The sequence below is a fragment of the Phenylobacterium haematophilum genome (assembly GCF_014196295.1).
In the GTDB taxonomy this organism is placed as follows: domain Bacteria; phylum Pseudomonadota; class Alphaproteobacteria; order Caulobacterales; family Caulobacteraceae; genus Phenylobacterium; species Phenylobacterium haematophilum.
This window is the reverse complement of the sequence record NZ_JACIDK010000005.1, coordinates 109,200-165,888: the sequence shown is the minus strand read 5'-3', so window position 1 is coordinate 165,888 and position 56,689 is coordinate 109,200. Positions and strand designations below refer to the sequence as shown.

The following is a 56,689-nucleotide window of genomic DNA, read 5'->3' as shown; positions in this document are numbered from 1 at the left end:
CGACATCGGCGACGACGGCACGATCAAGATCGCGGCCGCCGAGCAGTCCAAGATCGATGCAGCCCGCGAGTGGATCAAGTCGATCGCCTCGGAGCCGGAAATCGGCGCCATCTACACCGGCAAGGTCGTGAAGATCGTCGACTTCGGCGCCTTCGTGAACTTCTTCGGCGCCAAGGACGGCCTGGTGCACGTGTCGCAGATCTCCAGCGACCGCGTCGCCAAGGTCTCGGACGTGCTGCAGGAAGGCCAGGCCGTGAAGGTCAAGCTCCTGGGCTTCGACGATCGCGGCAAGACCCGCCTGTCCATGAAGGTCGTCGATCAGGAAACCGGCGAAGACCTGTCCAAGAAGGACGAGCCGGCCGCCGCTGAAGAAGCCTAGGGCTTCCAGTCGGACAAAACGTCAAGGGCGGCCGCGGCGACGCGGCCGCCCTTTTCGTTTGCGGTCAGCGCGCTAGGCTGGCGCCATGTGCAACGAGTTCCAGCGCCATAAGCTGCTCAAGGACGCGATCGAGGAATTCGACCGGCGCGGCCTGCCGCTGTTCAGGTGGAAGGACGGGCTGATCCCCAACATGCTGGACGCCCAGCCGGCGATCCGCATCCGCGACAGCGCCTTCGTCGTGCGTGGAGACCGTGAAGGTCTGGAAGGGACGATGATGACCTGGGCCTGGCCCGGCCCGCGCGGCGCGCCGGTGTTCAACTTTCGCTCCGAGGGCCGAGACTTTTCGCGAAGCGACCGGGTGCTGGTGCTGGCCGACGGCTTCATCGAGCACACGTCGCCGGCCGCAGCGGTGAAGCTCAAGGATCGCCACCTATTCACCATGGCCGCCGAGCCCTGGTTCTGGATCGCGGGGATTGTCCGCGACGGTTGCTTCAGTCTGCTGACGACCGCGCCGGGGCCTGACGTCGCGCCCTATCACGACCGCCAGATCGTCACCCTCGCCCCGTCCGAGGGCATGGCCTGGCTCAATCTTTCGCAGCCTGAACGGGCCATTCTGCGGCCTTCGCCGGCGGGCTCCCTTCAGGTCCGCACCCTGCGCAAGGACGGCGTCGAGCAGCCCGTCTGATACTTCAGGCGTCGACCGGTCCGCGTTCCAGCGCTTCTCGCACCGCCGTGCCCAGCTGCTCGGCGCGGAAGGGCTTGCGCAGCAGGGGCCAGGAGAGGGCTTCGGCGCCTTCGCCCAGCCGTTCGCCGGCGTAGCCGCTGGTCAACACGATGGGCAAATGCGCGTCGCGGGCGCGCGCGGCCCGCGCCAGTTCGACGCCGCTCATCCCGCCCGGCATGACGATGTCCGAAATCAGCAGGTCGAACCGCTCCCCCGACTGCAGCCGGCTAAGGGCGGTCGGCCCGTCCGGCGCCCCCTCGACCCGACAGCCGAAGTCAACGAGCAGGCTCTCGGTCACCGCCCGCACGGCAGCATCGTCCTCGACAAGCAGCACCCGAGCTCCGCGGGCCCACTCGCCCACGTTGGGGGCCGGGTTCGCCGTCGGGCCCACCGCTTCGGCGGGCGCGGCGGGCAGGTAGAGGGTGACGGTGGTCCCAAAGCCGATGGAGGACGAGATCGCCGCCGCCCCGCCTACCTGCTTGATGAAGCCATAAACCTGGGCGAGGCCGAGCCCGGTGCCCTTGCCGACGTCCTTGGTCGTGAAGAACGGCTCGAAGGCGCGCGCCAGGATGTCTGGCGCCATCCCCGCGCCGTTGTCCGAGACCGAAACGGTCACATAGTCGCCCGCTGCCGCCCCGGCGACCTCGCCGTCGGCCAGCCGCCGGCGTTGCAGGGCGATCTCGATGTCGCCGCCCTTCGGCGGAGCTGCGTCGGCGGCGTTGACCACCAGGTTGAGCAACGCCGCCTCGAACTGGGCCGGATCGAGCCGGCTCCAACCAGCCGAGCCGTCGTGGCGTAGGGTCAGGTTGACGTCCTCGCCGATCGCGCGGCGCACCAGCGGCTCGATCTGCTCGATGAGGCCGGTCAGGTCGACCAGCTCGAGCTTGAGCTCCTGGCGGCGCGAGAAGGCCATCAGCTGACGCACCAGTTGTTCGCCGCGGCGACCCGCGGCCAGCGCCGCTTCCGCCAGTCTTGCGACCCGCGAGCGGTCGTCGGGGTGCTGCAGGATCATGTCGAGGCCGCCGATGACAACGGTCAGCAGGTTGTTGAAGTCGTGCGCCACGCCGCCGGTCAGCCTTCCGACGGTTTCCAGCCGCTGGGCCTGGGCCAGGGCCGCCTCGGCTTCGGCCCGCTCGGCCAGGCTGCGTTCCAGCTCGCGCGAACGGACTGCGACCCGCTCTTCAAGCTCGGTGCGCGCCTGAACGACCTCGGTGATGTCGCTGCTGGTGCCGAACCAGCGGGTGACGCGTCCGTCTTCGCCGCGGACGGCCGAGGCCCGCGCCGTCATCCAGCGCCAGACCCCGTCGTGCCGCCGCAGGCGGTATTCGACGTCGTAGGGCAGCCCGCCGCCCACGGCCTGGATCCAGGCCTGCGCGACTGCGTCGCGATCCTCGGGGTGGATCGAGTTCTGCCAGCCGTCGCCGAAGTGGCTTTCGGCCGGGACGCCGGTGAACTCGATCCATTGCGGACTGAGATAATCGCAATAGCCGTCGCCCCGGGTCGACCAGATCAGCTGCGGCAGGCTGTCGAGCAAGGCGCGGACCCGCGCTTCCCCGGTGCGCAGGGCCTGCTCCGACTGGCGCTGTGCCGTGACGTCGCGGAACGAAACCGCCAGGCCATCCGGCAGCCGCACGCCGCTGGAGCGGATGAACAGCGGTTTGCCGTCGATCACTCGCCGCACCTCGACGTCGTCCGACCCGCCCGCCTGGTACAGAGCCCGCAGTCGCTCGAACATGACCCGGCCGTTTTCGTCGGGCAGCACCTCCGTCACGCGGCGTCCCTTCAAGCCGCCGGCGCCGGTGCGCGCCATCTTCTCCGCGGCCGGATTGGCGTAGGAACAGTAGAAGTCGACGACCTGCCCCTGTTCACGCACGGCCTCGAGGATGACGAAGCCCTCGCGCGCCTGCTCCTGAAAGATGCGGAAGCGTTCCTCCGCCTCGACGCCGCGGAGGACCGCAGCGCGGATCGCCCGGCCGATCAGCACCGTCGCAGCGGCGGTCGCGATAAAGATGGCGGTGGACAGGCCTTCTTGGGCGTCGAGCCATAGACCCGCGACAATCAGGGCGCTCACCAGGGTCGCAGCCAGACCGCCGCGGGCGCCGGCCACAAGGGTGGCGAACAGCACGGCCGGATAGAAGGTCATGTAGTTGGGTGGATCGGCCATCACCGCGCCGACGGCGGCGCGCAGCAGGGTGGCGGCGACGACGGCGCCGAGCATCGCTGCATAGGCGAGGACAGGGCGCTCCATCGCGGTGGCGAACCGCTGCGCCCATCGACCCATCATGGCGCTTTCTAAGCCCCCGACGAAGTTCCGGCGATACGGAACGCCTAAAAGGCCGCGAGGTAAAGCGTCACTGAAAAGTCACGAGGGCCGCCAGGTCGGGCGGCCCTCGCCAGGTCTCTTAGCGGGGCGCCATACGGATGGCGCCGTCGAGACGGACGTCCTCGCCGTTGAAATAGCCGTTGGTGATCATTTCCAGCGCCAGCGACGCGTAGTCCTCGGCGTTGCCCAGACGCTTGGGGAACGGCACCGACTGGGCCAGGGCTTCCTTCACCTGCGGCGGGGCGGCGTTCATCAGCGGGGTGTTGAAGATCCCCGGCAGGATGGTGTTCACGCGGATGCCGTCGCCCGACAGGTCGCGGGCGATCGGCAGGGTCATGCCGACGACGCCGCCCTTCGAGGCCGAATAGGCCGCCTGGCCCATCTGGCCGTCTTCGGCCGCGACCGAAGCTGTGTTGACGATGGCGCCGCGCTCGCCGTCGATTGGCTCAAGATCCAGCATGCCCTTCGCCGACTTGGCGATGCAGCGGAAGGTGCCAACGAGGTTGATCTGGATGATCAGGTTGAAGGCGTCGAGCGGGAAGTGCTTGGTCTCGCCGGTCTGCTTGTCGCGGCTGGCGGTCTTGATCGCGTTTCCGGTGCCGGCGCAGTTGACCAGGATGCGCTCCTGGCCGTGGGCGGCGCGGGCCTTGGCGAAGGCGGCGTCGACTTCTTCCTCGGAGGTCACGTTGACCTTGCAGAAGACGCCGCCCACTTCCTTGGCGACGGCCTCGCCCTTGGCCTCGTTCATGTCGAAGATGGCGCACTTTACGCCCTGCGCGGCCAGGGCGCGGACGGTAGCCTCGCCGAGGCCGGACGCGCCGCCAGTCACGACCGCAGCGATGGAGGAATCGAGTTTCATGGACGCTTGGCTCCCGTTCACGTCTAATAGGATCTCATTATCCGAGGCTTTAGCCCGATGAGCGCGGACTCAAAAGCGTCACCCCACGTCAACGGCGAGGCTTTCGACGCCACGCAGGCCCTGGACCCGTCGCGGGCGCTGACGCCCGCCGTCGCGCGCGTCAACGAACGCCGCGTCGCCCGCGGCTTCTGGCCGAAGATCCGCCGCGTCGCGGCCAAGGTGCCGTTCGCAGGCGACGCCTTGTCGGTATGGTTTTGCGCCCGGGATCCAACCACCCCGACCACCGCAAAGGCGGTCATGATGGCGGGGCTCGCCTATTTCGTGCTGCCGACCGACGCAATTCCAGATGTACTTGCGGTGGTGGGGTTCACCGACGACGCGGCGGTGTTCGCCGCCCTGCTGGCCGTCGTCGGCCGCCACCTGAAGCCCAGGCACAAGGCCGAGGCGATGGAAATCCTCGAGCGAATGAAGCGCGAGGACGACTAGCCGGCCGCCTCCTCTCCGGCGCTGACCTTGCGGGCCGCCCGGTTCAACGCGGCCTCCCGCCAGGTGATCAGCAGCGTCGAGGCGACCACGACCCCAGCGCCGGCGATGGTCCAGATGGTCGGGATTTCGTGAAACAGGGTCACCCCGACGAGCACCGTGAACACCAGGCGGATGTAGTCGATCGGGGCCATGGCCGCGGCGTCGCCGATGGCCATGCCCTTGATGTAGCAGCCCTGGGTGATGGTCCCGAGCACGCCCATCGCCGCCAGCAGCGCCAGGTCCACAGGCTCAGGCCAGCGCCATGTGAAGATCGCCCCGGGAATGCCCATGACGAGGCCGAGCGTCGCGGACCAGACCAACAGCACGGTCGGCGAGTGGTCGCGGGTCATCACCTTCATCCCGGTGATGGTCAGGGCGAACAGGAAGGACGAGGCCAGCATCGCCGCTGCGGGCCAGCCGATCGCGAACTCGCCGCCTGAGCCGGGTCGCAGCATGATCAGCACGCCGATGAAGCCCACCACGGCCGCGCCGATGCGCAGAGGTCCGACCGTTTCTCGGACGACCAGCGCCGCCAGCGGCACCAGCCAGAGCGTGCGGGTGAAGGACAGCGCGTTGGCGTCGGCCAGCGGCATCTTCTGGAAGGCGTAGAACGACAGGATCATCCCCAGCGTGCCGGCGGCGGAGCGGAAGATAAGGATGCCCGGCCGCGTGGTGGCGAAGGCCGCGCCGCGGCGCTTGAGGATGATCGGCAGCAGGACGATGAAGCCGGCCAGCTGCCGATAGAACGTCTGCAGCGCGGCCGGATAGTCGTCGCCCAGATACTTGATCAGGGTGGTCATGGCCGTGAACCCGACCGCAGAGGCGACCATCCAGAGGGCCCCCTCGACGTTGTGGTCCAGGCGCGGCTTGCCGGCGCTCTCGCTCAAGACTGGGCCGGCGGCGTCAGGTCGCCCAGGATGGTGGCGAAGGGCGAGACCATGTTCGGGTCCCAGGAATGGCGCCCTCCGACGGTGATGCCGCCGTCGACCACAAGGTGCGTGCCCGAGACGAACGCTGCGGCGTCGGAGGCGAGGTAGAGCGCCGCCTGGGCGATGTCGTCGGGCAGGCCCGCCTTCGGCACCGGCTGAGCCGCGGCGGCGTTCTCGGCGACGCGGGCGGCCATCTGGTCGGCGACCTCGCGCGGCAGGCCGAAGGAGGCGCCGAAGATCGAGGTGGCGATGAGGCCCGGGCAGATGGCGTTGACGCGGATCTTCTGCGGCGACAGCTGGGCCGCCGCCACGCGGCTCATGTGGATGACGCCGGCCTTGGCGGTCGAATAGGCGATCGGGCCGAAGCCGGCCTGCAGCCCGGCGATCGAAGCGGTGTTGATGATCGAGCCGCCGCCGCGCTCCAGCATCAGCGGCACGGCGTGCTTCATGCCCAGAGCCGGGCCGCGCACGAGGATGTCGAAGATCCAGCTCCAGCCGTCGGCGGTGATCTCGCCGATCGAGGTCATGCGGTCGGAGATGCCGGCGTTGTTGAACAGGATGTCGAGGCCGCCGAACTCGGTCTTGGCCTTCTGCAGCGCGGCTTCGATCTCGGCTTCGCTGGTGACGTCGCAGTGGGCGTAGACGACCTGGCCGGGGAAGCGCTTCTCCAGCATCGCGCCTTTTTCGTCCTGGATGTCGGCCGCCACCACCTGGGCGCCCTCGGCGACGAACAGCTCGACCGTGCCGAGCCCGATCCCCGATGCGCCGCCAGTGATCAGCGCCACCTTGCCGTCCAGACGTCCCGCCATATTCCGCTCCCGATCTTTTTTATATGATCGGCGATAACTAGGGCGGGGCGGGAGAAAGTGGAAGCCGTTTCGGCGGCTTCCACTTCGCGGTCGTCAGTCGACGGTGACGACGACCTTGCCCATGGCCTTACGGCTGCCCAGGTGGGCGATGGCGTCGGCGCCGCGCTCGAGCGGGAAGCGCTCGGATACGTGCGGCTTGACCTTGCCCTGGGCGTAGAGCTCGAGCAGTTCGTCGATGCTCTTGGCGAACAGTTCGGGATTGCGCGCCGCCCAGGTGCCCCAGAACACGCCGACGATCTGGCAGCCCTTCAGCAGCGCCAGGTTCAGCGGGATCTTCGGAATGTCTCCGGCCGCGAAACCGACCACCAGATAGCGGCCTTCCCAGGCGATCGAACGCAGGGCAGGCTCGGCGTAGTCGCCGCCGATGGCGTCATAGATCACGTCGAAGCCATGTTCGCCGCCGGCCTCCTTGAACAGCTGGCCCAGCGCCTTCTGGCCGTCGCGGTCGAACGGGCCGCGGCCATAGACCACCCCGGCGTCGGCGCCGTGCTTGATCGCCAGATCGACCTTTTCCTGGCTGGAGCAGGCCGCGATCACCCGCGCGCCCATCGCCTTGCCCAGTTCGACGGCCGCCAGGCCGACGCCGCCAGCCGCGCCCAGGACCAGCAGGGTCTCGCCGGCCTTCAGGTCGGCGCGGTCCTTCAGCGAGTGCCACGAGGTGCCGTAGGTGAGGATGAACGCCGCGGCGATGTCGTGCGGCATCGAGTCGGGGATGTGCCACAGGCGGTTGGCCGGCAGCAGGACTTCCTCGGCCATGCCGCCGGAGCCGGTGTTGGCCAGGATGCGGTCGCCGACCTTGACGTTGGTGACGCCCTCGCCGACCGCTTTGACCACCCCCGACAGCTCGCCGCCCGGCGAGAACGGGCGAGGCGGCTTGGACTGGTACTTGTCCTCGATCATCAGCACGTCGGGGAAGTTCACGCCCACAGCCTTGACCGAGATCACCGCGTGGCCCGGCTTGGCCTCCGGCGCAGGCACGTCCTCGTACACCAGGGTTTCGGGGCCGCCCGTCACCTTGCTGAGCACCGCTTTCATGTCCGTCTCCCGCGTCTGCAATTGATTGGCGCGGACGCTAGCGCAGGGGCGGAAGCGACGAAAGGGGCGGTTCGAACATTTGTTTGAGTGATCAGCTCTCGCCGTTGTCGGCGCCGCTGCGCGAGGCCTGCCGCGCCTGGCGGGCCTTTTGTTCGTCCCAATAGGCGGCGCCCTCGTCGGGCTTGAACATGGTGCGCGGCGCGCCTTCCTTGGTGGCGACGGCGAAGACGTTGCCTTTGGGGTCGTAGAGCAGCACGTCGCCGTTCGCACGCGTCAGCCGCTGGGTCCCGGCCGGCGGCTTTTCGATGAAGGCATGGGCCTTGCGCACGAAGTCGTCGAGGTCGCGGGCGCCGAACGCCTCGCCATTGCGGTCAAAGGCCCGCTGAGCGTTCTCCTCGGCGGTGCCGCGGCGGCTCGCCGACCAGATCGGGCGGCCGTCGAGTTCGCGGACCGGCTGGTCCACGCGGGTCGAGCCCGCCGAGCGAGAGGGCGGCGCGGCCGCGAACTGGCGTGCCTCTGACGCCTGCGGCGACTCGTCCTTCTGGGCGACGGCGGAAGGCCGCTCGCAGGCGGCGGTCAGGATCAGGGCGAGGCCCAGGCTCAACGCAATCTTATACTTAGCCACTGTTCTCTCCCTCTCACGGCCAAGTTGCGGAACAAATTAAGAACGGAAACCGGCGTTTGTCCAGCTGCTTCGTATGGCCTATGACCGGACCACCATTGCGGAGGGGCACGAAGCCTTGTCGGACAAGCGGATTCTCCTGATAGTCGGTGGCGGCATCGCGGCCTACAAGGCGCTGGAACTGACCAGGCTGCTGCGCAAGGCGGGCATCGGCGTGCGGCCGATCCTGACCAGGGCCGGCGAGCAGTTCGTCACCCCGCTGTCGCTGGCCGCGATCAGCGAGGACAAGGTCTATTCCGAATTGTTCTCGCTGACCGACGAGGCCGAGATGGGCCACATCGAGCTTTCGCGCTCGGCCGACCTGGTCGTCGTGGCCCCGGCCACCGCGGACCTGATCGCCAAGGCCGTGCACGGCCACGCCAACGACCTGGCCTCGACCACGCTGCTGGCCACTGACAAGCCGGTGCTGATGGCCCCGGCGATGAACGTGCGCATGTGGGAGCATCCGGCCACCCGCCGCAACGTCGCCCAGCTGAAGGCCGACGGCGTGCTTTTCGTGGGGCCCGACGAAGGCGCCATGGCCTGCGGCGAATACGGCTTCGGGCGGTTGGCCGAGCCTCCGGTCATATTCGAGGCGATCCTGGCGGCGTTGGAGGGCCCGGCTGCGCGGCCGCTGGCCGGCAAGCGGGCGATCGTCACCGCCGGTCCCACTGCCGAACCGATCGATCCCGTCCGTGTGCTGACGAACAGGTCCAGCGGCAAGCAGGGCTTCGCGATCGCCCAGGCCCTGGCCGAGCTGGGGGCGGAGGTGACCCTCGTCGCCGGCCCTGTCGCGGTCCCGACCCCGGTCGGGGTCAAGCGCGTCGATATCGAGACCGCCCGCGAGATGCTGTCCGCCTGCGAGGCGGCGCTGCCGGCCGACATAGCGGTCTGCGTCGCGGCGGTGTCCGACTGGCGCCCGGAAAGCGCCGCCGGAACCAAGATGAAGAAGGGCGCCGCCGGGCCGCCTACGATCAGCCTGGTCGAGAACCCAGACATTCTGGCGACGCTGTCGAAGTCGCCGCGCCGCCCGGCCCTGGTGGTCGGTTTCGCGGCCGAGACCAACGACGTCGAGGCCTACGCCAAGGCCAAGCTCGCCAAGAAGGGGTGCGACTGGATCGTCGCCAACGACGTCAGCGTCGCCGGCACCATGGGGGGCGACGATAACGCCGTCTCCATCGTCACTACGGACGGCGTCGAACGCTGGGACCGGACCGCCAAATCCGAGGTGGCCCGCAAGCTCGCCGAGCGGATGGCGCAGGCGCTGGGTTGAGCCCTCAGCGCCCGGCTTTTTGCAGGGCGCACAGCAGCATCACCGTGCGGCGGACCAAGTCGCAGGTCCGCATGTGCAGGGCCTCGAGCGTCTTGTCGCCGTCATGCGGCAGGGCGCCGTCGATGTCGAACTGGCCCAGGCCCATGCGTTGGAGGCTGGCGCGGGCCAGGTCCTGCAGCGCATTTTGGCGGCGGTCGGCCAGCGCGCGCGTATCGGAGATTAGGGCGGCGGCCTCGACACCTTGAGAGCCGTGGTCGAGGCGCTCCAGCGCGTCGAGCCGGGCGGCCAGGCTCAGCGGTCGGTCGCTGGCGGTCTCGCCGCCGCCGGCCTGCAGGCAGCGGTCGATGAAGTACTCCAGGAAAGCCCACGTTTCCGAGAACGTCCCCAGCGCATGGTAGTCTGGCGCGCGGGGCGTCGGGCAGGCGTGCGGCGGCGCCCCGGTGGGGCGGGCCCCCGGCCCGACTTCAAGCGTGTTCATGAGTCACCTGGGAGTTGGCGGCTACTTCTGGGTTGCGAGATAGGCGATGACCGCCGCGCGCTGATCGGCGTTCGCCACCCCGACCAGCATCTTGCCGCCCGGAACGACGGCCGACGGCTTGGCCAGGTACTTGTCGAGGTTGGCGGTGGTCCAGGTCTGGCCCCAGCCGCTCAATGCCTTGGAATAGGCGTAGCCCGGCACCGTCGCGGCCTTGCGCCCGACCATGCCCTTGAGCGGCGGGCCGAGCTTGGCCGGGCCGCCGGGGGCGATGGCGTGGCAGGTCCCGCACTGCTGCTTGAACACCGTCTCGCCCTGCACCTGGGCGGCGGCCGAGGTGGCGAGGCCGGTGGCGAGGGCGAAGCCGGCGGCCAGGCCAAGAATGTTGCGTGGGGTCATCGGGACGATCCTGCTCATCGTGCTTCGGTCCGGCGTTTGGGCCGCGAGCGGTCAACGGCCGGCGCGTCGGTCCGTTGCGTCGCGGCGTAGCTGGAGAACTTCTCCGGCTCGTCATAGGAGACCCTCAGGTGTGCAATCACGGCGTCCTCTGGCGAGACGTTGGTGCGGCCCAAAACCACATCCAGAAGTCCGCGATGACGGTTCAGGCGCCACTTGATGGTCTCGCCGCGGTCCTGGGCGGCATGGGCGAAGAGCACGGTGCACAGGGAGTCGAGGGTGCGCGCCAGGTACGGATTGCCCGACAGCGCCCAGATCTCGCGGTGAAATTCGAAGTCGGTGGTGGCCCCGGCCGGCCGGTCGCCCACCTCCCAGGCCTCCATCTGCGCGACCATGGCGCTGAGCCGCGCGGCGGCGGCCTTGGTCATGTTGGCGCGGCACAGGCGCAGGGCCTCGGCCTCCAGAACCACGCGGATGCTGTTGATGCGCTGGACGTCCTCGTCGGTCAGGCGGGTGACGAACATGCCGCGGCGGGCATGGTTGGTGACCAGGCCGCTTTCCTGCAGCTGCATCAGCGCCTCGCGGATCGGGATGCGGCTGATGCTGAACTCGCGGGCCAACTGACTCTCGTTGAGGCGCGAGCCTGGCGGATAGCGCCCCGACAGGATCGCCTGGCGCAGCAGGCGCAGGATATGCGACTTCAGCGTAGTCGGCGTGGCGCCATGCGGGTCGCCCAGGGGAAAATCGCCGTCCATGAAATCCACGCCTAAGCCCAGCCACCGAGCCGGGTTTTCGTATTCAGTATACGAAATGGGCTCACCTAGGGGAAGCATGAGGCGCCGCGGCGGTGGTCATGGCCGACCGGCCGGGCTATGTCGAGCCGTCAGTTCGAGCGGGGAGGCCGGGCGGCCATGTTGAGATCGGCGCAGCCATGCTGATGCCCGCGCCCGATCAGGGCCTGCTAGCCCGTCGCGGCGAATTCGTCGCCGCCCTGCGCGCGATCGTCCCCGGCGAAGGCGTGATCGACGACGACGCCGGCCTGGCCGCCTACGAGTGCGACGGCCTGACCGCCTATCGCCAGCGGCCGATGATCGTGGTGCTGCCGGACACTGTCGACCAGGTCAGCCGGGTGCTGGCCTACTGCCACAGCGTCGGCCTCAAGGTGGTGCCGCGCGGGGCCGGGACCTCGCTGTCGGGCGGCTCGCTGCCGCTGGCCGACGGGGTGATCCTGGGGATGGGCAAGTTCAATCGCATCCTCGACATCGACTACGCCAACCGTTGCGCGGTGGTGCAGCCGGGGGTGACCAACCTGTCGGTGACCCATGCGGTGGCCGGCGAGGGGTTCTATTACGCGCCCGATCCCTCCAGCCAGATCGCCTGCTCGATCGGCGGCAACGTCGCCGAAAACGCCGGCGGCGTGCACTGCCTGAAATACGGCATGACCACCAACAACCTGCTCGGCGTCGAGCTGGTGCTGATCGACGGCACGGTGATGCGGCTGGGCGGCAAGCACCTGGACCCGCAGGGTTTGGACCTGCTGGGCGTGGTCTGCGGCTCGGAAGGTCTGCTGGGCGTGGTGACCGAGGTGACGGTCCGCATCCTCCAGGCGCCGGAGACCCAGCGCGCCCTGTTGATGGGCTTCCAGGAGGTCGAGGCGGCCGGCGCCTGCGTCGCCGCGGTGATCGCCGCCGGGATCATTCCGGCCGGCATGGAGATGATGGACCGCCTGGCCATCGCCGCGGCCGAGGCGTTCGTGAAGGTCGGCTATCCGCTCGACGTCGAGGCGCTGCTGATCATCGAACTGGACGGACCGCCGGCCGAGGTCGACCACCTGATCGAGGTGGTGCGCGAGATCGGCGAGGACTGCGGCGCCAGCTACCTCCGCATCTCGACGGGCGAGGACGAGCGCAAGGGCTTCTGGGCCGGGCGCAAGGCGGCGTTCCCGGCGGTGGGCCGGATCTCGCCCGACTACTACTGCATGGACGGGACTATCCCGCGCGGAACCCTGCCGCACGTGCTGCGGCGGATGACCGAGCTGTCGGAGCAGTACGGCCTGCGCATCGCCAATGTCTTCCACGCCGGCGACGGCAATCTGCATCCGCTGATCCTCTACGACGCGGACGTCCCCGGCGAGCTGCACCGGGCCGAAGAACTGGGCGCGGCGATCCTGACGCTCTGCGTCGAGGTCGGCGGGGTGCTGACCGGCGAGCACGGGGTTGGCGTTGAGAAGCGCGACCTGATGGAGGTCCAGTTCGGGCCGGCCGACCTCGACCAGCAGCAGCGCCTGAAGTGCGCGTTCGACGAGGACGGCCTGCTGAACCCCGGCAAGGTGTTCCCCAAGCTGTGCCGCTGCGCCGAGCTCGGCCGCGTGCACATCCACGGCGGCAAGGTCCGCTTCCCCGAACTGGATCGGTTCTGACCGTGGCCTGGACCCCCAAGACTGCGGACGAGGCGCGGGTCGCTGTCGCCGACGCCCTAGCCCAGGGGCGGACGCTGGAGCTGGTCGGAACCGGCACGCGGCGCGGCTTCGGGCGGCCGGTGGCGGCGGACGAGGTGCTGGACCTGTCGGCGCTGAACCGTGTCGTCACCTACCAGCCCGAGGAGCTGATCCTGGCGGTAGAGCCGGCGACGCCGATGGCGCAGATCGCGGCCATGTTGGCGGAGGCCGGACAATGCCTGGCCTTCGAGCCGCCGGACTTCGGGCCCCTGTGGGGGCTTGCAGCGGGGCAAGGCACGGTGGGCGGGGCGATGATGACCGGCCGCGGCGGGCCGCGCCGGCTGACCGCGGGCGGGCCGCGCGACCACTGCCTGGGGATCAAGGGCGTCAACGGCTTCGGCGAGGCGTTCGCGGCCGGCGGCCGCGTGGTCAAGAACGTCACCGGCTTCGACGTCGCCAAGCTGGCGACCGGCAGCTTCGGCACGCTCTGCGCGGTCACCGAGTTGACCTTGAAGGTGCTGCCGGCGCCGCCGCAGGCGCAGACCCTGGCGATCCGCGGCCTGTCGGACGAAGCGGCGATGGGCGTCATGTCCAAGGCGCTGGGCTGTCCGGCCCAGGTGTCGTCGGCCGCGCACCTGCCGGCCGACGTCGCCGCGCGCTCGCAGGTCGGGGAGCTTTCGGCCGCCCACGGCGCGGTGACGCTGCTGCGGGTCGAGGGCGTCGGCCCGTCGGTGACAGCGCGGATCGCGCACCTGACCGACGTGCTGTCGGCCGAGGCGCGGCAGGCGGTGCTGGACCGCGAGGCCTCGCACCTGGCCTGGAAGGAGATTGCCGACGCCTCGGCCTTCGTCGGCGGCGAGGGTCAGATCTGGAAGCTGTCGGTTCCTCCGATGATGGGCGCGGCTGTCGGCCGTCGGCTGGCGGACGAACTCTCTGGCCGCTGCTTCTACGACTGGGGCGGCGGCGCGGTGTGGCTGGAGCTACCGGCCGCGCCCGACGCTCACGCGGGCCGCGTGCGCGAGGTGCTGGCGCAGGTCGCGGGCGGCGAGGCCCATGCGACGCTGATGCGCGCTGACGCTGACGTGCGGGCGCAGGTTGCGCCGTTCCAACCGTTGGCGCCCGGCGTCGCGGCGCTGACCGAGCGGGTGCGGGCGCAGTTCGACCCGCAGCGCATCTTCAATCCCGGCCGGATGTACGCCTGATGCAGACCAGCTTCTCGCCCGCGCAACTGGCCGACCCGGATACGGCGGCGTCGGAAAAGATCATTCGCACCTGCGTGCATTGCGGGTTCTGCACCTCGACCTGCCCGACCTACCTGCTGCTGGGCGACGAGCTCGACAGCCCGCGGGGCCGAATCTACCTGATGAAGGAGATGCTCGAGAAGGGCGGGCCGCCGTCGCCGCGGGCCGTCAAGCACGTCGACCGCTGCCTCTCCTGCCTGTCCTGCATGACCACCTGCCCGTCGGGCGTGAACTACATGCACCTGGTCGATCACGCCCGGGCCTATATCGAGGAGCATCATGTTCGTCCGTGGCCGGAGCGTTTTCTGCGCGGAATGCTGGCGCGGGTGCTGCCGGACCGGGCGCTGTTCCGTGCGGCGCTGCGGCTGGCCCAGGTCGGGCGGCCGTTAGCCGGGCTGCTGCCCGGGCGGCTGAAGGGCATGGCGGCGATGGCCCCCGCGCGGTTGCCGGCGCCAGATCCCTCTGAAAAGGCGCAAGTTTTCAAGGCCGTGGGCGAGCGGCGGGCGCGGGTGGCGCTGCTGGCCGGCTGCGCCCAGCCGGTGCTGGCGCCCGAGATCAACACCGCCGCGATCCGGCTGCTGAACCGCCTTGGGGTCGAGGTGGTCACCGCGTCCGGGTCGGGCTGCTGCGGGGCGCTGCCGCACCACCTCGGCAAGGCCGATCGCTCGCACGTTCTGGCCCAGGCCAACATCGCCGCATGGACCCGTGAAATCGACGGCGAGGGGCTCGACGCGATCATCGTCACGGCCTCCGGATGCGGGACTACCGTGAAGGATTACGGCTTCGTCTTCCGGGAATCTGCCGAATGGGCTGAGCGGGCGGCCAGGGTCTCAGCGCTGGCCAAGGACATTACCGAGCTTCTTCAAGGACTTGGACCGCTGCCGCAGGTCGGGATCCCGCCGTTGCGCGTCGCCTACCACTCGGCCTGCTCGCTGCAGCACGGCCAGCAAATCGGCAATGTTCCCAAGGCCTTGCTGCAAGCGGCAGGTTTGACGATCGTCGAGCCGATCGAGCCGCATATCTGCTGCGGATCGGCGGGAACCTACAACCTCCTGCAGCCGGAGCTGGCCGGACGCCTGCGCGAGCGCAAGGTCGCCAATCTCGAGGCGACGAAGCCGGACGTGATCGCCGCGGGCAACATCGGCTGCCTGACCCAGATCGCCGGCGGCTCGGGCGTGCCGGTGGTGCACACGGTCGAGTTGCTCGACTGGGCGGCGGGCGGTCCTGCGCCGGCGGCGCTGGCGGGCCGCTTGTGAGGCGGCTGGCGCTGCTTGTCCTGATCGCCGCCACCGGCGCGTCCGCACAGAGGCCGGACGACCTGCCGGCGGGACCGGGGCGGGCCGAGACGGTGCGGGTCTGCACCGGCTGCCATGAGGCCGATGTGCTGGTGCATCGCAGCCAGAAGACCGCCGCCTGGATCGACGTCGTCCAGGCGATGGTCGAGAAGGGCGCCGAGGCTTCGAGCGCCGATCAGGCGGCGATCGTGGCCTACCTCCAGAAAGCGTTACCGGTTGAGGGCTCGGGAGGGCGATAAACCGCCGTTCGCGCCGTAGACATTCGCCGTACTCAGCCGTAGATCACGCGGCTAGTTCGGAAGGGGGACGCGCGTGGGAGTACTGTCGATCGCCTTGCTGGCTGCGGCCCTGACCCAGGACGCCGGCGCCGCGCCCGCCGACCAGGCGGTGACCAGCTATGACGCCGGCTTCTTCGCCGCCTCGCGGCCGGGCGACGCCAAGGCGATGATCGACCGCATTCCCGGCTTCGCCTTCGACGGCGGCGGCGCCGTGCGCGGCCTGTCGGGCGCGGCCGGCAACGTGCTGATCGATGGGCGCCGGCCCTCGTCCAAAAGCGACTCGCTGAGCGACGTGCTGGCCCGCATCCCGGCCGACCAGGTGATCCGCATCGACGTGATCCGCGGCGGCGCGCCCGGGATCGACATGCAGCGCAAGCCGGTGGTGGCCAATGTCATCCGCGATCCGCGCGGCGGGATCAGCGGGACGGTCACGGTCTCCGACACCCTGACGCTCGACGCCGAGGGCCGCAACGAGGGCGAGGTCGCGGCTGATCTGGCCGCGCGGCTGGGCGCCCACGTGTTCGAGGCGGCCGCCAGCTACGAGCGCGGCGACGCGCACGACCGCCGCGGCACGCACCGGGTGCGCACCGCCGGCGACGGGCGGCTGCTGATGGACTCGCGGATCGACAGCGACAAGCCGGGCGAGGAGGTGGTCGGTTCGGCCGCCTACGAAACCGCCCTACCGCTGGGCGACGTGCGGCTGAACATCCGCGGCTATCGCGAGATCACCGACGTGACCGAGCGCGACGCCTTCGACTATCCGGCCGGCTCTGGCCTGCTCAAGGAAGCCTATCGCGGGGCAGGCGGCGAGTTCGGCGGCCGCTATGTCGCGCCGCTGGGCGGCGGGGTCGAGCTGGAGACCGTGGCGCTGCGCTCGTGGCGCACCAACGAGACGCGGGCGACGTCGGTGACCGCCGCCAAGACCGTCGGCTATCGCCGGTTCGACGAGTCCGGGGAGACGGTCGGACGTGCGGTGCTGCGCTTCCATGGCTGGGACGCGCTGTCGCTGGAGACGGGCCTCGAGGCCGCGTTCAACTGGCTGGAGGGCGACAGCGCGCTGATGGTCGGCGGGGCCCTGGTCCCGGCGCCGGGGTCGCAGGCGCGAGTCGAGGAACGGCGCGGCGACGGCTTCGCGACGGGGGTGTGGCAACCCTCGCCGATGCTGGCGCTGGAGGCCGGCCTGCGCTTCGAGGCCTCGGTGCTGGATCCCGGCCGTGGCGAGGAGCAGGGCCTGGAGTTCGCCAAGCCGTCGGCGGCGCTGACCTGGACGCCCAACGCGCAACAGTTGGTCCGTATACGGATCGAGCGCGAAGTCGGGCAGCTGAACTTCAACGACTTCGTCGCCTCGGTGAACATGTACACCGGCGTGGTGACCGCCGGGGCGGGCATGCTGGCCCCGACCCAGACCCTGCGGACGGAGGTCGCCTTCGAGCAGCGGTTCGCCGGCCGCGGGGCGCTGGCGGCGATCCTGCGCCACGAACAGATCGAGGACGTCATCGGCCTGGCGCCGGTCGCCGGTCCCAACGGCCTTTTCGACGCGCGCAGCAATGTCGGCCCGGGCCTGCGCCAGATGCTCGAGGTGAACTCGACCGTGCCGCTGGACGCCGGCGGCATTTCAGGCGGGCTGCTGAAGGCCGGGCTCAAGGCGGTGCGGTCCGAAGTCACCGACGCGGCGACCGGCGAGCATCGCAGCTATTCGGGCCAGTCGGCGCTGGAGTGGAACGCGGCCTTCACCCAGGACCTGCCGGAGTGGAACGCCACCTGGGGCGTCAACCTGTCGGGCTTCACCGACAAGACCGCCTACCGCTTCGACGGGACCGAGGTCAGCGGCGCCGAACCGTGGGCCTCGGCCTTCGTCGACTATTCGCCGCGCGCCGACGTGACCCTGCGGCTGGAGGTCAACAACCTGACCGGCCGCAGCGCCTGGAGCGAGCGGGACGTGCACGCCGGGCTGCGGCACGTCGCCGACCTCGTCTACGCCGAGCGGCGCGACGAGGAGAGCTATCGCAACGTGCGGCTCAGCGTCCGCAAGGCGTTCAACTAGCTAGACGCCGGTGGAGCCGTGGCCGCCGGCGCCGCGGACGGTGTCGTCGAGCTCGTCGGCCTCGACCAGGGTCCATTGCGGGGCGGCGGCGATGATCCCCTGGGCGATGCGGTCGCCGCGGCGGACGTGGAAGGCCTCGGCGCCGAGATTGATCAGGCAGACGAGGATCTGGCCGCGATAGTCGCAGTCGACGGTGCCGGGCGTGTTGACGATGGAGACGCCGTTCTTCGCGGCCAGGCCCGAACGCGGCCGGATCTGCATCTCGTAGCCGATCGGCAGGGCGACCGCGAAGCCGGTCGGGATCAGCGCCCGGGCGTTCGGCTCGATGGTCACCGTTTCGCCCTCGGGCACGGCGGCGCGGAAGTCGAAGCCGGCGGCGCCGGCGGTGGCGTAGGCGGGCAGCGGCAGATCGTGGTTGCCTTCCCAGCGCTTGAAGGTCGCCGTCAGGCCGCGCGTTTCAGTCATCCGGGGTCGCCCTTGCTTTGAGTGTGAGGGCGGAATGCCAGAGCCCGGCCGCCGCCTCAAGGGCGACGGCCGGAGACGGGTCAGTTCGTCACTGGCAGCTGCTTGGCCAGAAAGGTCTCCAGCGCCTGCAGCATCTGGGTGCGGGTCGCCGAGCGGGTCATGTAGTGGTTCTCGCCGGCCAGGACGACGTACTCGACCGGCTTGCCGGCCGCCTTGAGCGCGTTGGCCATGACCTGCGACTGCTGCGGGGCGACGATGGTGTCCTGGTCGCCGTGGATCAGCAGGATCGGGGCGGTGGCCTTGCTGACCAGCAGGGCCGGCGAGGTGGCGTTCAGCTTGCCCTTGTCGGCGGCGCCAAGCATGGCGCGCAGCTCGCCGATGCCGGCGGAGTCGTCGCCCGAGGTCCGCCACAGCTGTTCGAGCAACAGGCCGAGGTCGGCGACGCCCGCGATCGAAGCGGCGCACTTGTAGGCCTCCGGGTGCATGGTGGCCCCGGCCAGGGCCGCATAGCCGCCGAAGCTGGCCCCGACGACGCAGACCTTGCCAGCGTCGGCCTTGTCGGCGACGGCGGCGATCCCGTCGAGCAGGTCGGTCTGCATCTTGCCGCCCCACTCGCCGGCCCCGGCGTTCTCGAAGGCGGCGCCGAAGCCCCAGGAGCCGCGGAACTGCGGCTGCAGCACCGCGTAGCCGCGGGTGGCGAGGAACTGGGCGATGTAGTCGAAGTCGAAGTGGTCGCGCGCGGTCGGGCCGCCGTGCGGCAGCACGATCAGCGGCGGCTTGGCGCCGGCCGCCAGGCCGGGCGGCAGGGTCAGATAGGCCGGAATCTCAAGGCCGTCGCGGGCCTTGTAGGTGATCCAGCTGGTCTGGCCGAGGGCGGTGTCCTTGAGCTCAGGGTACTCTTCGCCGAGCGGCGAGAGCTCCTTGCGAGTCTTGTCGAACAGATAGCGGACGCCCGGCGAGGCGGGCGAGCTCACCCGGACCAGGAAGCGGGTGCGGTCGGCCGACCAGTCGGTGAGCGAGACGTCCTTGCCCTTGAAGGCCTTGGCCAACGCCGCGTGGGTGGCGCCGAGGTCGGCGTCGAGCCACTCGTAGACCGGCTTCTCCGCGCCGCCGATGATGGCGACCGGCGCGACGCGGTGCGGATCCCAGAGCATCTTCGGCGAGACGCCGTTCAACGGCTGGCCGACTGGCTGTTCGGCGCCGCCGACCAGCGACTTGCGGACGATGCGGTCGCCCATGGCCAGGTAGATCGCGTCCTCAGGGGCCGAATAGCCGAGGTACTGTCGGCGGCTCTCATAGTCGCCGCCCTGCCAGATCTGGGTCCAGGCGCGGGCGCCTGAGCGGGCGTAGACCTCGAACTTGTGGGTCAGCTCGTCGATATCCAGGCGCACCTTGGCCTCGCCGGCCGGATTGAGCTCCCAGCGGATGGTGTCGGAGTCGCCCTTCTCGACGCGCACGCCCTTGCCGGTGGCGGGATCGACCTTCATCAGCGCATAGGCCCAGCCTTCGGTCCCCTTGCGCTTGATGCGGGTGTCCATGCCGCTGTTGGCCTCGATCGGCGTCAGGCCCAGCACGTAGACGCTGGCCGGCGGCCCGGCGACGACCCCGAGCACCGGCTGCGTCACGAGGTACTGCGAGAAGGCGTCGCTTTCGAGCAGGCGCGAGACGGCCTGGCCCTGGGTGTTGATCGAGACGTTGCGCTCGAAGCGATAGGCCAGGCGCGGGCCTTCCGAGCGCCAGTAGGCCATGCGGGCCAGGACGTGATCGTTGCCGGCCCAGCTCAGGCCGACGGCCTCGGCGTCGCCGAGCGCCAGCGCCGGCATGTTCGGATCGTCGATGGTGGCGATCGAGACGTAGCGCTGCTCGGACGTGCCGCCGAGCAGGGCGACGCGGCGGCCGTCGGGCGAAATGGCGGTGTCGACGACGGCCGGGACGCGACCAAAAGCCGTGGCCGGCGGCGGCGCAGCATGGGCTGCGCCCGCGAGAGTCGCGAGCGCGACGGCCGTGATGATACGCATGGCTGAGCTATTCCTTGGATGCGGCCGAGCCGAAGTCCCCCGGAACGGCTCTATAAGGATGCGGCGCAGTCGCGCAACCAGACGGGGCGCCGCACCCCCAAGTTCGCGTCAGCTCGGCGCGTAGCTCTTCGCCAGGAAGGTTTCCAAAGCCTCCAGCATCTGCACGCGATTGGTCCCGCGTGAGAAGTAGTGGGCCTCGTCCTTCATGACGATGTGCTCGACCGGCTTGCCGGCGGCCTTGAGCGCGTCGGCCATCACCTGCGACTGCTCGGGATCGATCTCGGTGTCCTGGTCGCCGTGGATCAGCAGCACCGGGCCGCCGACCTTGCCGGCGAAGCGAGCCGGGGAGGCCCCGCTGAGCTTGTTCTTCCCCGTCCCGCCCATGCGTTCGCGCAGCCGCTCCAGCGCCGGAGACTCGTAGTCGTAGAACCAGCGGCGCTTGGACATCATCAGCCCGAGGTCCGAGAGCCCGCCCATCGAGGCCGCGCACCGCCAGGACTCCGGCTGCAGCGCGATCGCCGTCAGGGCGGTGTAGCCGCCGAAGTCGTGGCCGACGATGCAGGGGCGACGCGCATCGACCTCGCCCGAGACGGCGGCGACGGCGTCGATCAGGTCGGTCTGCATCTTGCCGCCCCATTCGCCGAAGCCGGCCTCGTAGAACTCGTCGCCGAAGCCCCAGAGGCCGCGGTGATAGGGCTGCAGCACGGCGTAGCCGCGGCTGGCCAGGAACTGGACCATGTAGTCGAAGCTGGCGCGGCCGCCGACGCCCGGCGCCTCGCCGGCCATCACCACCAGCGGCGGCCTGGCGCCCGGCGCCGTGTTCGGGGGCAGGGTGAGATAGGCCTGGATGTCCTTGCCGTCGCGGGCTTTGAACGACAGCCAGCGGCCCTGAGCGACCGGCGCGTCCTTGAGCTCGGGATATTCCTCGCCCAGCAGGGAGACTTCCTTTCGGCCGCGGTCATAAAGATAGACCGCGTCCGGCGTGGTCCGCGAACTGACGTGGAACAGGACGCGGTTGCGGTCGGCCGACCAGTCGAGCAGCCAGACCTCCTTGCCCTTGAGGATCTTGCTCAGCGAGGTGTGGACGGCGCCGAGTTCGGGGTCGAGCCACTTGTAGCTCTCGGTCGCGCCGCCCCCGCTGACGATGGCCAGCGGCGCCGCCCGCATGTGATCCCACAGCATGTAGGGCGAGGTGTCCGACGCCGGGCGATCGACGACCTGCGCCGCCGCGCCGCTCGTGGGCTGGCGGACAATTTCCCCGCTTTCGAGGAACAGGTAGACCGCGTCCTCCGGCGCCGAGTAACCGAGGAAGCGTTCGCGGCCGCCCAGCTTGGTCGACCAGAACCGCGTCCAGAGCGCCGCGCCCTGGCCCGGTCGAGAGAGGTGGATGGCCTCGACGTCGGTGATGCGGTTGGAGTCGTAGTCGTGGCGCACGCGTGCTGCGCCAGTCGCATCGACGCTGAAGCTCCGGGTGGTCCTTGCGCCCTTGGCGATGGTTTCGCCAAGCCCGGTGGCCGGATCGACGCGCCAGAGCGCCATCACCGTGCCTTCGTTGCCGCCGTTCGCCCCGCCGCGCAGGACGATCCTGCCGGAGCCGTCCTGGGGCGCGACCATGATCGGTTGATTGTAGAAGTGCTGGGAGTAGGTCTCGTTCTCCAGCAGACGCGTGGCGAGCTTGGCCTCGGGCGTGATGGAGACGTGGCGCTCGAAGCGGTGCATCTCCTTGGGACGAGGCGAGAACCAGAATGCGGTCCGCAGCAGCAGGTGATCATCGCCGGACCAGATCAGGCTGAGCCCCTCGCCCGCGCCCAGCGGCAAGACCGGCACGTTCGGCTCGTCGATGGTGGCGATGGAGACGAAGCGCTTGCCGTCTTGGCCGCCGAGCATCCCGATGCGGCGGCCGTCGGGGGAGATCGCCGCGTCGGCGAGGGCCGGAAACCTGCCGTAGGCGGATGCGGGAGCCGGCGCGGCCTGCGCCGACGCGACAAAACCGAGGACGCCCGCCCATGCGGCGGCCGCCAGAACGCTACGCTGCAAAATACTTTCCCCCTGAATGCCCGCGGCAAGGGTACATGGCGCGGCGTTGCATGCAAGGGTTGCGGGTCGCTCACCCCGGCGGCGGGGCGACGTAGCCGCCGAGGGCTTCGTCGATCGCCTGGGCGATGGCGAGGGTGCGGGAGTCGGCGCCGTGCGGGCCGATGATCTGGGCGCCGACTGGCAGGCCGCTGGCGGCCAGGCCGGCCGGGATGGTTGTCACCGGCAGGTGGCAGGCGGTGGCCAGCGCGATCCAGTTCAGCATCGCCGGATAGGCGATGGCCGCGCCATCGCTGGTCTTCAGCCTGCGGCTGGCGAACGGCTTGTGGTCGTGCGGAAAGGCGACGGTCGGGGCGACCGGCGCCAGGATGGCGTCGAAGGCCTCGAAGGCTTCCGCCATGGTGCTGCGCAGGCGGGCGCGGACCTCGTCGGCGGCGATCCACTCGGCGTGGCTGGCGGTGTAGGCTCGGGTCAGGCCGGCCCAGGATTCACGCCGGGCGCCCAGCGCCAGGGCGATGGCGGCCGGGCCGCGTATCCGGCGCATGGCGGCCTGGGTGGTCGGCGGCATATCGGTGGCGACCAGCGAGCCGAGCAGCACGCGATAGGCGTCCATCAACTGGTCGAGCGGGGCCGGGGCCGAGATCGGGCGCACTTCGACCCCGGCGGCGCGCAGCCGGCCGGCGAGGTCTTCCAGCACGGCGCGGACCTCGGGATCGAGCGGAAAGCCGTCCAGCCAGAGGCCGAGCTTGAGGGTCCTGAGGTCGGCGAGCTCGGCCTTGGCCGGGACGCCCTCGGCCAGGATCGACAGCAGCAGCCGCAGGTCGCGGGCCGAGCGGGCCATCGGGCCGACGACGTTGAGGTCGCGTTCGGCGTGGGTTCCGGGCGCGGGCGGAATGTGGCCGACCTGCGAGACGAGGCCCCAGGTCGGCTTGTGCGAGAAGACGCCGCAGAAGCTGGCCGGGACGCGCAGCGAACCGCCGATGTCCGAGCCGATCTCCAGGGCGGTGACGCCGGCGGCAAGGGCGGCGGCCGCGCCGCCGGACGAGCCGCCGGGCACGCGGGTCCGGTCCCAGGGATTGTTGGTGACGCCGTAGAGCGGATTGAACGACTGCCAGTCGGCGGCCATCACCGGCACGTTGGTCTTGCCCCAAATCACCGCCCCGGCCCGGCGGGCGGCGGCGACCACGGCGGCGTCGTCCGGCTTGCGCCGGCGCAGGGCCTCGATCCCCGACGAGGCGGCCATGCCGATTACGTCGAAGGTGTCCTTGATGGTCATCGGCAGGCCGGTCAGCGGCCCCCCCGCGCCCTTGGCGCGCAGATCGTCGGCGGCCTTGGCCAGGTCCAGCGCCCGCTCCAGGTCGGCGGCGACCACGGCGTTGAGCCGGGCGTGGGTCTGCTCATGGCGGGCCAGCGACAGCTTGAGCAGTTCGACGGCGGAGACCTCCTTGGCCCTCAGCGCCGACAGTTGTCCGGTGGCGTCGCGGGCGAGGAGGTCGGCCATCATTTCAGCCCCAGGACGTCCTGCATGTCGTAGAGGCCGGGCGGCCGGCCGGCGACCCAGCGCGCCGCCTCGACCGCGCCGCGCGCGAACAGGCCGCGGTCGCGGGCCGAGTGGCTGAGGGTCAGGATCTCGTCCTCGGCCGCGAAGATCACCGAGTGCTCGCCGATGATGCCGCCGCCGCGGATCACCGAGAAGCCGATCTCGCCGGTCGGCCGCGCGCCGGTGATGCCGTCGCGCACCCGCTGGGCGACGTCGGCCAGGGCGACCTGGCGGCCGCGGGCGGCGGCCTCGCCCAGCATCAGGGCGGTGCCCGAGGGCGCGTCGACCTTGCGCTTGTGGTGGCTCTCGGTGACCTCGATGTCGTAGGCGTCGGCGTGCAGCGCCTTGGCGGCCTGGGCGACCAGGCCCATCAGCATGTTGACCCCCAGCGAGTAGTTGCCGGCGAACACGATCGGGATCGACTTGGCCGCCGCCTCGATGGCCTCGATCTGCTGCGGCGAGGCGCCGGTCGAGCCGATGACCAGGGCCGGGGCGCCGCGGGCGGCGGCGGCCTGGGCCAGCGCCACCGAGGCGGAGGGCGTGGTGAAGTCGATGACCACCTGCGCCTTCTCCAGCGCCTGATCGAGCGGCACGAGCCCTTCGCCTTCTGCGCCGGGACGGTCGAAGCGGGCGGCCAGACGCACGTCGGCGCGGTCGGAGACGACGGCGCTCACGGCCTGGCCCATGCGGCCGAGCGCGCCGGCCACGGCGATGTCGATGGGACTGGACAGGGGGAGGACTCCGACGCGGCGAAAAACTTGAGCGCGCTAGTCTCCCGTCCTGGCGGTCGCGGTCAAGGCGCCAGCCTGCACGGCTTCTGCACGGCAACGCCTTGGGCCGTGGACGGCGGCTCCCGCAGGGCTGGAAGCCGGCGGGCGATAGCTGGGCCACCTGCAACCGGAGCCGTTCGCATGACCGCCCGCTCGTTCCGCCTCAAGACCGTGTTGGCCGCCGGCTTGGTCGCGCTCGCCGACCTGCTGCTGTTCGACCACGAACTTGGGGCCAATCTCGGGCTGCTGATGCTGGCGGCCCTGGCCGTCGCGGCGTCGGCCCACCCTGAGACTTGGCGCGACCGGCGGGCGCTGGCGGCGTTCGCTCTCGCCGGCGGCTTCGCCCTGCTGCTGATCGACCGGCCGGGACTGATCGCCTGGGTCATGGCGGTGCTGGCGCTGGGCGTGGCGGTGTTGTCGCCGCGGGCCGATGCGCGCAGCGACGTGGCCGACTGGGCGCTGCGGCTGCTGCGGGCGGGGCTGATGTCGGTTCCGGCCCCGGTGCTGGACATCCGCCGCGCCGCCGCGAGAGGCGGGCGGCTCGGCGCGGTGCGGCGGGCGCTGGTCGCCTCTGCGCTGCCGGTGATCGGCGGGGCGGTGTTCCTGGGCCTGTTCGTGCTGGCCAATCCGGTGATGGAGGCGGCGCTGGCCGCTTGGCGGCTGCCGCCGCTCTCGCCGGCGCGGCTGCTGTTCTGGGCCTGGATGGCGATGGTCGCCTGGGCGCTGCTGCGGCCGCGCGGGGCGCGGCGGCGGTTCGCGCCGGCCTGGCGCAGCCGCGGGCCGGGGACCGCCTCGGCGTCGGTGACCGTTTCGCTGGTGGTGTTCAACGCGCTGTTCGCGCTGCAGAACGGCCTCGACCTCGCCTTTCTATGGAGCGGCGCGCCGCTGCCGGAGGGGGTGAGCTTTGCAGAGTATGCGCACCGCGGCGCTTACCTGCTGATCGTCACGGCGCTGCTGGCCGGCGGCTTCGTGCTGGTCTTCCTGCGACCCGGGGCGGCGCAGTCGCGGGCGGTGCGTCGGCTGGTGATCGCCTGGGTGGCGCAGAACCTGCTGCTGGTGGCCTCCAGCGCCCTGCGCACCCTCGACTATGTCGAGGCCTATGGCCTGACCCAGCTGCGGATTTCGGCGCTGATCTGGATGGGGCTGGTCGGGCTCGGGCTGGTGCTGATCTGCGTGCGCCTGGTGCGGGAGAAGAGCGCCAGCTGGCTGATCGGCACCAATGCGGCGGCGCTGGCGGTGGTGCTCACCGCGGTGGCGGTCGCGGATATCGGGTCGGTGGCGGCGGGCTGGAACGTGCGCCATGCGCGCGAGGCGACCGGCGATCCGCGCGACCCGAGCCTGGATCTCGTGCATCTGCGTGAGCTGGGTCCGGCCGGGCTGGTTCCGCTGAGCGAGCTGGCCCGCCGTCCGCTGCCGCCGGCCCTGGCCGCCGAGGTGCAGGCGGCGCAGCGCCGGACGCAGGCCGAGCTGGCGGCGCGGCAGGCGCACTGGCGGACCTGGACCTGGCGCGGTCAGCGGCGGCTGGATGCGGCGGCCGCATTGACGGGGCCCGTGCAAGCCGGAACATGACGCGCATGGCCAAGATCCTGATCGCCGACGACGACCCGCATATCCGCCAGCTGCTGGCCTTCGCGCTGGAGAAGGCCGGGTTCGAGGTGGCCGAGGCCGAGGACGGCGAGGCGGCGCTGGAGAAGGCCGAGAGCGCGGCTCCCGACCTGCTGGTGCTCGACATCAACATGCCGCGGATGAGCGGGCTGGACGTCTGCCGCCAGCTGCGGGCGAAGAGCGAGCTGCCGATCCTGATCCTGTCGTCGCGCGACGAGGAGATCGACCGGGTGCTGGGCATCGAGCTCGGCGCCGACGACTACGTGGTCAAGCCGTTCAGCCCGCGCGAGGTGGTGGCGCGGGTGACCGCGATCCTGCGCCGGGCGCGGCCTGCGCCGCCAGCCGCGGGCGGCGGGGAGGTGGCGCGCGGGCGGCTGAGTCTCGACCCCGACGCCTGGCTGGCGCACTGGGACGGCCAGCCGCTGGCGCTGACGGTGACCGAGTTCGGCATCCTGCGGACCCTGGCCGCGGCGCCGGCCAAGGTGTTCACCCGCGACGCGATCATCGACCGGCTGCGCGGGCCGGGCTTTGCGATCACCGACCGCACGGTCGACAGCCACGTGCGCAATCTGCGCGGCAAGTTCGCGGCCATGGGCGCGCACGACGTGATCGAGACACGGTCCGGGGTCGGCTACCGGCTGGGGGCCTGCCTGGGCCAGGGCGCGTGATCGGCACGGTCAAGACGTTCCTGAAGCGGCGCTGGCCGCGGCTGCGGCTGCGGGTGATCCTGTTCGCCGTGCTGTTCTTCGCCGCCGCCATGCCGGGGCTGAGCGCGATCTTCCTGCGGGTCTACGAAAACACCCTGGTGCGCCAGACCGAAGCCGAGCTGGTCGCGCAGGGCGCGGCGATCGCGGCGGCCGCCGCGGTCGGCTGGCCCGGGGCGCCGCCGCCGGTCGCCGCCAGCGCCCCGGCCCAGGGCCGCTATGCGCCCGAGCGAAGCACCATCGACCTGCAGGCCTCGCCGCTGCTGCCCGAGCGTCCGACACCGACGCCGAGCGGCCCGCCGGATCCGACGGCGGCGGAGGTCGCCCGGCGGCTGGAACCGATGATCGACCAGACCGTGCGCACGACCCTGGCCTCGGTGGTGCTGCTCGACGCGCGCGGAACGATCGCGCCGGACGGCGGCTCGCTCGCGGCGCTGCCCGAAGTGCGCTCGGCCCTGGCCGGGGATCCCGACACGGTGTTGCGGCGGGTCGGCGACTATCGCCCGCGCTATTCGCTGGAGTGGCTGAGCCGGGCGTCGGGCCTGCGGCTGCACCATGCGCGGCCGATCGAGGTCGACGACCGGGTGGTCGGGGTGGTGCTGCTGTCGCGCTCGCCGCGGGCGCTGTTCCGCGGCATCTACGAGGACCGCGGCAAGATCGCCATCGGCGTGGTCGGGATCGCCGCCCTGCTGGTGGTGCTGGCGGGCCTGGTCTCGCGCGGGGTGACGCGGCCGATCGAGGAGCTGAGCGCGGCCTCGCGGCAGGTGGCGGCGGGAGGGGTGCAAACCCTGGAGACGCCGACCACGGCGGCGGTCGAGATCCAATCGCTCTACGAGGACTTCCGGGCGATGTCGGCGGCGATCGAACGGCGCAGCGGCTACCTGCGCGATTTCGCCGCCTCGGTCAGCCACGAGTTCAAGACCCCGCTGGCGGGGATCAGCGGCGCGGTCGAGCTGTTGCAGGACCACGGGGAGGAGATGAGCCCGCAGGAGCGCTCGCGGTTCCTCGGCAACATCGCCGCCGACTCCGCGCGGCTGTCGCAGCTGGTCACCCGGCTTCTGGACCTGGTGCGGGCCGACATGGCGCGGCCTGAGGCGGGACTTTCGACCGACGCCGGCGTGGCGGTGCAGCGGGCCGCGGACGCCATGAATGTCGGCGGTTTTCACGTGGCGACGTCCGTTCAGCCCGGCCTGCCGTCGGTCGCCGTGCCGGCCGCCACCATCGAGGCCGTGGTCGGGGTGCTGCTGCAGAACAGCCGCCAGGCCGGCGCGCGCCAGGCCGGCATCTCTCTGCGGACGCTCGACGGCCAGGTGCTGATCGAGGCGGCCGACGACGGGCCGGGGGTCAGCGCCGCCGACGCCGCGCGGCTGTTCGAGCCGTTCTTCACAACACGCCGCGCGCAGGGCGGAACCGGTCTGGGCCTCTCCATCGCCCGCTCGCTGCTGGCGGCCAATGGCGGGACGATCGAGCTGGCGCATAGCGACCGCGGCGCCCGGTTCGTCGCGACCCTGCCGCCGGCCGCCTAAAGCGTCTGCACAAAATCTCCTTGGCTTGCGCAGGCGCGGCTGCACGTCGGCCCGCGATGCTCGTCTCGCATCACGGAGGAGGATCGAGATGGTCGAGCAAGGCTACGAGGTGGTGATCGAGCAGGGCGGCGAGCGCTGGAGCTGGAGCCTGCGCGCCGACGGGGTGGTGGCCGCCAGCGGCCCGGCCGAAAGCGAACAGACCGCCGAGCGGTCGGGCGCCTTCGCCGCCGCGGCGCTGTCGGCCTTGGCCCGCATCCGTCGCCGCGACCTGGCGCAGGTCGCCGCAAAATAGCCCAGCTTGGGCTGGACGAGGTTCGCCGAACCGGAGATTCCAGCCATGAAGCTGTTGACCGCCCTGAGCCTGAGCGCCGCCCTGATGGCCAGCGCGGCGCCGGCCCAAACCCCGATCAAGCCGCGCGCCAAGGTCGAGGCGCTGGCGGCGGCGATCGACGCGCAGTTCTACGATCCTGGCCGGGCGGCGAAGATCGCCGGCGAGCTGCGCGCGGAGGCGGGAAAGGGAACCTACGACAAGCTGACCGACCCGCGCGACTTCGCCGCCGCCCTGACCGAGCGGCTGCGGCCGCAGGACGGCCACTTCGCCGTCAGCTGGACGCCGCCGGCTCCGGCGGCTGCGACCGCCGCGCGCGGCCCCAGCGGGCCGCCGCCGTTCCTGTCGCGGCGCGGCGGCTACGGCTTCGTGGCGGTCAGGGTGCTGCCGGGCAATATCGGCTACATCGACATGCGCGGCTTCGCCGATTTCGCAGCCGACGGCGACCAAGCCGCGCGGCAGGCGGCCGACGCAGCCCTGGCGCTGGTCGCCGGGACCGACGCGCTGATCTTCGACCTGCGCGACAACGGCGGGGGCTCGCCGGCCATGGTCGGCTACCTGATCGGCCATTTCGTCCCGGAGGGGGCGAAGATTTACAACACCTTCAAGACCCGCGGAGAACCCGACAGCGACGAGGCGCCGCACGTGCCGATCGCCGGGCAGCGGCGGCTCGACGTGCCGCTCTATGTGCTGACCAGCGGGCGCACAGCCTCGGCCGCCGAGAGCTTCGCCTACACCCTGCAGGCGGCGGGGCGGGCGACTGTGGTCGGCGAGCCCTCGGCCGGCGGGGCCAACCCCGGCGGCGCCGCCGCTCTGGGCGACGGGCTCTCCGTGTTCATCTCGTCGGGCACGCCGATCAATCCGATCACTGGCAGGAACTGGGAGGGGACGGGCGTGACGCCCGACGCGGCGGTTCCGGCGGCGCAGGCGCTTGATCGAGCTCAACAATTGGCGCTCACCAAGCTGGCCGCCGCACCGCTCGGCGAGCCGGTGCGGACCGAGAACCGCTGGGCGCTGGAGGCGCTGTCGCCGCCGCCGACCATCGCCGCCCAGGCGCTGGCCCGTTACGAGGGCGTCTATGGTCCGTACCAGGCCAAGGTCGTGGGCGGCCGGCTGCAGCTGCAGGTCGGCCGGCGGCCGCCGAGCGTGCTGGTCCCGCTCGACGACGCGGGTCTGTTCCATGTCGAAGGGGCGCCCTCGCGGCGCGTCCGCTTCGATGAGACGGCGCTGGTTTTCCTGTCTCCGGACGGGTCGCAGACGCGGCAACAACGCAACGGCGCCGCGACGGGAGCAAGCTAGGACAGCGTTCGGCGGTTGTCAGGGCGCGCTGCGGCTCTATAGGTTGGCGCCCCTTCAGTCCAAGCGGGCCCTTAGGGGCCAAGAGGAAACGCCGCGCCTATGAGCGACGCCGAGAAACGCACCTTCACCGACGAGGAAGCGCTGAGCTTCCACAAGCACCCGACCCCCGGGAAGATCGCCATTGCGCCGACCAAGCCGATGGCCACCCAGCGGGACCTGTCGCTTGCCTATTCGCCGGGCGTGGCCATACCGGTGCTCAAGATCGCGGAAGATCCGGAGACCGCCTACGACTATACTTCCAAGGGCAACCTTGTGGCGGTGATCTCGAACGGCACCGCGATCCTCGGGCTGGGCAACCTCGGAGCCCTGGCCTCGAAGCCGGTGATGGAGGGCAAGAGCGTCCTCTTCAAGCGCTTCGCCGACGTCGACTCCATCGACATCGAAGTCAGCGCCACCGACCCCGACGAGATCATCACGGTGGTCAAAAACATCGGCGTGACCTTCGGCGGCATCAATCTCGAGGACATCAAGGCCCCCGAGTGCTTCCGCATCGAGACCGAGCTGCAGGAGCTGCTCGACATCCCGGTGTTCCACGACGACCAGCACGGCACGGCGATCATCTCGGCCGCCGGCCTGATCAACGCCTGCGCCATCACCGGCCGCGACATCTCGCAGATCAAGGTGGTGCTGAACGGCGCCGGGGCGGCGGGCATCGCCACCATCGAGCTGATCAAGGCCATGGGCGTGTCGCCCGGGAACGTCATCGCCTGCGACTCCAAGGGCGTGATCTATCGTGGCCGCGCCAACGACATGAACCAGTGGAAGAGCGCCCACGCGGTCGAGACCGACGCGCGCACGCTCACCGAGGCGCTGCAGGGCGCGGACGTGTTCATCGGTCTGTCGGTCAAGGGCGCCCTGACTCAGGACATGATCAAGGCGATGGCCCCCAAGCCGATCATCTTCGCCATGGCCAACCCCGATCCGGAGATCACCCCGGAAGAGGTCTACGCCGTCCGCTCCGACGCCATCGTCGCCACCGGCCGCTCGGACTATCCCAACCAGGTCAACAACGTCCTGGGCTTCCCCTACATCTTCCGCGGCGCCATGGACGTGCGCGCCCGCCGCGTGAACATGGAGATGAAGATCGCCTGCGCCCGCGCCCTGGCCGAACTGGCCCGCGAGGACGTGCCGGACGAGGTCGCCGCGGCCTATCACGGCACCCAGCTGAAGTTCGGGCCGCAGTACATCATTCCGACGCCGTTCGACCCCCGGCTGCTGACCTATATCCCGCCGTTCGTCGCCCAGGCGGCGATGGACACCGGCGTGGCGCGCAAGCCGATCGAGGACATGGACGCCTATCGGCACTCGCTGGCCCAGCGCCTCGACCCGACCGCGGCCTTCCTCCAGAAACTGCAGGGCGCGGTGCTGAAGGCGCCGAACAAGCGCATCGTCTTCGCCGAGGGCGAGGAGCCGACGGTGATCCGCGCGGCGCACGCCTTCGAGGCCGCGGGCCTGGGCCACGCGATCCTGGTCGGCCGCGACGAGCTGGTGAAGGAGAACATGATCGAGGTCGGGCTGGACCCGGCCGAGACCAAGCTCGAGATCATCAACGCCCGCGTCTCGCGCCATAACCCCGAGTTCGTGGACTTCCTCTACGAGCGGCTGTCGCGTCAGGGCTACCTGAAGCGCGATGTGCAGCGGCTGATCAACCAGGACCGCAACTCGTTCGCCGCCTCGATGGTGGCGCTGGGCTATGCCGACGGCATGGTGACCGGCGTGACCCGCTCCTACGACCAGGTGCTGGAAGAGGTGCTACGGGTGATCGACCCGGCGCCGGACGGCCGCATCATGGGCATGAGCGTCGTGCTGGCCAAGGGCCACACCCTGTTCATCGCCGACACCAACGTCACCGAGATGCCCGAGGCCGAGGAACTGGTGGAGATCGCCTGCGAGGCGGCCCGCACGGTCAAGTCGCTGGGCTATGTGCCGCGGGTGGCGTTCATGTCCTACTCGACCTTCGGCAACCCGATGGGCGTGCGTTCGGAAAAGGTGCGCGACGCAGTGGCCATGCTCGACATGATGGACGTCGACTTCGAGTACGAAGGCGAGATGCCGCCGGAGCTCGCGCTCGACCCCAGCAAGCGGGTCAACTATCCGTTCATGCGCCTGACCGGCCCGGCCAACGTGCTGATCATGCCGGCCATCCACTCGGCGGCGATCTCGACCCAGCTGGTGCAGTCGCTGGGCGGCGCCACGGTGATCGGGCCGCTGCTGCTGGGCCTGTCGAAGTCGGTGCAGATCGCGCCGCTCTCGGCCTCGGTCTCCCGCGTTCTGCAGATGGCGACCCTGGCCGCCTACGAGCAGGACGCCATCGAGGCGCAAGCGTGAGCCTCGCGCTCAACACGTTGAACTAACCAGCCGTCCGCTCCTCGGGGTGCGGGCGGCTTGGCCGTCCCACCCCGAAGCAAAAGGAGCGCGACCATGACCGGTCTCAGCATCGGCATCGACTTCGGCACGACCAACACGGTCGTCGCGCTCGCAGGGGCCGACGGGCCGGCGCACCTGGTGAAGTTCCCGGCCCCGGACTCTCTTGGTTTGTCCGGCGCGGGACGCGCCGGTGGGGAAGTGTTCGCCTTCCGCTCGGCGCTGTCGTTCTACGCCCCGCCGGACCTGCCCAACGAGCGCGAGGTCGAGGCCGGGCCGTGGGCGATCGAGGCCTATGTCGAAGACCCGCTTGAGACGCGGTTCATCCAGTCGTTCAAGAGCTTCGCGGCTTCCGAGAGCTTCACCGAGACCCAGATCATCGGCCGCCGTTATCAGTTCGAGGACCTGCTCTCGGCTTTTCTGCTGAAGCTGCGCGAGCACGCGGGCGAGGACCTGGCCCGGCTGCCCAAGCGGGTGATCGTCGGGCGGCCGGTCACCTTCGCCGGCGGAGCGCCGAACGAGGAGCTCGCCCTGACCCGCTACGAGACCGCGTTCAAGCGGCTGGGGTTCGAGGAGATCCTCTATTCGTACGAGCCGGTCGGGGCGGCGTTCTTCTTCGCCCGCGAGCTGCAGGAGGACGCCACCGTGCTGGTCGGCGACTTCGGCGGCGGCACCAGCGACTTCTCGATCATCCGCTTCACCCGCGAGAACGGCGAGATCCGCTCGACGCCGCTGGGCCGGGCCGGTGTTGGCGTAGCCGGCGACGCGTTCGACTATCGGATCATCGACAACCTGGTCTCGCCGGAGCTGGGCAAGGGGTCGAGCTACAAGTCGTTCGGCAAGATCCTGCCTGTGCCGAACCGCTACTATTCGACCTTCGCGCGCTGGGACCAGCTGGCGCTGATGCGGGCCAGCCGCGACATGCGCGAGATCCGCAAGCTGGTGCGCGAGGCTGTCGAGCCCGAGAAGATCGAGCGGCTGGTCGAGGTGCTGGACGAGAACTACGGCTATCGCCTCTATCGGTCGGTGTCGGCGCTGAAGGAGGCGCTGTCCTCGCAGGAGGCGGCGCAGTTCCAGTTCGCGGCCGGCACCATCGACATCAGCCGCCAGGTCGAGCGGGGCGAGTTCGAGGACTGGATCGCGCCGGAACTGCACCTGATCGAGGACGCGGTCGACCGGGCGATGAGCGACGCCGGCCTCAACGCCGGCGGCGTCGACCGGGTGTTCCTGACCGGCGGTTCGTCGCTGGTGCCGGCGGTGCGGGACATCTTCTACCGGCGGTTCGACGCCTCGAAGATCGAGAGCGGTTCGGAACTGGAGTCGATCGCCTCGGGGCTGGCGCTGATGGGCCGTGAGCGCGACCTGACGAAGTGGGCGCGCGGGGCGTAGGGAGCCGTAACTCCCTCTCCCCGCCGGGGAGAGGGACGAGACTGTGCGGCTGCTTCGGCCGCCTACTTCCTCAAGTTCACCGCATCCAGGTCGATGTCCTTGGCCGGGACCAGTTCCAGGTTCGGGCGGCGCTGCTTGAGTCCGTCCGAGAACGCCTTGGCGTCCCCGGCGACGATGACGCTGAGGCTGCCTGGGGCGAGGTTCCTGGCCGCGAAGTCCTGGACCTGGCCGGCGGTGACCGCGTCGACCTTGGCCGTGTAGTCGGCCACTTCGCTGAGCGGCAGGTCGTAGAGGGCGAGGTTGCCGAGGATGCCGGCCAGGCCGTCGGTGGTGGCCAGTTCGCGGCCAAAGCCGCCGATCAGCACCGACTTTCGGGCCTTCAGTTCGTCGGCGCTGGTGGGCGCGTCGGCCAGGCGCTTGAGCTCGACCAGCATCAGGTCGAGGACCTGCGGGGCGGACTCGTTCTTGGTCTGGGCCGCGGCACGGAACAGGCCGGTGGTGCGCATGGCCGAGAGCCGCGAATTGGCGCCGTAGGAGAGCCCGCGCTTGATGCGGATTTCCTGGTTGAGGCGGGCCGAATAGCCGCCGCCGAGCACCGAGTTGGCGACGACGCCGGGGTAGTAGGCGGGGTCGCCGCGCGAGATCGCGGCCTTGGCGAGCGTGACCGCCGCCTGGCCTGTGCCTGGGAGGTCGATGGCGACGGCGCGCGGCGCGGCCTTGGGGGCCACGTCGGCGCGGGCCGGGGCGGGGCCGGCTGGAGCCTTCCAGTCGCCGAACGCGCCCTCGGCCAGCGTGAAGCCCTGCTCGGGGGTGATGTCGCCGGTCAGCACCAGGATGGCGTTGTCGGGCCGGAAGTACTGGCCATGCAGTTTGGCGAGGTCTTCGGTCTTGAGCCGGGCCAGCGAGGCCGGGGTGCCGGAGGCGACGTGGCCGAAGCTGGTGCCGGAGAAGATCACCGGCGAGGCGGCGAAGCCGGCCAGCTGGCCCGGCGACTGGTAGGCGACCGCGAGGCCGTCGAGCGCCTGGACGCGCTGGCGCTCCAGTTCTTCGTTGGCGAAGGCCGGGTTCTTCACCACGTCGGCCATGATCGCCATGGCGGCCGGCAGCTTCTCGGGCATCACGTTGAGCGTGACGGCCGAGGACTCCTGGCCGCCGCCGGACGACAGCACGGCGCCGAGGGCCTCGGTCTGGCTGGCGATCTCCTGGGCGCCGCGGGTCTTGGTGCCCTCGGTCAGCATGCCGGCGGTCATGCCCATGGCGCCGGCCAGTCCTTGCGGATCGGCCCAGGCCCCGGCCCGCACGGTGAGCGAAGCCGAGACCAGCGGCAGGTCGGAAGATTTGGCGACGATGACCCGCAGGCCGTTGGCCAGGGTCTTCTCGGCCGGCTTGGGCAGCACCGGTTCGACCGGAGCGGCGACCGGCGGGGGGGTCTGGCGCTGGTCCTCCGGGGCGAGCGTGACCACCGGGCCCGTGTACTTGGCCGAGGCGACGACCGGCGGCTTGGGCGCGGCGTCCTTCTCGCCGGCCGGGCGGGCGCTTTCGGGCTGGTAGAGGATGGTCATGCGGCCGGCGTCGGTCAGATACGTCTGCGCCACGCGCTGCACGTCGGCGGCGGTGACGGCCTGGAGCTCAGCCAGCTCGCGGTTGGCCAGGGCGGCGTCGCCGGCGGTGCGCAGGGCGTAGCCGAGGGCGAAGGCGCGGCCGTCGATGGTCTCGCGCTCGCGCAGCTTGCCGGCGATCAGCTCGTTCTTGGCCTCGGCCAGCTCGTCGTCGGTGGGCGGGGCGTCGCGCAGCTTGGCCACTTCGGCGAGCAGCGCCTTCTGGCCATCGTCGATCGACTTGCCGCCCGACAGGATGGCGCCCAGCATCACCAGGCCCGGCTGCTGGGGCAGGGAGGCGTCGGAGAACACCTCGGTCGCCACCTGTTGGTCGTAGACCAGGCTGTTGTAGAGCCGCGATGACTTGCCGCTGGAGAGGATGGCGTCGAGCACGCTGAGCGCCGGGGCGTCGGGGCTGGCGGCGTCGGGCGCGTGCCAGGTCATCAGGATCGCCGGCAGCGGCACGTTGGGGCCGTAGCCCTTGAAGACACCGGGCGCGGTGCGCGGAGGCTCGACGGCGGTGACCCGCTTGATCGGGGTGGCGGGGGTCTTTAGGGGGCCGAAATACTTGTCGACCCAAGCGTCGAGCTCAGCCTGATCGAAATTGCCGACGACGATCAGGGCGGCGTTGTCGGGACGGTAGTAGGCGGCGTGGAAGGCGCGCACGTCGTCGATGGTGGCGGCGTCCAGCTCCTCGATCGAGCCGATGCCCGGGCGCTTGTAGGGGTGCACCTGGTAGCTGGCCTGGGGCAGGTAGAGATAGAAGAGGCGGCCGTAGGGGTGGCTCAGCACCGATTGGCGCAGCTCCTCCTTCACGACGTCGCGCTCGGACTTGAAGGTCGCTTCGTCGACGACCAGCGAGCCCAGGCGCTGGGCCTCGACCCACAGCAGGCGCTGGAGGTGATTGGCCGGCACGACCTCGTAGTAGTTGGTGAAGTCGTCGTAGGTGGAGGCGTTGTTGAAGCCGCCGACGTCCTCGGTCATGCGGTCGATGGTTTCCGACGGCATGTCGCGCGTGGCCTTGAACATCATGTGTTCGAAGAGGTGCGCGAAGCCGGAGCGGCCGACCGGGTCGTCCTTGGAGCCGACCCCATACCAGACCTGGACCGTCACGTTCGGCGTGGTGCGGTCGACCGACGAGAACACCTTCATGCCGTTGGGAAGCGTGCGCTCCTTGTAGGCGATGGGGGGGACTGTGTCGGCCGCGTAGGCGGGAAGGGCGAGGCCCAGGCAGAGGGTGAGCGCGAGGGCGGCGTGACGAAGCATACGAACTTCCCGGTTGGCGAGCGCCGACCCTAGCACCCGCCTCGGGGTTGGGAAGCTTACGGGATTGTCATCATCCACGCTGGGAGGATTGCGGGAGGTGTCATCCCGGTTTCGGCGCAGCCGAAGACCGGGATCCATGAACACTGAAGGGCAGGTAGGCCCTGCTGTGGCGCCACATCCGAAAGTCCGGCGCGAATGGGTCCCGGTCTTACTTCGCAAACCGGGATGACGGCCTTGCCTACTCCGCCAACTTGACCAGCATCTTGCCGGAGTTCTTGCCTTCCATCAGGCCGATCAGCGCGTTCGGGGCGTTGGCGATCCCGTCGAGGATGGTCTCCTGATACTTGACCTTGCCCTCCTTCAGCCAGCCGGCCATGTCGCGCTGGAAGTCCCCGTAGAGGTGCATGAAGTCGGTGCCGACGAAGCCGCGCAGCATCACCCGCGCATAGATGATGTTCGACAGGTTCGAAACGCTGGAGTGACCCGAATTGTAGCCGGAAATGAAGCCGCAGACCGGGATCCGGCCGAGCGTGTTGATGCGGCGCAGGGCGGCCTCGAGATGATCGCCGCCGACATTGTCGAAATAGACGTCGATGCCCTTGGGGGTGGCTTCTTCGAGCGCCTTGCGGATCGGCGTTTCCTTGTAGTTGATCACCGCGTCGAGCCCGACCTCCTCCTTCAGCCAGGCGGCCTTGTCGGCCGCGCCGGTCGAGCCGACCACGTAGCAGCCCTTGATCTTGGCGATCTGGGCGGCGACCGAGCCGACCGCGCCGGCGGCGGTGGAGACGAACACCTGCTCGCCGTCCTTCAGCGCGCCGATGTGCAGCAGGCCGCCATAGGCGGTGAAGCCGGTCATGCCGAGCGCGTGCATGTGGACGGTGACCGGCAGGTCGGGATCGGAGACCAGCTTGGTCAGGCCCTTGCCGTCGGAGGTGAAGAACTCGCGAAAGCCGTTGCGGTTGGAAACCAGGTCGCCGACCGCGAAGTCGGGGTTCTTGGACTGCACGACGCGGCCCAGCGCGCCGCCCATCATGGCGACGTTCAGGTCCTGGCCGGCGGTCAGCCGCGGACGCATGGCCGGGTCGACCGACATGTAGAGGTTCTCGACCAGCACCTCGCCGTCGGCGGCGTCTGGAACTTGCGTCTCGATCAGGGCGAAGTCGCCCTGGGCGGGCATGCCGTTCGGGCGGGCGACGAGGTGGATCTCACGGCTTTTGGGCATATGGCCTCCCTGCGTTTTTGAAATGCGTCGGCCCTGAATGCGGATGGGCCGAACGGGAGTTGTCGCCTGCCGAACGCCGTAAGGCCAGGGCCTTCAAACAAATGTTCGAGATCAGTCCGCGGGGAGCGCCTCGCCCCAGTCGAGCCGACGGGCGATCGAGTAGGCGGGCTTGTCGCGCTTGGCGGCGAAACGCAGCTCGGCGGTTCCCTGCGGGGTGCAGAGCTTGAGTTCGATCCCCGGCTTGCCGGCCCGCGGCGGGGCCAGGACGCGCGGCGTCGGCGCCTCGGCCGCAACGCCGGGGCGGGCGGCCAGCAGGTAGATGAACTTCTCGTCCTCGAACGGGGTCTCGGCGCCCTTGGCCAGGCGGTGGTCACGCGAGCGGGCCAGGCGCTGGCTGAAGTGGCACCAGTCGGGGGCGGCCAGCGGGCAGGGCGCCTGGTGCGGGCAGGGGGCGAGGATCGCCGCGCCGGCCTCGATCAGCGTCGCGCGGGCGGCGAGGATCCGCCGCCAGCCGGCCGGCGTGCCGGGCTCGACGATGGCCAGGACGCCGAGGGCCGAGGCCCAGAGCGCGGCGATGGTCGCCGCCTGCTTGGCCTCAGGGATCTCGGCCAGGGCGTAGCTGGCGACGACGAGGTCGGCGCTGGGCCAGGCGCCCGGGGCGGTGAGGTCGGCGCGGATGCGCTCGGCGTCTTTCAGCGGCGTCGGCGCGTCGGCGGCGAGGGTCGCGGCGATGTCGAGGAAGGCGCGGTTGGAGTCGAGGAGGCTGGCGCGGACGAGCTGCGGCCAGGTCTCCAGCGCCGCCCAGCCGGCCCCGCCCGGGCCTGCGCCGGCGTCGAGCAGACTGGCGGGAGCGAAGCCGGGCGCGCGCAGGGTCAGCTCTTCGAACACCCGGCCGCAGGCGGCGTAGGTCGCCGGCAGCCGTGTCAGCACATAGGCCGTGGCGTCGGCCTGGCCGGCGACCACGGCGGCCGAGCCGCCCCCCGCCCGGTAGCGGGCCGAGATCGCGCCGGCCCGCTCAGCCATGTCTTTGCGCGAGACGCCCTCCATCAGGCGATCGGCGGCGAGGCGGAGCTGGGGCGGCAGGTCGAAGGACATGGCGGTGGATTATCCCGCAGATGTCATCCCGGAAAGCGCGAAGCGCTTGTCCGGGACCCATGAACACCGGATGGGGCAGGCTGCGGCGCGGCGGGGTCTAGGAACGGCCGGCACGGCGCGAATGGGTCCCGGTCTTCGGCTGCGCCGAAACCGGGATGACACCTTGGCGTTCGCCTGCGCCGCTACTTCGTCCGCGCCATCACCTCGCGGCGGAGGGCGGCGAGGGCGTCGGGGATGTCGCGGCGCAGGGCCATGCGGGCGATGGGGGCGGGAATGGCGAAGGGGGTCGAGGCGCGGCTCTCGTAGAGCACGCGGGTGCGGGCGCCGCCGTCGAGCGGGATCAGCCGCCATTCGCCGTTCAGCACCTGCAGCTGGCCGCCTTCGCGATAGAAGCGGATGCGGTGCGGCGGGTCGTATTCGGAACGGAACACGCTGCGCACCGCCGGCAGAATCCCGGCGCGGCTGACATGTTCGCGCACGTCCCAGCGTCCGGCCGGGTCATGTTCGAGGATGCGGCAGCTCTTGAGGCGCTTGACCATGCGCGGGGCGAGATCGCAGTCGACCACCACCTTCCAGACCGCCTCTGGCGGGGCGTCGATCTCGACGCTGCCGCGGATCAGCCCTGAGGAGCCGCCCGGATCGGCGGTCACCTCCACGCGAATGCCATCGCGGTTCGGGCCGGCGTCAGCCCAAGCCGGCCCGGGTCCGACGAGGACCAGAGCGACGGCAAGGGCGGCGAGCGCCCGCATGGCGTTCCCTCACGGCGCAGCTTCTCCCCGTGAGGGGTAACGCCTCAGGAGCCGTGACGGTTCTTGACCAGGTCGTCGACGACGGCCGGATCGGCGAGCGTGGTGGTGTCGCCGAGGTTGCCGAGGTCGTTCTCGGCGATCTTGCGCAGGATGCGGCGCATGATCTTGCCCGAGCGGGTCTTGGGCAGGCCCGGCGCGAACTGCACGACGTCGGGGGCCGCGAAGGGACCGATCTCGCGGCGGACCCAGCCCTTGAGCTCGGCCTGCAGGATGTCGGTCGGCGCCACGTCCGCCTTCAGGGTCACGAAGCAGTAGACCCCCTGGCCCTTGACGTCGTGCGGGTAGCCGACGACCGCGGCCTCGGCGACGTGCTCGTTGCCGACCAGCGCGCTCTCGATCTCAGCGGTGCCCAGGCGGTGGCCCGAGACGTTGATCACGTCGTCGACCCGGCCGGTGATCCAGTAGTAGCCGTCCTCGTCGCGGCGGCAGCCGTCGCCGGTGAAGTACTTGCCCGGATAGGTCGAGAAGTAGGTGTCGAAGAAGCGCTGATGGTCGCCGTAGACGGTGCGCATCTGGCCAGGCCAGCTGTCGGTGATGCAGAGGTTGCCGGAGGTCGCGCCCTCCAGCACGCCCCCTTCGGCGTCGACAAGCTGGAACTTCACGCCCGGCAGCGGCTTGGCGCAGGAGCCGGGCTTGGCGGCATGGGCGCCCGGCAGCGGCGAGGCCAGGCAGGCGCCGGTCTCGGTCTGCCAGTAGGTGTCGACGATCGGGCAGCGGCCCTCGCCGACCACGCGGTGGTACCAGAGCCAGGCTTCCGGATTGATGGGCTCGCCGACCGTGCCGAGCAGGCGCAGGGACTTGCGCGAGGTCCTGGTCACCGGCTCGTCGCCGTCGCGCATCAGGGCGCGGATGGCGGTCGGGGCGGTGTAGAATATCTCGACCTGGTGCTTGTCGATCACCTCCCAGAAGCGGGAGTTGGTCGGGTAGTTCGGCACGCCCTCGAACATCAGGCTGGTCGCGGCGTTGGCGAGCGGACCGTAGACGACGTAGCTGTGGCCGGTGACCCAGCCCACGTCGGCCGTGCACCAGAAGACCTCACCGGGGCGGTAGTCGAAGACCAGCTCGTGGGTGTGGGCCGCCCAGGTCAGGTAGCCGCCGGTGGTGTGCAGCACGCCCTTGGGCTTTCCGGTCGAACCGGAGGTGTAGAGGATGAACAGCGGGTCTTCCGCGTTCATCGGCTCGGGCTCGCAGGTGTCGGCGACGTCCTTCTTCAGTGCGCCGAAATAGGCGTCGCGGCCTTCGACCATCGGCACGTCCGCGCCGGTGCGGCGCACGACGATGACGTCCTTGACCTGCGGGCAGGCGGCCAGCGCCTCGTCGACGTTGCGCTTCAGCGGCACGGTCTTGCCGCCGCGCAGGCCCTCGTCGGCGGTGATGACGATGCGGCTGTCGCAGTCCTGGATGCGGCCGGCGATCGAGTCCGGCGAGAAGCCGCCGAAGATCACCGAGTGCACGGCGCCGATGCGGGCGCAGGCCAGCATGGCGACGGCCGCCTGCGGAATCATCGGCAGGTAGATGGTGACGCGGTCGCCCTTCTTGACGCCCTTGGCCTTGAGCACGTTGGCCATGCGGCAGGTTTCGGCCAGCAGCTCGCGATAGGTGAACGTCGTGGTCTCGCCGCCGTCGCCTTCCCAGATGATCGCCTTCTGGTCGCCGCGCGTGGCGATGTGGCGGTCCAGGCAGTTGACCGAGACGTTCAGCTCGCCGTCGGCGTACCAGCGGATGCGGAAGTCGTCCTTGTTGAACGAGACGTCCTTCACCTGGGTGAACGGCTTGCTCCAGTCGAGGCGGCCGGCGACCTTGGTCCAGTAGCCGATCGGATCGGCCTCGACTTGCGCCACGGCGGCCTCGTAGCCGGCCGCGTCCATGTGCGTCCGCTCGGCCCAGGCCTTGGGAACCGGAAAGACTTCGCCTTCGCTCACGCCGCGCACTCCCTGTTTCACGCTTTGCCGGGGAGTTATGCGGAGTGAGGCCGCGGGCGCAACCGCCCAGGGGGCGAAGTTTCGAGTTTCGCGGCCCTGCGGCTGCGGCGCGGCTTGCCGCAGCTGGGCGGATCGGCGAATGGTCGAGGCTTCCCCCAACAACCGGAGCGGCCGATGCGCCTTCCCCTTGCCCTCGTGATCGCTGCGCTCAGCGCCCTTCCCGCCGCGGCGGCCGATGCCGACGGCGCCCGCTGGTGGTCGCATGTCGAGACCCTGGCCGGGCCGCAGTTCGAGGGCCGGCTGACCGGGACGCCGGGCTACGACAAGGCCGCCGCCTACGCCGCCGGGCAGTTCAAGGCGTTCGGGCTGAAGCCGGCCGGGACCGACGGCTACCTGCAGCCGATGAAGTTCACCGTGCAGCGGGTGCTGACCGACGGTTCAAGCGCGGCTCTGGTGGTGGACGGACAAGAGCAGCCGCTGCGGGTCGGCCCCGATCTGCTGCTGGGCGCGCGCCTGCCTCAGCCCAAGGCGATCCAGGCGCCGCTGGTGTTTATCGGCTACGGCCTGCACCTGCCGGAGGTCGGCTACGACGACTTCGCCGGCCAGGACCTGAAGGGCAAGATCGCGGTCTATGTGAACGGCGGACCGGGCGAAATCTCGGCGGCGCTGAAGGCGCATTCGCGCGGCTCGGAAACCTGGCGCGCGGCCAAGGCGGCCGGCGCAGTCGGGCTGATCGCGCTGCCGACCCCGAAGTCGATGGACGTGCCGTGGGCGCGGCAGATGGCCAGCGCCGGCCAGCCGGGCATGTATCCGGCCGACGAGGACCTGCGCGACGTGACCGGCGAGGCGTTCTCCGCCAGCTTCAACCCCGCCGAGGCCGAGAAGCTGTTCGCCAGGTCGGGGCATACGTTCGCGCAGGTGTTGGAACTGGCCGACGCGGCCAAACCTATCAAGGGCTTTGCGCTGAACATGGACCTGAAGGCGCAGGTGGCGACCGAGGTCGGCCAGGTGTCGTCGGCCAATGTCGTCGCCAAGCTGCCGGGCTCGGATCCGAAGCTGAAGGCCGAGAACATCGTCGTCACCGCCCACCTCGACCACCTGGGGCCGAACACCACCGGCGTGGGCGCGCCCTATTACGCCGGGGCGCTGGACAACGCCGCCGGGGTCGCCTCGGTGCTGGAGATCGCCCGCGAGATGTCGGCGGCGAAGACGGCGCCGAAGCGCTCGGTGCTGTTCGTGCTGGTGACGGGCGAGGAGAAGGGGCTGCTGGGTTCCAAGTACTTCGCCGGCAAGCCCAGCGTGCCGCCCGCCTCGGTGGTCGCCAACCTCAACATGGACATGGCGTTGCCGCTCTGGACCTTCGACTCGGTGCTGATCTACGGCATCGACGAAAGCACAATGGGCGACACCGCCAAGGCGGCGGCCAAGGCTGCGAACCTGGAGGTGGTCGCCGACCCCTATCCGGACCGCAACTCGTTCATCCGCTCGGATCAGTACAGCTTCATCCGCGCGGGCATCCCGGCCCTGTCGTTCAAGTTCGGCTTCAAGGAAGGCAGCGACCGCGCGGCGATCGAGAGGACCTGGCGGGCCGAGCGCTATCACGCCCTGGCCGACGACCTCGCCCAACCGGTCGAAAAGGCCGAAGCGGTGAAGTTCGACGCCTTCCTGGGGCGGCTGATCACCGACATCGCCAACGCGCCGGCGACACCGAAGTGGAAGGACGAGAGCTTCTTCAAGCGTTTCGCGAGGTAACCGTCTCAGCTGTCATCCCGGTCTCGCTTCGCAAACCGGGATGACACGGAGTGGCGGCCTCACCGCCCCTCCATCTGCTCCAGCATCCGCTCCAGGGTCGCCAGCTCGTCGGCTTCCCCGGCCGGCTTGTCCCAGCGGATTCGGCTGATGCGGGGGAAGCGCATGGCGACGCCGGACTTGTGGCGGGTCGAGCGTTGCAGGCCCTCGAAGGCGACTTCGAAGACCAGTCCGTGGCGGACGTCGGCGCGCACGGCGCGGACCGGGCCATAGCGGTCGACCGTGTGGTCGCGGACGTACTTGTCGATCTCCTTCAGCTCCTCGTCGGTGAAGCCGAAATAGGCCTTGCCGACCGGGGTCAGCACCCGTGAGCCGTCGACCGCCTCGCTCCAGACCCCGAAGGTGTAGTCGGAATAGAAGCTCGAGCGCTTGCCATGGCCGCGTTGGGCGTACATCAGCACCGCGTCGATCAGGAACGGGTCGCGCTTCCACTTGAACCATGGGCCCTTGGGCCGGCCGGCCTCGTAGACGCTGTCCCAGCGCTTGAGCATCAGTCCCTCGGCGAGGGCGGGGTCGCCTGGCGGCGGCTCTCGGCGTATGGCGGCCAGCTCCTCCCAGGTCGCGAACGGCTGGATCGGCGACAGGTCGATGCGCCGCGTCTCCAAGGCCCCGACGAAGGCTTCGAGCCGCGCGCGGCGCTGGGCGAACGGCAAGGCGCGCATGTCCTGGCCGCCGTCGGACAGCAGATCGTAGGCGCGGATCCCCGCCGGGAAGTCGGCCAGCATCTTGTCGGTGACGCTCTTGCGGTTCAGGCGCTGCTGCAGGTCGGCGAAGCTGGCCATGCCGCCCTCGCGCAGGACCAGCAGCTCGCCGTCGAGTGCGCCCTCGTAGTCCATCGCCGCGATCACATCCGGAAAGGTGCGCGAGATGTCGTCGCCGGTGCGGGTGTAGAGCCGCCGCACGCCCCCTTCGCTGATCGCCTGGACGCGGATGCCGTCCCATTTCCATTCGGCCGCGTAGTCGTCCGGATCAAGCTTGCCGAAGTCGACCGCCTCGTCGATCGCCTGGGCCAGCATCACCGGCCGGAAGCGCCCGGGGGCGTCGGCGGTTGGGCGCTCTGAGCGCCCTTCGAGCCAGGCGAACAGGTCGTCATAGGGCGGGGCGAGCGCGTGCCAAACCTCCTCGACTTCGGAGACCTCCACAGGGCCGAGGGCGGCGACGGCGGTCTTGGCGAGGCGGGCGGAGACGCCGATCCGCAAGCCGCCGGTCATCAGCTTGAGCAGCGCCCAGCGGCCGGTGGCGTCGAGCGCGTCGAGCCAGCCCTCGATCAGCCGCTGGACCTCGGCGCGGCTGGCGCCGCGCAGGGCGTCGACCACCTCCGAAAGTTCGGGCTCGCGGTTGGCGCCGGGGCGGGCGGGCCAGACCAGGGCGACGGTCTCGGCCAGGTCGCCGACATAGTCGTAGGACCAGCCGAACAGAATCGGGTCCATCCGCGCCTCGACCGCCTTGCGGATGAAGGCCGGTTTTGCGGCATCGAAGGTCAGGTCGCCAGTCAGGGCCGCGAGGGCCCAACCGCGGTCGGGATCGGGCGCGTTGGCGAAGTGGTCGCGCAACAGGACGAGCTTGGCGTTCCGCGAGGCGGTCAGCGACAGGCGGTCAAGGAGTTCGGCGAAAGCGCGCATGCGGTCAGTTTAACGCGCGACCCCGAGCTTGGCCTCAGGCGGCCGGCTTCTGATTGCGCCGCCAGGGCCACTTTCGCCGCTTGCGCAGCGCCCAGATCAGCAGGCCGCCGAGCAGCAGCCAAGGCAGGGTCCAGGCGATGACGTTGATCAACAGCGCGATGGTGGCCGCAAGGATGCGGAGGAAGTCGCTGAACGCTTTGCCGATCGGCGACCAGACGTCTTGAGGGGCCAGGACGCCGCCGGATTCGTAGCTGATCGTCACGTCTGAGGTCGCCACCCGCTGGCGCATCATGGCCAGTTCCGACTGCGCGGCGTCGAGTTCGCCCTGGACCTTGGAGAGTTCGCGCTCAAGTTCGACGAGGTCGGCGAGCTTGCCCGGCCGGGAGGCGAGCAGCGCCTGAAGCCGGTCGCGCAGCGTGATCTTGGCGCGGAGCATCGCCTCGGTGTCGACGATCTGGCGCGAGAGGTCCTCGGTGGAAACTTCAGAGCGCACGACCCGTCCGCCGGCGTCCTTGGCGTCGGCGCTCAGTCCCTCGCGGAACTGGGACAACCAGGGCGGCGCAGCGCGCAGGGTGAGCTCGGCCGACAACTGGTCCTGGCCGCGCTCGCTCACCGACGACCCGGTGACCTGGCAGAGCGCGGGGCCGGCCTTGGTGCAGGCGGCTTCGTGCTTTGCAATCAGCGTGCGGACGCCCTTGGGAGAGGCTTGCAGGCCATAGCCGTAGGAATAGGCGAGCATAGGCGCACCGGCCGGGACGCTTGGCGTCGCTGGCCTTTCGAGCGCCTGCGGCGCTGTTGCGGCGGCGGCGTCGGCTGCCAGATCTTCGTAAAACTTGGGTTCCGAGGGCTTTCCGCAGCCAGCGAGCAGGACGAGCGCCAGTCCCAGTCCAATTGCCGATCGCATGCGCCCGCCCCATCGAGATGTCGCCCATGACGGTAACGGATCTGTGATCGCCGGCAAGCGGCCTTCACTCGGTCTCGTCCTCGTAGCCGACCAGGGCCAGGGCCCGGGCCTTGATCCCGTGCAGATCGGCCCAACGCATCAGCGCCTCTTCGCGGCCGTGGGTGATCCACAGCTCCCCGGGGCGCAACTCGTCGACGGTGGCGGTCAGTTCGTCCCAGTCGGCGTGGTCGGAGATCACCAGCGGCAGCTCGACCCCGCGCTGACGGGCGCGGGCGCGCACCTGCATCCAGCCCGAGGCGAAGGCCGTGACCGGATCGGGGAACCGGCGCGACCATCGGTCGGCCAGGGCGCCGGGCGGGGCGATGATGATCTGGCCGGCGAAGTCTTGCTTCACGTCCGAGGTGGCTGGGGCCAACGGGCCGAGCGGCACGCCGTGCTTCTCATAGAGATGGTTCAGGCGGTCGAGCGCGCCGTGGACGTAGATGGTTCGCTCCCAGCCGGCCTCGCGCAGTAGGCGAATGATGCGCTGGGCTTTCCCAAGCGCATAGGCGCCGACCATGTGGGCGCGTTCCGGGAACTGCTGCACAGAGCGCAGCAGCTTGGCGATCTCGTGGGCGTCGTCCGGATGGCGGAACACCGGCAGGCCGAAGGTGGCCTCGGAGATGAACACGTCGCAGGGCACCGGCTCGAAGGGCGGGCAGGTCGGGTCGCGGCGGCGCTTGTAGTCGCCGGACACCACCATGGTCAGGCCCTTCCACGCGACGACGGCCTGGGCCGAGCCCAGCACGTGGCCGGCCGGGACCAGGGTCACGTCGACCCCGTCGCGGGCGACGCTTTCGCCGTAGGCCAGCGGCTGGACCGAGCCGGCGAAATCGGCGCCGTAGCGCTCGGCCATGATCGCCAGGGTCTGCGGCGTGGCGATGACCGTGCCGTGGCCGGCGCGGGCGTGGTCGGCGTGGCCGTGGGTGATCACCGCGCGCGCCACCGGCGCCACCGGATCGACGAAGAAGTCGCCGGGCGCGCAGTACAGCCCCTCGGGCTTGGGACACAGCAGAGCTTCGGGCCGGATCATGCCAGGGGATATGGGTAAGGCGATCTCAAGGTGTCATCCCGGTTTCGGCCTCCGGCCGAAGACCGGGACCCATGAACACCTGATCGTGCAGGATGTTGCGCGGCCTGCGCCTCTAGCCCCGGACCGCGGCGGCAATGGGTCCCGGACAAGCGCCTCACGCTTTCCGGGATGACGCGTATTGGCGATCCGCGGAACATTACACAGTATTCATATTGTGAAATCGGCGTCATGACCAAGACTTAACGAGTATTCGGAAAAGTCGTTGCGTATACCTCTCTCATCGGGACGCGGACATCGCGAACCATACCAGACCAGAGGGACAAGACCATGCGCAACTCCTACGCTTTCAACGGCTTCGCCAACCTCGCTCTCGCCGCCACCCCGCTGATGGCCATCGCCGTCGCGATCCTGACCAAGGCCGCCGGCGTCGCTTAAGGGCAGGTATGAACTTGACCTGCCCTCACGTTGACCGATAGGCGGAGGCGCCTCAAAGAACGGGGATGACGATTACCCCGGAGGCCCTTCGCGATGCGGCCCGGCACATGGTTGAGACCGTGCCGCAGGCCTCCGCCCTCGGCTTCAAGCTGATTTCCGTAGAGCCCTCGCGAGGCTCCATCTTCACCCCCTGGCGAGAAGAGCTGGTCGGCGATCCCGACACCGGCGTCATCGCGGGCGGGGTGATCACCGCGCTCCTCGATCATGTCTGCGGCCTGGCCGTGACCTCGCGATCGCTCGAAGGCGGCTTCCTGTCCACGGCGACCCTGGACCTGCGCATCGACTATATGCGCCCGGCGGCGCCGCGCGCCGACGTGACCGCCAGCGCCCACTGCTACAAGCTGACCCGCAACATCGCCTTCGTGCGCGCCCACGCCTTCGACGCCGATCCGGAAGACCCGATCGCGACGGCCCAGGCCGCATTTGTTCTGAAGCGGGCCGCGCCATGACCCAGCCGGCCGCCGTTCAACGCCTCGAACTGTTCCTCGGTCGGGTGCCATATGTCCGGTTCCTCGGCATGCGCGCCGAACTGGCCGGCGACGAGATGACCGCCATCCTGCCGTTCGCGCCGCACCTGATCGGCAACATGGCGCTGCCGGCCCTGCACGGCGGGGTGATCGGGGCGTTCATGGAAATGACCGCTCTGGCCCAGCTGTCGGTGATCGCGCCCAGCGCCAAGGTCCACAAGACCATCGACATCACCATCGAGTACCTGCGGCCCGGCAAGGCGATGACCATGTACGCCCGCGCCGACGTGAGGAAGGTCGGCCGGCAGATCGCCAACGTGCACGTCGAGGCCTGGCAGGAGGCGCGCGACAAGCCCGCCGCCGCCCTGCGCGGACACTTCCTGCTGAGCGGGGGCTAAGCCGCCGCCTCGTTGTCGTCGCGGCGATTGCGGGCGGCGTGGATGGCGATGGCGATATCGACCACGGCGACGGCCGCAACCGCGCCGAAGGCCACATAGGCCACCTTGCGCCGGGGATTGTCGCGGCCGATGGCGCGGCCAAGCGCCGCCAGATCCATTAGGTCGCCGCCGGCGCGCATCCAGAACCACGGCCCAGGCGGCACCGGCGAAAGCAGGCCCGCGCCGGAGGCGATCTCGCGCGCGCCGAAGGCGCTCATCGCCTGATCGTCGAACTTGAGCCCGAGGAACCGCGTGACCTGGCGCGGCGCGGTGACCGCGGCCACGCCGACGGCGAGCGAGAACAGGCCTAAGGCCCGCTTGGCGACCAGCAGATTCACATAACCCTCCGTAACGGCCCAGGTAGGAAGGACGCGAAAAGGGCGCTTCAGTTCCCCGCTCCGGCCGGCGGCAGCGTCTTCTTCTCGGCGGCGATCTTGTCGAGTTCGGCCTGGGCGGCGGCGGTCGCGGCCGCATCGCCCTTGCGCTTGGCGACGATCAGCTGGCCGGCGGCCTCCATCTCGCGGACCGGCAGCAGGTGCGAATTGTCGGCGCGCTTGAAGGGCTTGGTCTGGATGCGCTCGAGCACCTTGCGCTGGCGCTCGGCCTCCGGGCCTTCGCCGGTCCCGTAGCTGAACATGAAGGCGTCGATCTTCGCCTTCAGCGCGGGGTCGAGGTCCTTGCGGCGGACCATCGGGTCCTCGGGAATGGTCGGCGAGGTCCAGATCACGTCGATGCTGGCCATGGTTTTCTTGGCCAGGTCCGTGCCCAGCATCTCCATGCGCTCCATCGAGGCGGTGTTGTTGGTGGCCGCGTCGAGCAGACCCTGGGCGACCGAGAAAAGGTTGGCCTCGTGGTTGGCCGAGCGGACGGTCTTGAAGCAGGCGTTGGGATCGATCCCCTCGGGCGCGAACAGATAGGTCATGGGCGCGAGCGTGCCCGAGGTCGACTTGGCGTCGCCCATGCCGAAGTTCAGCGTCTGGTCGCACTTCAGCAGGCGATCGAGGGTGATCCCCGAGCCCTTCTTGACGACGATCACCGCCTGGTAGCCGTCGGGCCCGTTCGGCTTGACGGTGCGGGCGAAGACCTCGCCGCCCGCGCGGCGCACGGCTTCGAGGCCCGAGTGGTTGGTGAACCAGCCGACATCGGTCTGCTTGAAGCGCATGGCCTCGATCAGCGAGGTGTAGTTGGTGCCGAAGAACGGCTTCACCGGCACGCCGACCGACTTTTCCATGTCGGCCAGGAACGGACCCCAGTCGTCCATCTGGGTCTGGCGCCCCTCGGTCGACATGATCGAGAAGTTGATCACCTGGGGAGGCGTCTTGGCCTCGTCCTTCTGGCTGCAGCCGGCGAGCGTGAGCGCGGCGGCCAGGGCGAGCGCGAGGCGGCGCGTGAGCATGAAAACTTCCCCCGAAAGAGCGACTGGCCGGGCTTTTGCGCCGGTTCCGTGACAGCTCCACGACGATGATGAGCGTAAAAGTCTGCTTGAGGCGAGCGCGTACTGGCGTTAGGCCGCGCAGATGTCCGACACCTCGATCCAGAACCCCTCCCTGCGCGGCCTCTCTGCCCAGGCGCGCGAAGCGAAAAGCTGGCCCTTCGAACAGGCCCGCATTCTGCTGGATCGGACGCTCAAACTTCGCCTGTCGGACGCCGAGCGGGACCTGGCCGCCAGCCTGATCGCACAGGGCAAGGCCGACGAGGCGGTGAGCACCTTCCCGGTGCTGGCCCAGCCGATCGTGTTCCAGTGCGGGTTCGGGGCCTCGGGCCTGCCGCACATGGGCACGTTCGGTGAAGCGGCGCGCCCGACCATGGTGCGCACGGCGTTCCGCGCCCTGACCGAGGACGCGATCCCGACCAAGCTGATCGTCTTCTCCGACGACATGGACGGTCTGCGGAAGATCCCGGACAACGTGCCCAACCGCGAGATGCTGGAAGAAGATCGCGACAAGCCGGTCTCGGCCGTGCGCGACCCGTTCGGCGAGTACGAAAGCTTCGCGGCCCACAACAACGCCCGCCTGCGCGCCTTCCTCGACGGCTTCGGCTTCGACTACGAATTCATGTCGTCGACGCAGACCTACAAGTCCGGCCGCTTCGACGAGGTGCTGCTGAAGATCCTGGCGCGGTTCGACGCCGTCCAGGGCGTGATGCTGCCCACCCTCGGCGAAGAGCGCCGCGCCACCTATTCGCCGTTCCTGCCGATCAGCCCGAAGTCGGGCCGGGTGCTGCAGGCGCCGACCGTTGCGCGCGACGTCGAGAAGGGCACCATCACCTTCGCCGACGAGGACGGGACCTTGACCGAGGTTCCGGTGACCGGCGGTCACGTGAAGCTGCAGTGGCGCCCCGACTGGGCCGCGCGCTGGTACGCGCTGGGCGTCGATTTCGAAGCGTCGGGCAAGGATCTCGTCGACTCGGTGCGGGTCTCGAACAAGCTGGTGAAGGTGCTGGGCGGGACCCCGCCAGAAGCCTTCCACTTCGAGCTGTTCATGGACGAGAACAACCAGAAGATCTCCAAGTCCAAGGGCAACGGCCTGACCATGGAGGAGTGGCTGCGCTACGGCGCGCCCGAGAGCCTCGCCTACTACATGTACCAATCGCCGAAGTCGGCCAAGCGGCTCTATTTCGACGTCATCCCGAAGGCGACGGACGAGTACCTGCAGCAGCTAGAGGCGTTCAACAAGGCGCGGGCGACCAGCAACAGCACGGCGATCGACAACCCGGCCTGGCACGTCCACCGCGGGGCGCCGCCGGAGAAGGGCTCGCCGCTGTCGTTCTCGCTGCTGTTGAACCTGGTGTCGGCGGCTGACGCCTCGACCAAGGACATCCTCTGGGGCTTCGTCAGTCGGTACATGCCGGGCGCTTCGCCCGAAAGCGAGCCGATGCTCGACCGACTCATCGGATACGCGATCAACTACTACGAGGACTTCGTGAAGCCCTCGAAGAAGTTCCGCAGCCCCGACGAGAAGGAGCGGGCGGCGATGGAGGACCTGCTGGCCCGCTTCAAGGCGCTGCCGGCCGACGCCGACGCCGAGACCATCCAGAACGAGGTGTTCGAGGTCGGCAAGACCGCCGGGTTCGAACCGCTGCGGGCCTGGTTCCAGGCGCTGTACGAGGTGCTGCTGGGCCAGAGCCAGGGTCCGCGCTTCGGCTCGTTCGCGGCGATCTTCGGTCTGGAGCGGACGATCGCGCTGATCGAGCAGGCGCTGGCCGGGGAACTGGCCGCGGCTTAGGTCCGGGCATTCAGTGTCATCCCGGAAGCCGCGCAGCGGCTGTCCGGGTCCCGGTCCTCGGCTCCGCCGAAACCGGGATGACACATGTTATCGCCCGCCGAAATCTCCGTCGCCGATCGGCATGCCCGGCGGGGTCTGGGGCTTCAGCTTCGGTTCCAAGAGCTCGGCCAGCAGGGCCGGGTCGCCGAGCAGCGCGACCAGGCGCTGGCGATGGGCGCGGTCGGCTGGGTCGGCGCCGCCCTTGAGCCGCGTGGGCAGGGCCTTGAGCCGGGCGCTGATCTCCGAGCCGACGGCCGGCGAGACCTTGGGGTCGCGCGCCGCATTGGCGAGGTTCAGCACCAGCCGGGTCTGAACCCGCCGGGAGATCTCGCCCAGGCGGCCGGGCGCCGGCGCGAACACGGTGTCGATCAGCCGGTCGAGTATCTCGCCAACACCGAGCTGGGCCGGATCGCGGCGGTTCTGGTCGACGAGCCGCGCCATGCGGTCGGGAGCCAGCAGGTTGTCGAGCGTCAGGCCGGCTGCGACCTCGGCGGCGACTAGTGGATCGAACACCGGCCCGCCGGCCGTGGCGAAGACCTCAATCGTGTACTGACGGTCCGGGTCGCCCGACTGGGCCGAGGACAGCATCGCGGTCAGTGTCTCGGGCGTGTCGAGCTCGCCGGGGGCGAGGGTGGCGAGCAGGGCCGCCAGCGCCGCGCGCTGCTGGGCGGCGGGAACCGGCGGCGAGGTCTCGCGACCGTCGCCGATCACCGCGTAGGCGAAGTCGACGCCGCCGACGAGCTTGCTGGCCGCCTCAAGCTGGTAGCGGTGCAGCAGGTAGATCGGAACGTACTTGCGCTTGAGATTGGCCACCGGCTCGCCGGGCTTCAGCGCGCCGAGGCCGAACTGGCCTATCGCGACGCGGCGGACCTCCATCATGCGAGCGAGCTCGGCGGCCGGATCGGGGCCGTCGTCCCACAGGCTGCCCCACGGCTGGGCGGTCCCGAGCGGGCGGGCGTCGACGTCGGTGACGTAGCGCTGGCCCTGGTCGACCGAGGCCTTGACCTTTCGCAGCGCCGGCTCGCCATCCTCGCCATAGAGCCAGTCGACGGTGAACTTGTCCCAGCCGCCGATGTCGACGCCGTAAGCGTCCGAGAGGTCGATGCGGCCGTCCTTCAGCAACACCCGCGGGGCCGGATAGTCCATGACGCTGGCGCGGTCCTGGGTCGAGCCGGCGAAGTTGTGCGCAAAGCCGATCGAGTGGCCGACCTCATGGGCCGAGAGCTGGCGAAGGCGGGCGAGCGAGACCTGTATCGGATCGTTGGGGCCGCCGGTTCCGTTGTGGTGCGCGCCGACCAGGCCCTCGAAGATCAACATGTCCTGGCGCACGCGCAGCGCGCCGAGCAGCACCGAGCCCTTGACGATTTCGCCGGTGCGCGGATCGACCACAGCCTGGCCGTAGGACCAACCCCGGGTGGCGCGATCGACCCAGTTGATGACGTTGTAGCGGACGTCCAGCGGGTCGGCGCCCTCCGGCAGAACCTTGACCTGGAAGGCGTCGACGAAGCCGGCCGCCTCGAACGCCTGGTTCCACCAGGCCGCGCCCTCGACCAGGGCGCTTCGGATCGGCTCGGGCGCGGCGCGGTCGACATAGAAGACGATCGGCTTCTTGACCGGCGAGCGGGCGGCGGCGGGGTTGGTCTTCTCAAGCCTGAAGCGGTTGGCGTAGCGCTGAACGATCTCCTCGCCGAGCGGGGCGGCGTAGTCGAGCGCCATGGTCGAGAACCCGCCGGTGCGCGGATCGAAGGCGCGCGGCTGATAGCCGGGCTCGGGCAGCTTCACGAGACTGTGGCGGACCTCGAATGTGATCAGCTTGGGGTCGGGGGCGATGTTGCGCACCTCCGGTCCGGGCGTGTCGGAAGCATAGGTCTGGCGGGCCTCGAACTCGAGGTTTTCCGGAAACACCTTCACCGCGCCGGGGTCGGCGAGCGAGAGGTCGGGGACCAGTTTGTAGCCGGTCTCGCCGGCCTGCTTCAGCGCGTCGGCGACGCCGATGCCGTCGCGGGTCAGGAAGCTTCCGATGTCGACCAGGATGGCGCCGTCGGGCGCGGTCTCGATCACCTCGCCGGCCCAGACGGTGGAAACGGAGAACGCCTCGCGGGCGGCGGTCTGTTCGGCGTCGGGGGCGCCGGCGGCGCGGAAGCGATGGTTTTCGAACTCGGCCACCACCTTCCTGCCGATGCGGCGGAAGGCTAGCACCTGGGTGTCGCCGATCCGGGCGCGGTCGAGCCCGACCGGGGCCGAGCCGAGGCCGGTCTTGAGCGCGGCGATATAGAGGAAGCGGCCGCTGATCCCTTGCGCGTCAGGCGCGGGCAGCGACAGCAGGATGCGGCCGCGGGCCTTGTCGACATAGACAGGCAGCAGCCCGTCCTGGCGGACCGCGCCGGCGGTGGCCGCGGCCGGCTTAGGGTCCGCGACGGCGAAGGCGGGCGATGAGAACGCCAGACAAGCGGCCGCCGCGGCGGTCGCCAACAAACCAGATCGAACCATGAAATCGCCCCCTTTGCGCGACCAACCTAGGGTCGTTCGATCCGGCCGGTCCAGGGCGCGCCTCACCCGAGGGTGATCGTTGATCACCTTGACGTAAACGGAAGCACCGTCTTACGGTGTCAATCAATAGAAACGATGCGTCCAGGGAGGGCGCCGCATGGCCAGTGATCTTCGTCGGCCCAATCGCACCTTCACGATCCGCCAGCTGTGCCTGGAGTTCAAATGCACCCCGCGCGCCCTGCGGTTCTACGAGGACAAGGGCCTGATCTCACCGGCGCGGGACGGCATGAACCGGGTCTATTCCTACAAGGACCGCGCCCGGCTGCAGCTGATCCTGCGCGGAAAGCGCGTAGGCCTGGCGCTCTCCGAGATCGGCGAGATTCTCGACCTCTACGAACTGAACGACGGCGGGGCGGCGCAGAACGCCAAGTCGCTGGTCAAGTTCCGCGAGCGCATCGTCGAGCTGGAGGCCCAGCGCAACGACATCGAGCAGGCGATCGAGGAGCTCCGCAAAGGGTGCGATGCGCTCGAGCAGCACCTCAAGGAAACGCGGCCCGACCTGCTGCCGCGCGCCGCCGACTACGACCAGGTGCTGCGCGAGCGCCTGGGCGACCTGGAACACGCCAAGTAATCGCCGATCACGGTTCGCCGTGATCGTGCAACCACGATAAACCTAGAGGGCTTTCGACGCGGTCGGGAGCCCTTTCGCCGTCACCGGCCCGTCATTGGAGCGGACATGCCCTATCAGCCCCCCGTACGCGACCACCTGTTCCTGCTGCGCGACGTGCTGGAGATCGAGAAGTACGCGAACCTGCCGGGATTCGCCGACGCCTCCATGGACGTGATTTCGCAGATCGTCGAAGAGGCCGGCCGCTTCACCGGCGAGGTGCTGGCGCCGCTGAACAGCGTGGGCGACAAGGAAGGCTGCGTCTGGAGCCCGGACCACACGGTGAAGACCCCGGCCGGCTTCAAGGAAGCCTACGCCCAGCTGGTCGAGGGCGGCTGGCCGGCGCTGGGCGCCGAGCCGGCCTATGGCGGCCAGGGCCTGCCGCACGTGGTCAACCTGTCGTTCTCGGAGATGAGCTCGTCGGCCAACATGGCCTTCTCGATGTATCCGGGCCTGACCCATGGCGCCTATTCGGCGATCCTGAACGGCGGGTCGGACGCGCAGAAGGACCTCTATCTGCCGAAGCTGGCGAGCGGCCAATGGGGCGGGACCATGAACCTGACCGAGCCGCACTGCGGCACGGATCTGGGCCTGCTGCGCACCAAGGCGGTCCCGCAGGGCGACGGCTCCTACAAGATCACGGGCGGGAAGATCTGGATCTCCGGCGGCGAGCACGACATGGCCGAGAACATCGTCCACCTGGTGCTGGCCCGGATCGAGGGCGCGCCGGAGGGAACGCGCGGCATCAGCCTGTTCATCGTGCCGAAGTTCATCCCTGACGCCGACGGCAAGCCGGGCGCGCGCAACAGCGTCTATTGCGACGGCCTCGAAGAGAAGATGGGCATCCACGGCAACGCCACCTGCGTGATCCGTCACGAGGAGTCGGTGGGCTGGCTGGTCGGCGAGGAGAACAAGGGCCTCTCGCTGATGTTCGTGATGATGAACGAGGCGCGGATCGGGGTCGGGCTGCAGGGCGTGGCCCAGGCCGAGGCCGCCTATCAGGCCGCCGCGACCTTCGCCAAGGAGCGGCTTCAGGGCCGCTCGCTGACCGGCCCGAAGAACCCGGACGGGCCTGCCGACCCGATCATCGTCCACCCGGACGTGCGGCGGATGCTGATGGACTCGCGGGCGCTGATCGAGGGCGGCCGCGCCTTCCTGTTTTGGACCGCGCTGCAGGGCGACCTGGCTCACGCCAGCCCCGACGAGGCGGTGCGCCAGAAGGCCGGCGACTACATGGCGCTGATGACCCCGGTGGTGAAGGGCTTCCTGACCGACAAGGGGCTGCAGGTCTGTTCGAACGCGGTGCAGGTGCATGGCGGGTCGGGCTTCACCGAGCATTTCCCGGTCAGCCAGTACATGCGCGACGTGCGCATCGCCCTGATCTACGAGGGCACCAACGGCGTGCAGGCGCTTGACCTGGTCGGCCGCAAGCTGGCGGCGCAGGGCGGCCGGGCGGTGATGAGCTTCTTCGCCGACATCGACGCCTTCGTGGAGGCCAACGGCGGCGACAAGGACCTCAAGCCGTTCACCGAGGGCCTGGCCAAGGCCAAGGGCGAGCTGCAGGACGCCACAATGTGGCTGATGCAGAACGGGCTGATGAACCCCGACAACGCCGGCGCGGCCTCGACCGACTACATGCACCTCTTCGGGCTCACGGCGCTGGCCTATATGTGGGCGCAGATCGCCAAGACCGTGCAGGGCAAGAT

At 69.9% G+C, this 56,689-nt stretch carries 47 protein-coding genes (2 of these 47 only partly in view); 22 read left to right on the top strand and 25 right to left on the bottom strand.

The features are described from left to right. Positions 1–379, top strand: partial view of a polyribonucleotide nucleotidyltransferase gene (pnp, locus tag GGQ61_RS16715; RefSeq protein ID WP_183775306.1) — the end only. 1,766 nt of this gene lie to the left of the window's left edge; 379 of the gene's 2,145 nt are visible here — the last part of the coding sequence; its start codon lies off the left edge, out of view; its stop codon occupies positions 377–379. 85 nt (positions 380–464) lie between these two features. Beyond that, on the top strand, positions 465–1,064 hold the full coding sequence (locus GGQ61_RS16710; RefSeq protein WP_246370998.1) for an SOS response-associated peptidase family protein: 600 nt from the start codon (positions 465–467) through the stop codon (positions 1,062–1,064). Positions 1,065–1,068: 4 nt separating this feature from the next. Here the strand turns inward: GGQ61_RS16710 and GGQ61_RS16705 are convergent, their stop codons facing one another. Together GGQ61_RS16705 and GGQ61_RS16700 are read right to left on the bottom strand one after the other, a co-directional pair. Further along, positions 1,069–3,387 carry a PAS domain-containing protein gene (locus tag GGQ61_RS16705; RefSeq protein ID WP_183775304.1) on the bottom strand — a complete coding sequence of 773 codons (2,319 nt, stop codon included), beginning with the start codon at positions 3,385–3,387 and terminating at the stop codon, positions 1,069–1,071. 118 nt (positions 3,388–3,505) lie between these two features. Beyond that, positions 3,506–4,285 carry an SDR family NAD(P)-dependent oxidoreductase gene (locus GGQ61_RS16700; RefSeq protein WP_183775302.1) on the bottom strand — a complete coding sequence of 260 codons (780 nt, stop codon included), beginning with the start codon at positions 4,283–4,285 and terminating at the stop codon, positions 3,506–3,508. Positions 4,286–4,342: 57 nt separating this feature from the next. Here GGQ61_RS16700 and GGQ61_RS16695 point away from each other — a divergent pair, with 57 nt between their 5' ends. Then, on the top strand, positions 4,343–4,771 hold the full coding sequence (locus tag GGQ61_RS16695) for a YkvA family protein (RefSeq protein WP_183775300.1): 429 nt from the start codon (positions 4,343–4,345) through the stop codon (positions 4,769–4,771). On the opposite strand, the gene GGQ61_RS16690 is transcribed toward GGQ61_RS16695, so the two are convergent. The 4 genes from GGQ61_RS16690 to GGQ61_RS16675 all read right to left on the bottom strand — a co-directional run bounded on the left by GGQ61_RS16690 (position 4,768) and on the right by GGQ61_RS16675 (position 8,268). After that, the gene (locus GGQ61_RS16690; protein ID WP_183775660.1) at positions 4,768–5,640 is read right to left on the bottom strand and encodes a DMT family transporter; all 873 of its coding nucleotides are present in this window, start codon (positions 5,638–5,640) and stop codon (positions 4,768–4,770) included. The genes GGQ61_RS16695 and GGQ61_RS16690 overlap by 4 nt on opposite strands. Before the next feature lie 53 nt (positions 5,641–5,693). Continuing rightward, positions 5,694–6,548 carry an SDR family NAD(P)-dependent oxidoreductase gene (locus GGQ61_RS16685; RefSeq protein WP_183775298.1) on the bottom strand — a complete coding sequence of 285 codons (855 nt, stop codon included), beginning with the start codon at positions 6,546–6,548 and terminating at the stop codon, positions 5,694–5,696. 93 nt (positions 6,549–6,641) lie between these two features. Further along, the gene (locus GGQ61_RS16680; RefSeq protein WP_183775296.1) at positions 6,642–7,643 is read right to left on the bottom strand and encodes an NADPH:quinone oxidoreductase family protein; all 1,002 of its coding nucleotides are present in this window, start codon (positions 7,641–7,643) and stop codon (positions 6,642–6,644) included. 91 nt (positions 7,644–7,734) lie between these two features. Next, a complete protein-coding gene (locus GGQ61_RS16675) occupies positions 7,735–8,268 on the bottom strand; it encodes a hypothetical protein (RefSeq protein ID WP_183775294.1) in 534 nt (177 codons plus the stop codon). Positions 8,269–8,383: 115 nt separating this feature from the next. Between GGQ61_RS16675 and coaBC the strand changes: the two genes are divergently transcribed. Beyond that, the gene (gene coaBC, locus GGQ61_RS16670) at positions 8,384–9,577 is read left to right on the top strand and encodes a bifunctional phosphopantothenoylcysteine decarboxylase/phosphopantothenate--cysteine ligase CoaBC (RefSeq protein WP_183775658.1); all 1,194 of its coding nucleotides are present in this window, start codon (positions 8,384–8,386) and stop codon (positions 9,575–9,577) included. Between the two features lie 4 nt (positions 9,578–9,581). Here coaBC and GGQ61_RS16665 read toward each other — a convergent pair whose 3' ends face one another. Genes GGQ61_RS16665 through GGQ61_RS16655 form a run of 3 tightly spaced genes read right to left on the bottom strand, consistent with a single transcriptional unit; the run spans position 9,582 to position 11,203 of the window. Continuing rightward, positions 9,582–10,055, bottom strand: coding sequence for a hypothetical protein (locus GGQ61_RS16665; protein WP_183775292.1), 474 nt, complete (start codon positions 10,053–10,055; stop codon positions 9,582–9,584). A gap of 21 nt (positions 10,056–10,076) precedes the next feature. Beyond that, positions 10,077–10,469 carry a c-type cytochrome gene (locus tag GGQ61_RS16660; RefSeq protein ID WP_246370997.1) on the bottom strand — a complete coding sequence of 131 codons (393 nt, stop codon included), beginning with the start codon at positions 10,467–10,469 and terminating at the stop codon, positions 10,077–10,079. Further along, positions 10,466–11,203 (bottom strand): GntR family transcriptional regulator, encoded by a 738-nt coding sequence (locus GGQ61_RS16655; protein ID WP_183775290.1) that lies wholly within the window; start codon positions 11,201–11,203, stop codon positions 10,466–10,468. Before GGQ61_RS16655 ends, GGQ61_RS16660 begins: the two co-directional genes overlap by 4 nt. A 98-nt stretch (positions 11,204–11,301) precedes the next feature. Here GGQ61_RS16655 and GGQ61_RS16650 point away from each other — a divergent pair, with 98 nt between their 5' ends. From GGQ61_RS16650 to GGQ61_RS16630, 5 genes are all read left to right on the top strand, one after another. Beyond that, entirely contained in the window at positions 11,302–12,867 is a 1,566-nt protein-coding gene (locus GGQ61_RS16650) for an FAD-linked oxidase C-terminal domain-containing protein (RefSeq protein WP_246370996.1), read from the top strand. Between the two features lie 2 nt (positions 12,868–12,869). Next, a complete protein-coding gene (locus GGQ61_RS16645; RefSeq protein ID WP_183775288.1) occupies positions 12,870–14,087 on the top strand; it encodes an FAD-binding protein in 1,218 nt (405 codons plus the stop codon). Continuing rightward, a complete protein-coding gene (gene glcF, locus GGQ61_RS16640; RefSeq protein WP_183775286.1) occupies positions 14,087–15,382 on the top strand; it encodes a glycolate oxidase subunit GlcF in 1,296 nt (431 codons plus the stop codon). The genes GGQ61_RS16645 and glcF overlap by 1 nt, the downstream gene beginning before the upstream one ends. Continuing rightward, positions 15,379–15,660 (top strand): hypothetical protein, encoded by a 282-nt coding sequence (locus GGQ61_RS16635; protein ID WP_183775284.1) that lies wholly within the window; start codon positions 15,379–15,381, stop codon positions 15,658–15,660. Before glcF ends, GGQ61_RS16635 begins: the two co-directional genes overlap by 4 nt. 73 nt (positions 15,661–15,733) lie before the next feature. Next, positions 15,734–17,743: a TonB-dependent receptor domain-containing protein gene (locus GGQ61_RS16630; protein ID WP_183775282.1), complete on the top strand. Its 2,010-nt coding sequence runs from the start codon at positions 15,734–15,736 to the stop codon at positions 17,741–17,743. On the opposite strand, the gene dut is transcribed toward GGQ61_RS16630, so the two are convergent. The 5 genes from dut to dapB form a co-directional block, all read right to left on the bottom strand. Then, positions 17,744–18,208: a dUTP diphosphatase gene (gene dut / locus GGQ61_RS16625; protein WP_183775280.1), complete on the bottom strand. Its 465-nt coding sequence runs from the start codon at positions 18,206–18,208 to the stop codon at positions 17,744–17,746. It abuts the gene before it with no gap. A gap of 80 nt (positions 18,209–18,288) precedes the next feature. Beyond that, positions 18,289–20,226 carry an alpha/beta hydrolase family protein gene (locus tag GGQ61_RS16620; protein WP_183775278.1) on the bottom strand — a complete coding sequence of 646 codons (1,938 nt, stop codon included), beginning with the start codon at positions 20,224–20,226 and terminating at the stop codon, positions 18,289–18,291. A gap of 108 nt (positions 20,227–20,334) precedes the next feature. Further along, a complete protein-coding gene (locus GGQ61_RS16615) occupies positions 20,335–22,263 on the bottom strand; it encodes an alpha/beta hydrolase family protein (protein ID WP_183775276.1) in 1,929 nt (642 codons plus the stop codon). Positions 22,264–22,333: 70 nt separating this feature from the next. After that, positions 22,334–23,761, bottom strand: coding sequence for an amidase family protein (locus tag GGQ61_RS16610; RefSeq protein ID WP_183775274.1), 1,428 nt, complete (start codon positions 23,759–23,761; stop codon positions 22,334–22,336). Beyond that, positions 23,761–24,531 carry a 4-hydroxy-tetrahydrodipicolinate reductase gene (gene dapB, locus GGQ61_RS16605; protein ID WP_183775651.1) on the bottom strand — a complete coding sequence of 257 codons (771 nt, stop codon included), beginning with the start codon at positions 24,529–24,531 and terminating at the stop codon, positions 23,761–23,763. Before dapB ends, GGQ61_RS16610 begins: the two co-directional genes overlap by 1 nt. Positions 24,532–24,711: 180 nt before the next feature. On the opposite strand from dapB, the gene GGQ61_RS16600 reads away from it, so the two are divergent. From GGQ61_RS16600 to GGQ61_RS16570, 7 genes are all read left to right on the top strand, one after another. Further along, positions 24,712–26,139, top strand: a complete 1,428-nt coding sequence (locus tag GGQ61_RS16600; RefSeq protein ID WP_183775272.1) for a DUF4153 domain-containing protein — start codon at positions 24,712–24,714, stop codon at positions 26,137–26,139. Positions 26,140–26,144: 5 nt separating this feature from the next. Then, positions 26,145–26,843 carry a response regulator transcription factor gene (locus GGQ61_RS16595; RefSeq protein ID WP_246370995.1) on the top strand — a complete coding sequence of 233 codons (699 nt, stop codon included), beginning with the start codon at positions 26,145–26,147 and terminating at the stop codon, positions 26,841–26,843. Further along, entirely contained in the window at positions 26,840–28,405 is a 1,566-nt protein-coding gene (locus GGQ61_RS16590; RefSeq protein ID WP_183775269.1) for an ATP-binding protein, read from the top strand. Before GGQ61_RS16595 ends, GGQ61_RS16590 begins: the two co-directional genes overlap by 4 nt. A gap of 88 nt (positions 28,406–28,493) precedes the next feature. Continuing rightward, positions 28,494–28,697, top strand: a complete 204-nt coding sequence (locus tag GGQ61_RS16585) for a hypothetical protein (protein WP_183775267.1) — start codon at positions 28,494–28,496, stop codon at positions 28,695–28,697. Between the two features lie 45 nt (positions 28,698–28,742). Next, positions 28,743–30,032, top strand: a complete 1,290-nt coding sequence (locus tag GGQ61_RS16580) for a S41 family peptidase (RefSeq protein ID WP_183775265.1) — start codon at positions 28,743–28,745, stop codon at positions 30,030–30,032. Between the two features lie 99 nt (positions 30,033–30,131). Continuing rightward, complete coding sequence (locus GGQ61_RS16575) at positions 30,132–32,420, top strand: NADP-dependent malic enzyme (protein WP_183775263.1); 2,289 nt, start codon at positions 30,132–30,134, stop codon at positions 32,418–32,420. Between the two features lie 93 nt (positions 32,421–32,513). Then, on the top strand, positions 32,514–33,845 hold the full coding sequence (locus GGQ61_RS16570; protein ID WP_183775261.1) for an Hsp70 family protein: 1,332 nt from the start codon (positions 32,514–32,516) through the stop codon (positions 33,843–33,845). 62 nt (positions 33,846–33,907) lie between these two features. Here GGQ61_RS16570 and GGQ61_RS16565 read toward each other — a convergent pair whose 3' ends face one another. The 5 genes from GGQ61_RS16565 to acs form a co-directional block, all read right to left on the bottom strand. Next, positions 33,908–36,709: a M16 family metallopeptidase gene (locus tag GGQ61_RS16565; RefSeq protein WP_183775259.1), complete on the bottom strand. Its 2,802-nt coding sequence runs from the start codon at positions 36,707–36,709 to the stop codon at positions 33,908–33,910. 238 nt (positions 36,710–36,947) lie between these two features. Beyond that, complete coding sequence (locus GGQ61_RS16560) at positions 36,948–37,931, bottom strand: NADP-dependent oxidoreductase (protein ID WP_183775257.1); 984 nt, start codon at positions 37,929–37,931, stop codon at positions 36,948–36,950. Positions 37,932–38,042: 111 nt separating this feature from the next. Next, complete coding sequence (locus GGQ61_RS16555; protein WP_183775255.1) at positions 38,043–39,026, bottom strand: small ribosomal subunit Rsm22 family protein; 984 nt, start codon at positions 39,024–39,026, stop codon at positions 38,043–38,045. Between the two features lie 182 nt (positions 39,027–39,208). Further along, positions 39,209–39,775, bottom strand: a complete 567-nt coding sequence (locus GGQ61_RS16550; protein WP_183775253.1) for an SRPBCC family protein — start codon at positions 39,773–39,775, stop codon at positions 39,209–39,211. Between the two features lie 44 nt (positions 39,776–39,819). Next, positions 39,820–41,757, bottom strand: a complete 1,938-nt coding sequence (gene acs / locus GGQ61_RS16545) for an acetate--CoA ligase (RefSeq protein WP_183775251.1) — start codon at positions 41,755–41,757, stop codon at positions 39,820–39,822. Between the two features lie 174 nt (positions 41,758–41,931). Here acs and GGQ61_RS16540 point away from each other — a divergent pair, with 174 nt between their 5' ends. Beyond that, positions 41,932–43,509: a M28 family metallopeptidase gene (locus GGQ61_RS16540; protein ID WP_183775249.1), complete on the top strand. Its 1,578-nt coding sequence runs from the start codon at positions 41,932–41,934 to the stop codon at positions 43,507–43,509. Positions 43,510–43,568: 59 nt separating this feature from the next. Here GGQ61_RS16540 and GGQ61_RS16535 read toward each other — a convergent pair whose 3' ends face one another. The 3 genes from GGQ61_RS16535 to GGQ61_RS16525 form a co-directional block, all read right to left on the bottom strand. Next, positions 43,569–45,188: a cisplatin damage response ATP-dependent DNA ligase gene (locus tag GGQ61_RS16535; RefSeq protein WP_183775247.1), complete on the bottom strand. Its 1,620-nt coding sequence runs from the start codon at positions 45,186–45,188 to the stop codon at positions 43,569–43,571. A gap of 34 nt (positions 45,189–45,222) precedes the next feature. After that, entirely contained in the window at positions 45,223–46,092 is an 870-nt protein-coding gene (locus GGQ61_RS16530) for a DUF4349 domain-containing protein (RefSeq protein WP_183775245.1), read from the bottom strand. Positions 46,093–46,156: 64 nt separating this feature from the next. Continuing rightward, positions 46,157–47,164 carry a ligase-associated DNA damage response exonuclease gene (locus GGQ61_RS16525; RefSeq protein ID WP_183775243.1) on the bottom strand — a complete coding sequence of 336 codons (1,008 nt, stop codon included), beginning with the start codon at positions 47,162–47,164 and terminating at the stop codon, positions 46,157–46,159. Positions 47,165–47,664: 500 nt separating this feature from the next. Between GGQ61_RS16525 and GGQ61_RS16520 the strand changes: the two genes are divergently transcribed. Then, positions 47,665–48,108 carry a PaaI family thioesterase gene (locus GGQ61_RS16520; RefSeq protein ID WP_183775241.1) on the top strand — a complete coding sequence of 148 codons (444 nt, stop codon included), beginning with the start codon at positions 47,665–47,667 and terminating at the stop codon, positions 48,106–48,108. Further along, positions 48,105–48,524, top strand: a complete 420-nt coding sequence (locus GGQ61_RS16515) for a PaaI family thioesterase (protein WP_183775239.1) — start codon at positions 48,105–48,107, stop codon at positions 48,522–48,524. The genes GGQ61_RS16520 and GGQ61_RS16515 overlap by 4 nt, the downstream gene beginning before the upstream one ends. On the opposite strand, the gene GGQ61_RS16510 is transcribed toward GGQ61_RS16515, so the two are convergent. Then, positions 48,521–48,901: a hypothetical protein gene (locus GGQ61_RS16510; RefSeq protein ID WP_183775237.1), complete on the bottom strand. Its 381-nt coding sequence runs from the start codon at positions 48,899–48,901 to the stop codon at positions 48,521–48,523. The genes GGQ61_RS16515 and GGQ61_RS16510 overlap by 4 nt on opposite strands. A gap of 47 nt (positions 48,902–48,948) precedes the next feature. Next, positions 48,949–49,959, bottom strand: coding sequence for a phosphate/phosphite/phosphonate ABC transporter substrate-binding protein (gene phnD, locus GGQ61_RS16505; RefSeq protein ID WP_183775235.1), 1,011 nt, complete (start codon positions 49,957–49,959; stop codon positions 48,949–48,951). Between the two features lie 121 nt (positions 49,960–50,080). Between phnD and GGQ61_RS16500 the strand changes: the two genes are divergently transcribed. Next, entirely contained in the window at positions 50,081–51,787 is a 1,707-nt protein-coding gene (locus GGQ61_RS16500) for a lysine--tRNA ligase (protein ID WP_183775231.1), read from the top strand. Between the two features lie 87 nt (positions 51,788–51,874). Here GGQ61_RS16500 and GGQ61_RS16495 read toward each other — a convergent pair whose 3' ends face one another. Further along, complete coding sequence (locus tag GGQ61_RS16495) at positions 51,875–54,316, bottom strand: zinc-dependent metalloprotease (RefSeq protein ID WP_183775230.1); 2,442 nt, start codon at positions 54,314–54,316, stop codon at positions 51,875–51,877. Between the two features lie 157 nt (positions 54,317–54,473). Between GGQ61_RS16495 and GGQ61_RS16490 the strand changes: the two genes are divergently transcribed. After that, the gene (locus GGQ61_RS16490) at positions 54,474–54,947 is read left to right on the top strand and encodes a MerR family transcriptional regulator (RefSeq protein WP_183775229.1); all 474 of its coding nucleotides are present in this window, start codon (positions 54,474–54,476) and stop codon (positions 54,945–54,947) included. Positions 54,948–55,052: 105 nt separating this feature from the next. Beyond that, on the top strand, positions 55,053–56,689 hold the 5' portion of the coding sequence (locus GGQ61_RS16485) for an acyl-CoA dehydrogenase C-terminal domain-containing protein (RefSeq protein ID WP_183775227.1). The gene runs 151 nt beyond the window's last position; the window shows 1,637 of its 1,788 coding nt (coding positions 1–1,637); it begins with the start codon at positions 55,053–55,055; the stop codon falls past the right edge of the window.

What these genes read in the sequence shown, in the direction of transcription:
- GGQ61_RS16710 (WP_246370998.1), top strand. Translation starts at nt 465, where the DNA reads ATGTGCAACGAGTTCCAGCGCCATAAGCTGCTCAAGGACGCGATCGAG.
- GGQ61_RS16705 (WP_183775304.1), bottom strand. Translation starts at nt 3,387, where the DNA reads ATGATGGGTCGATGGGCGCAGCGGTTCGCCACCGCGATGGAGCGCCCT.
- GGQ61_RS16700 (WP_183775302.1), bottom strand. Translation starts at nt 4,285, where the DNA reads ATGAAACTCGATTCCTCCATCGCTGCGGTCGTGACTGGCGGCGCGTCC.
- GGQ61_RS16695 (WP_183775300.1), top strand. Translation starts at nt 4,343, where the DNA reads ATGAGCGCGGACTCAAAAGCGTCACCCCACGTCAACGGCGAGGCTTTC.
- GGQ61_RS16690 (WP_183775660.1), bottom strand. Translation starts at nt 5,640, where the DNA reads ATGGTCGCCTCTGCGGTCGGGTTCACGGCCATGACCACCCTGATCAAG.
- GGQ61_RS16685 (WP_183775298.1), bottom strand. Translation starts at nt 6,548, where the DNA reads ATGGCGGGACGTCTGGACGGCAAGGTGGCGCTGATCACTGGCGGCGCA.
- GGQ61_RS16680 (WP_183775296.1), bottom strand. Translation starts at nt 7,643, where the DNA reads ATGAAAGCGGTGCTCAGCAAGGTGACGGGCGGCCCCGAAACCCTGGTG.
- GGQ61_RS16665 (WP_183775292.1), bottom strand. Translation starts at nt 10,055, where the DNA reads ATGAACACGCTTGAAGTCGGGCCGGGGGCCCGCCCCACCGGGGCGCCG.
- GGQ61_RS16660 (WP_246370997.1), bottom strand. Translation starts at nt 10,469, where the DNA reads ATGAGCAGGATCGTCCCGATGACCCCACGCAACATTCTTGGCCTGGCC.
- GGQ61_RS16655 (WP_183775290.1), bottom strand. Translation starts at nt 11,203, where the DNA reads ATGGACGGCGATTTTCCCCTGGGCGACCCGCATGGCGCCACGCCGACT.
- GGQ61_RS16650 (WP_246370996.1), top strand. Translation starts at nt 11,302, where the DNA reads ATGGCCGACCGGCCGGGCTATGTCGAGCCGTCAGTTCGAGCGGGGAGG.
- glcF (WP_183775286.1), top strand. Translation starts at nt 14,087, where the DNA reads ATGCAGACCAGCTTCTCGCCCGCGCAACTGGCCGACCCGGATACGGCG.
- dut (WP_183775280.1), bottom strand. Translation starts at nt 18,208, where the DNA reads ATGACTGAAACGCGCGGCCTGACGGCGACCTTCAAGCGCTGGGAAGGC.
- GGQ61_RS16620 (WP_183775278.1), bottom strand. Translation starts at nt 20,226, where the DNA reads ATGCGTATCATCACGGCCGTCGCGCTCGCGACTCTCGCGGGCGCAGCC.
- GGQ61_RS16610 (WP_183775274.1), bottom strand. Translation starts at nt 23,761, where the DNA reads ATGGCCGACCTCCTCGCCCGCGACGCCACCGGACAACTGTCGGCGCTG.
- GGQ61_RS16600 (WP_183775272.1), top strand. Translation starts at nt 24,712, where the DNA reads ATGACCGCCCGCTCGTTCCGCCTCAAGACCGTGTTGGCCGCCGGCTTG.
- GGQ61_RS16595 (WP_246370995.1), top strand. Translation starts at nt 26,145, where the DNA reads ATGGCCAAGATCCTGATCGCCGACGACGACCCGCATATCCGCCAGCTG.
- GGQ61_RS16585 (WP_183775267.1), top strand. Translation starts at nt 28,494, where the DNA reads ATGGTCGAGCAAGGCTACGAGGTGGTGATCGAGCAGGGCGGCGAGCGC.
- GGQ61_RS16580 (WP_183775265.1), top strand. Translation starts at nt 28,743, where the DNA reads ATGAAGCTGTTGACCGCCCTGAGCCTGAGCGCCGCCCTGATGGCCAGC.
- GGQ61_RS16575 (WP_183775263.1), top strand. Translation starts at nt 30,132, where the DNA reads ATGAGCGACGCCGAGAAACGCACCTTCACCGACGAGGAAGCGCTGAGC.
- GGQ61_RS16570 (WP_183775261.1), top strand. Translation starts at nt 32,514, where the DNA reads ATGACCGGTCTCAGCATCGGCATCGACTTCGGCACGACCAACACGGTC.
- GGQ61_RS16565 (WP_183775259.1), bottom strand. Translation starts at nt 36,709, where the DNA reads ATGCTTCGTCACGCCGCCCTCGCGCTCACCCTCTGCCTGGGCCTCGCC.
- GGQ61_RS16560 (WP_183775257.1), bottom strand. Translation starts at nt 37,931, where the DNA reads ATGCCCAAAAGCCGTGAGATCCACCTCGTCGCCCGCCCGAACGGCATG.
- GGQ61_RS16555 (WP_183775255.1), bottom strand. Translation starts at nt 39,026, where the DNA reads ATGTCCTTCGACCTGCCGCCCCAGCTCCGCCTCGCCGCCGATCGCCTG.
- GGQ61_RS16550 (WP_183775253.1), bottom strand. Translation starts at nt 39,775, where the DNA reads ATGCGGGCGCTCGCCGCCCTTGCCGTCGCTCTGGTCCTCGTCGGACCC.
- GGQ61_RS16540 (WP_183775249.1), top strand. Translation starts at nt 41,932, where the DNA reads ATGCGCCTTCCCCTTGCCCTCGTGATCGCTGCGCTCAGCGCCCTTCCC.
- GGQ61_RS16535 (WP_183775247.1), bottom strand. Translation starts at nt 45,188, where the DNA reads ATGCGCGCTTTCGCCGAACTCCTTGACCGCCTGTCGCTGACCGCCTCG.
- GGQ61_RS16530 (WP_183775245.1), bottom strand. Translation starts at nt 46,092, where the DNA reads ATGCGATCGGCAATTGGACTGGGACTGGCGCTCGTCCTGCTCGCTGGC.
- GGQ61_RS16525 (WP_183775243.1), bottom strand. Translation starts at nt 47,164, where the DNA reads ATGATCCGGCCCGAAGCTCTGCTGTGTCCCAAGCCCGAGGGGCTGTAC.
- GGQ61_RS16520 (WP_183775241.1), top strand. Translation starts at nt 47,665, where the DNA reads ATGACGATTACCCCGGAGGCCCTTCGCGATGCGGCCCGGCACATGGTT.
- GGQ61_RS16515 (WP_183775239.1), top strand. Translation starts at nt 48,105, where the DNA reads ATGACCCAGCCGGCCGCCGTTCAACGCCTCGAACTGTTCCTCGGTCGG.
- phnD (WP_183775235.1), bottom strand. Translation starts at nt 49,959, where the DNA reads ATGCTCACGCGCCGCCTCGCGCTCGCCCTGGCCGCCGCGCTCACGCTC.
- GGQ61_RS16500 (WP_183775231.1), top strand. Translation starts at nt 50,081, where the DNA reads ATGTCCGACACCTCGATCCAGAACCCCTCCCTGCGCGGCCTCTCTGCC.
- GGQ61_RS16495 (WP_183775230.1), bottom strand. Translation starts at nt 54,316, where the DNA reads ATGGTTCGATCTGGTTTGTTGGCGACCGCCGCGGCGGCCGCTTGTCTG.
- GGQ61_RS16490 (WP_183775229.1), top strand. Translation starts at nt 54,474, where the DNA reads ATGGCCAGTGATCTTCGTCGGCCCAATCGCACCTTCACGATCCGCCAG.